The organism is Streptomyces sp. NBC_00461, from assembly GCF_036013935.1.
Taxonomy (GTDB): Bacteria; Actinomycetota; Actinomycetes; order Streptomycetales; family Streptomycetaceae; genus Streptomyces.
Map to the genome: position 1 here is coordinate 1363654 of NZ_CP107902.1, position 56911 is coordinate 1420564.

Annotated in this window: 50 protein-coding genes (2 of these 50 running past the window's edge); 7 read left to right on the top strand and 43 right to left on the bottom strand. The window is 70.9% G+C overall.

Annotated features, from left to right (window positions below; genetic code table 11):
* The 13 genes from OG870_RS06690 to OG870_RS06750 form a co-directional block, all read right to left on the bottom strand.
* On the bottom strand, positions 1 to 66 hold the beginning of the coding sequence (locus OG870_RS06690; RefSeq protein ID WP_266527265.1) for a DUF6895 family protein. It extends 855 nt beyond the left edge of the window; 66 of the gene's 921 nt are visible here — the first part of the coding sequence; it begins with the start codon at positions 64 to 66; the stop codon falls past the left edge of the window.
* A complete protein-coding gene (locus OG870_RS06695) occupies positions 63 to 1010 on the bottom strand; it encodes a DUF6895 family protein (protein WP_266586375.1) in 948 nt (315 codons plus the stop codon). Before OG870_RS06695 ends, OG870_RS06690 begins: the two co-directional genes overlap by 4 nt.
* On the bottom strand, positions 1007 to 1729 hold the full coding sequence (locus OG870_RS06700) for a hypothetical protein (RefSeq protein ID WP_266527271.1): 723 nt from the start codon (positions 1727 to 1729) through the stop codon (positions 1007 to 1009). The genes OG870_RS06695 and OG870_RS06700 overlap by 4 nt, the downstream gene beginning before the upstream one ends.
* A gap of 22 nt (positions 1730 to 1751) precedes the next feature.
* On the bottom strand, positions 1752 to 1940 hold the full coding sequence (locus OG870_RS06705) for a hypothetical protein (protein WP_266527274.1): 189 nt from the start codon (positions 1938 to 1940) through the stop codon (positions 1752 to 1754).
* A 171-nt stretch (positions 1941 to 2111) separates the two neighbouring features.
* Complete coding sequence (locus OG870_RS06710) at positions 2112 to 2720, bottom strand: sarcosine oxidase subunit gamma (RefSeq protein ID WP_266586373.1); 609 nt, start codon at positions 2718 to 2720, stop codon at positions 2112 to 2114.
* Positions 2713 to 5952, bottom strand: coding sequence for a sarcosine oxidase subunit delta family protein (locus OG870_RS06715; protein ID WP_327690754.1), 3240 nt, complete (start codon positions 5950 to 5952; stop codon positions 2713 to 2715). The genes OG870_RS06710 and OG870_RS06715 overlap by 8 nt, the downstream gene beginning before the upstream one ends.
* Before the next feature lie 12 nt (positions 5953 to 5964).
* Positions 5965 to 7197: a sarcosine oxidase subunit beta family protein gene (locus tag OG870_RS06720; RefSeq protein WP_266527291.1), complete on the bottom strand. Its 1233-nt coding sequence runs from the start codon at positions 7195 to 7197 to the stop codon at positions 5965 to 5967.
* Positions 7194 to 8486, bottom strand: coding sequence for a serine hydroxymethyltransferase (glyA, locus tag OG870_RS06725; RefSeq protein WP_327690755.1), 1293 nt, complete (start codon positions 8484 to 8486; stop codon positions 7194 to 7196). Before glyA ends, OG870_RS06720 begins: the two co-directional genes overlap by 4 nt.
* A gap of 55 nt (positions 8487 to 8541) precedes the next feature.
* A complete protein-coding gene (locus OG870_RS06730; protein ID WP_327690756.1) occupies positions 8542 to 10980 on the bottom strand; it encodes a GcvT family protein in 2439 nt (812 codons plus the stop codon).
* Between the two features lie 278 nt (positions 10981 to 11258).
* A complete protein-coding gene (locus OG870_RS06735) occupies positions 11259 to 12221 on the bottom strand; it encodes an ABC transporter substrate-binding protein (protein WP_266841610.1) in 963 nt (320 codons plus the stop codon).
* A 13-nt stretch (positions 12222 to 12234) separates the two neighbouring features.
* Positions 12235 to 14235 (bottom strand): ABC transporter permease, encoded by a 2001-nt coding sequence (locus OG870_RS06740; RefSeq protein WP_266586365.1) that lies wholly within the window; start codon positions 14233 to 14235, stop codon positions 12235 to 12237.
* Positions 14235 to 15320, bottom strand: coding sequence for a quaternary amine ABC transporter ATP-binding protein (locus tag OG870_RS06745; RefSeq protein ID WP_266527305.1), 1086 nt, complete (start codon positions 15318 to 15320; stop codon positions 14235 to 14237). The genes OG870_RS06740 and OG870_RS06745 overlap by 1 nt, the downstream gene beginning before the upstream one ends.
* A 20-nt stretch (positions 15321 to 15340) precedes the next feature.
* Positions 15341 to 16810, bottom strand: coding sequence for an aldehyde dehydrogenase family protein (locus OG870_RS06750; RefSeq protein ID WP_266586363.1), 1470 nt, complete (start codon positions 16808 to 16810; stop codon positions 15341 to 15343).
* 217 nt (positions 16811 to 17027) lie between these two features.
* On the opposite strand from OG870_RS06750, the gene purU reads away from it, so the two are divergent.
* Positions 17028 to 17909: a formyltetrahydrofolate deformylase gene (purU, locus tag OG870_RS06755; protein ID WP_266527312.1), complete on the top strand. Its 882-nt coding sequence runs from the start codon at positions 17028 to 17030 to the stop codon at positions 17907 to 17909.
* A gap of 110 nt (positions 17910 to 18019) precedes the next feature.
* Here the strand turns inward: purU and OG870_RS06760 are convergent, their stop codons facing one another.
* The 4 genes from OG870_RS06760 to OG870_RS06775 form a co-directional block, all read right to left on the bottom strand.
* Positions 18020 to 18856, bottom strand: coding sequence for a 5,10-methylenetetrahydrofolate reductase (locus OG870_RS06760; protein WP_266586361.1), 837 nt, complete (start codon positions 18854 to 18856; stop codon positions 18020 to 18022).
* 3 nt (positions 18857 to 18859) lie between these two features.
* Positions 18860 to 20530 carry a choline dehydrogenase gene (gene betA / locus OG870_RS06765; RefSeq protein WP_266527316.1) on the bottom strand — a complete coding sequence of 557 codons (1671 nt, stop codon included), beginning with the start codon at positions 20528 to 20530 and terminating at the stop codon, positions 18860 to 18862.
* A gap of 168 nt (positions 20531 to 20698) precedes the next feature.
* Entirely contained in the window at positions 20699 to 20983 is a 285-nt protein-coding gene (locus tag OG870_RS06770; RefSeq protein ID WP_266586359.1) for a hypothetical protein, read from the bottom strand.
* Entirely contained in the window at positions 20980 to 21798 is an 819-nt protein-coding gene (locus OG870_RS06775) for a phytanoyl-CoA dioxygenase family protein (protein WP_266527321.1), read from the bottom strand. The genes OG870_RS06770 and OG870_RS06775 overlap by 4 nt, the downstream gene beginning before the upstream one ends.
* 70 nt (positions 21799 to 21868) lie before the next feature.
* Here OG870_RS06775 and OG870_RS06780 point away from each other — a divergent pair, with 70 nt between their 5' ends.
* Entirely contained in the window at positions 21869 to 22675 is an 807-nt protein-coding gene (locus OG870_RS06780) for an AraC family transcriptional regulator (protein WP_266586355.1), read from the top strand.
* Between the two features lie 135 nt (positions 22676 to 22810).
* A complete protein-coding gene (locus OG870_RS06785; protein WP_266586353.1) occupies positions 22811 to 23557 on the top strand; it encodes an IclR family transcriptional regulator in 747 nt (248 codons plus the stop codon).
* Between the two features lies 1 nt (position 23558).
* Here the strand turns inward: OG870_RS06785 and OG870_RS06790 are convergent, their stop codons facing one another.
* The 8 genes from OG870_RS06790 to OG870_RS06825 form a co-directional block, all read right to left on the bottom strand.
* Positions 23559 to 24689: an aromatic ring-hydroxylating oxygenase subunit alpha gene (locus OG870_RS06790; protein WP_266586351.1), complete on the bottom strand. Its 1131-nt coding sequence runs from the start codon at positions 24687 to 24689 to the stop codon at positions 23559 to 23561.
* A gap of 130 nt (positions 24690 to 24819) precedes the next feature.
* Entirely contained in the window at positions 24820 to 25980 is a 1161-nt protein-coding gene (locus OG870_RS06795) for an NAD(P)/FAD-dependent oxidoreductase (protein ID WP_266841603.1), read from the bottom strand.
* Entirely contained in the window at positions 25977 to 26339 is a 363-nt protein-coding gene (locus tag OG870_RS06800) for a bifunctional 3-phenylpropionate/cinnamic acid dioxygenase ferredoxin subunit (RefSeq protein ID WP_266586347.1), read from the bottom strand. The genes OG870_RS06795 and OG870_RS06800 overlap by 4 nt, the downstream gene beginning before the upstream one ends.
* Positions 26340 to 26534: 195 nt before the next feature.
* Complete coding sequence (locus tag OG870_RS06805) at positions 26535 to 27167, bottom strand: MBL fold metallo-hydrolase (RefSeq protein WP_266527339.1); 633 nt, start codon at positions 27165 to 27167, stop codon at positions 26535 to 26537.
* Positions 27167 to 28252: an S-(hydroxymethyl)mycothiol dehydrogenase gene (locus OG870_RS06810; protein ID WP_266841601.1), complete on the bottom strand. Its 1086-nt coding sequence runs from the start codon at positions 28250 to 28252 to the stop codon at positions 27167 to 27169. The genes OG870_RS06805 and OG870_RS06810 overlap by 1 nt, the downstream gene beginning before the upstream one ends.
* Positions 28253 to 28450: 198 nt before the next feature.
* A complete protein-coding gene (locus OG870_RS06815) occupies positions 28451 to 31825 on the bottom strand; it encodes a pyruvate carboxylase (RefSeq protein WP_266841599.1) in 3375 nt (1124 codons plus the stop codon).
* An 82-nt stretch (positions 31826 to 31907) separates the two neighbouring features.
* A complete protein-coding gene (locus tag OG870_RS06820; RefSeq protein WP_266586343.1) occupies positions 31908 to 32369 on the bottom strand; it encodes a (2Fe-2S)-binding protein in 462 nt (153 codons plus the stop codon).
* A gap of 52 nt (positions 32370 to 32421) precedes the next feature.
* On the bottom strand, positions 32422 to 34497 hold the full coding sequence (locus tag OG870_RS06825; protein ID WP_327692297.1) for a xanthine dehydrogenase family protein molybdopterin-binding subunit: 2076 nt from the start codon (positions 34495 to 34497) through the stop codon (positions 32422 to 32424).
* Between the two features lie 282 nt (positions 34498 to 34779).
* On the opposite strand from OG870_RS06825, the gene OG870_RS06830 reads away from it, so the two are divergent.
* Entirely contained in the window at positions 34780 to 36045 is a 1266-nt protein-coding gene (locus tag OG870_RS06830; protein ID WP_266841597.1) for a YhgE/Pip domain-containing protein, read from the top strand.
* A 3-nt stretch (positions 36046 to 36048) separates the two neighbouring features.
* On the opposite strand, the gene OG870_RS06835 is transcribed toward OG870_RS06830, so the two are convergent.
* The 11 genes from OG870_RS06835 to OG870_RS06885 form a co-directional block, all read right to left on the bottom strand.
* On the bottom strand, positions 36049 to 37056 hold the full coding sequence (locus tag OG870_RS06835) for a sugar kinase (protein ID WP_327692298.1): 1008 nt from the start codon (positions 37054 to 37056) through the stop codon (positions 36049 to 36051).
* 337 nt (positions 37057 to 37393) lie between these two features.
* Entirely contained in the window at positions 37394 to 38026 is a 633-nt protein-coding gene (locus tag OG870_RS06840; protein ID WP_266586338.1) for a bifunctional 4-hydroxy-2-oxoglutarate aldolase/2-dehydro-3-deoxy-phosphogluconate aldolase, read from the bottom strand.
* Positions 38027 to 38052: 26 nt separating this feature from the next.
* The gene (locus tag OG870_RS06845; protein WP_266586336.1) at positions 38053 to 38844 is read right to left on the bottom strand and encodes a hypothetical protein; all 792 of its coding nucleotides are present in this window, start codon (positions 38842 to 38844) and stop codon (positions 38053 to 38055) included.
* A 2-nt stretch (positions 38845 to 38846) separates the two neighbouring features.
* Positions 38847 to 39992, bottom strand: a complete 1146-nt coding sequence (gene dgoD, locus OG870_RS06850; protein WP_266527363.1) for a galactonate dehydratase — start codon at positions 39990 to 39992, stop codon at positions 38847 to 38849.
* Positions 39989 to 40726 (bottom strand): FadR/GntR family transcriptional regulator, encoded by a 738-nt coding sequence (locus tag OG870_RS06855; RefSeq protein WP_266527366.1) that lies wholly within the window; start codon positions 40724 to 40726, stop codon positions 39989 to 39991. The genes dgoD and OG870_RS06855 overlap by 4 nt, the downstream gene beginning before the upstream one ends.
* Before the next feature lie 43 nt (positions 40727 to 40769).
* Positions 40770 to 41543, bottom strand: coding sequence for an SDR family NAD(P)-dependent oxidoreductase (locus OG870_RS06860; RefSeq protein WP_266527369.1), 774 nt, complete (start codon positions 41541 to 41543; stop codon positions 40770 to 40772).
* A gap of 51 nt (positions 41544 to 41594) precedes the next feature.
* The gene (locus OG870_RS06865; RefSeq protein WP_266586334.1) at positions 41595 to 43664 is read right to left on the bottom strand and encodes an alpha-galactosidase; all 2070 of its coding nucleotides are present in this window, start codon (positions 43662 to 43664) and stop codon (positions 41595 to 41597) included.
* A complete protein-coding gene (locus OG870_RS06870; protein ID WP_266527375.1) occupies positions 43661 to 44509 on the bottom strand; it encodes a carbohydrate ABC transporter permease in 849 nt (282 codons plus the stop codon). Before OG870_RS06870 ends, OG870_RS06865 begins: the two co-directional genes overlap by 4 nt.
* Positions 44509 to 45444, bottom strand: a complete 936-nt coding sequence (locus OG870_RS06875; RefSeq protein WP_266586332.1) for a carbohydrate ABC transporter permease — start codon at positions 45442 to 45444, stop codon at positions 44509 to 44511. Before OG870_RS06875 ends, OG870_RS06870 begins: the two co-directional genes overlap by 1 nt.
* A 1-nt stretch (position 45445) precedes the next feature.
* Entirely contained in the window at positions 45446 to 46738 is a 1293-nt protein-coding gene (locus OG870_RS06880) for an ABC transporter substrate-binding protein (RefSeq protein ID WP_266841590.1), read from the bottom strand.
* A 14-nt stretch (positions 46739 to 46752) separates the two neighbouring features.
* A complete protein-coding gene (locus tag OG870_RS06885) occupies positions 46753 to 48855 on the bottom strand; it encodes a glycoside hydrolase family 27 protein (RefSeq protein ID WP_327690757.1) in 2103 nt (700 codons plus the stop codon).
* A gap of 115 nt (positions 48856 to 48970) precedes the next feature.
* On the opposite strand from OG870_RS06885, the gene OG870_RS06890 reads away from it, so the two are divergent.
* Both OG870_RS06890 and OG870_RS06895 read left to right on the top strand, forming a co-directional pair.
* A complete protein-coding gene (locus OG870_RS06890) occupies positions 48971 to 49330 on the top strand; it encodes a DUF779 domain-containing protein (protein WP_266527387.1) in 360 nt (119 codons plus the stop codon).
* 192 nt (positions 49331 to 49522) lie between these two features.
* Entirely contained in the window at positions 49523 to 50683 is a 1161-nt protein-coding gene (locus OG870_RS06895) for a phosphodiester glycosidase family protein (RefSeq protein WP_266586326.1), read from the top strand.
* A gap of 12 nt (positions 50684 to 50695) precedes the next feature.
* Here OG870_RS06895 and OG870_RS06900 read toward each other — a convergent pair whose 3' ends face one another.
* From OG870_RS06900 to OG870_RS06925, 6 genes are all read right to left on the bottom strand, one after another.
* Positions 50696 to 50890 (bottom strand): hypothetical protein, encoded by a 195-nt coding sequence (locus OG870_RS06900; protein ID WP_266527391.1) that lies wholly within the window; start codon positions 50888 to 50890, stop codon positions 50696 to 50698.
* 110 nt (positions 50891 to 51000) lie between these two features.
* Positions 51001 to 51864, bottom strand: coding sequence for a phosphatidylinositol-specific phospholipase C/glycerophosphodiester phosphodiesterase family protein (locus OG870_RS06905; protein WP_266586324.1), 864 nt, complete (start codon positions 51862 to 51864; stop codon positions 51001 to 51003).
* A 181-nt stretch (positions 51865 to 52045) separates the two neighbouring features.
* Positions 52046 to 53137 carry an acyl-CoA dehydrogenase family protein gene (locus tag OG870_RS06910; RefSeq protein ID WP_266527397.1) on the bottom strand — a complete coding sequence of 364 codons (1092 nt, stop codon included), beginning with the start codon at positions 53135 to 53137 and terminating at the stop codon, positions 52046 to 52048.
* On the bottom strand, positions 53134 to 54315 hold the full coding sequence (locus tag OG870_RS06915; RefSeq protein WP_266527400.1) for an acyl-CoA dehydrogenase family protein: 1182 nt from the start codon (positions 54313 to 54315) through the stop codon (positions 53134 to 53136). The genes OG870_RS06910 and OG870_RS06915 overlap by 4 nt, the downstream gene beginning before the upstream one ends.
* The gene (locus tag OG870_RS06920) at positions 54315 to 55295 is read right to left on the bottom strand and encodes an NADPH:quinone oxidoreductase family protein (protein WP_327690758.1); all 981 of its coding nucleotides are present in this window, start codon (positions 55293 to 55295) and stop codon (positions 54315 to 54317) included. The genes OG870_RS06915 and OG870_RS06920 overlap by 1 nt, the downstream gene beginning before the upstream one ends.
* 116 nt (positions 55296 to 55411) lie before the next feature.
* Entirely contained in the window at positions 55412 to 56152 is a 741-nt protein-coding gene (locus OG870_RS06925) for an ANTAR domain-containing protein (RefSeq protein ID WP_327690759.1), read from the bottom strand.
* A gap of 130 nt (positions 56153 to 56282) precedes the next feature.
* Here OG870_RS06925 and OG870_RS06930 point away from each other — a divergent pair, with 130 nt between their 5' ends.
* Complete coding sequence (locus OG870_RS06930; RefSeq protein ID WP_266527408.1) at positions 56283 to 56627, top strand: helix-turn-helix transcriptional regulator; 345 nt, start codon at positions 56283 to 56285, stop codon at positions 56625 to 56627.
* Positions 56628 to 56696: 69 nt separating this feature from the next.
* Here OG870_RS06930 and OG870_RS06935 read toward each other — a convergent pair whose 3' ends face one another.
* Positions 56697 to 56911: the end of a helix-turn-helix domain-containing protein gene (locus tag OG870_RS06935; RefSeq protein WP_266527410.1), read on the bottom strand. It continues 358 nt past the right edge of the window; 215 of the gene's 573 nt are visible here — the last part of the coding sequence; its start codon lies off the right edge, out of view — the gene reads right to left on this strand; the stop codon is at positions 56697 to 56699.

Below are 56911 nucleotides of genomic sequence, written 5' to 3' on the forward strand. Positions count from 1 at the left end.
GCGATGGGCCCACAGCCACTCCAGGGCGCGGACGCCGACGGTGTGCAGGAGACGGGTGTCGGTCATCCGGGCACTCCTTCGAGACGGCCGGTGAGGCACTCGACCGTCAGTGCCGCCGCGAAGGCGGCCATCAGGGTGGAGTGGTAGCAGTGGAGGAACTCCGGCTCGGCGTATGTTCCGGGGTCGTGACCGGGGTCCGGGTCGTCCACCCGGAGCGCGCCCGAGTCGTGTTGTGCCCGCGCGATCCGGGTCCAGGCGTCGTGGAGCATCGCCGGGTCGGGCGGGCGGGGCAGGCTCGCCGCCACGATCAGCAGTTCGCAGCCGAGGTCCCACATCCCGGCGTCGAGGCAGCCGTCGAGCCACGGCGGCAGCCAGTCGGCCAGGTAGGCGGCGAGGTCCGCGGGGATGCCCTGCGGGGTGCGACTCCAGTCGGTGAGGTGGAAGACGACGTGGGTGAGCGCGTATCCGGACGAGCGCTCGAACATCCATGGTTCCGGCAGTCCGCCCAGCCAGGTGCGGTTCAGTGCCTGTGCGGCCTGCTCGGGCCGTTGGATGCCGCTGCGCCGCTCGGCGCCCAGCAGACCGAGCCGGCGGGTCGGTTCCTGCTCGGTGAGCCGCCAGCCGCGGGTGCGGGCCACCGTCGCGGCGGCCGTCTCGTACCCTGCGTGCCGCAGCCCGGCACCGGCGAAGACGGAGTACACCTCCAGCGGGTACGTGGCGAAGGGCTCCAGCCTCTGCAACCGCAGGAACAACTCGCCTTCGCCCGTCTGCTGCCAGGCGAACGTCAACAGGTCGGACACGCAGGCGTGCAGCGGGTCCGAGGGCTCCGTGTGCAGACGCACGCTGGCGCAGGTCTGGGCCAGTTCGCCGAGCGGTTTCCAGGTGCGGTCGACCTGGCCGTCGGCGGTGAGGGCGTCGTCCCGGAGCGCGAAGTCGTCGCGGTGCGCGGACACCCAGGCGAGTGCGGCGACCTCCACGTCCCGGGCCGTCCGGAGGTCGGCTGCGGTCATACGAGCGCTCCGGCCCACCGCATCGCGCGGGCCGCCTCCACCTGCAGCGCCACGCGCGGATCGCTGCCGCCCATCAGCTCCACGAAGTCCAGCCCGCTCTCCAGCCCGAGCGTGTCCGGCACCCCGTCCAGCAGGGTCAGCCAGCGTCCGGCGCCGGCGGCCTGCTGCCAGTCCCTGCGGCGCACCGCGCGGACGAAGCCCCGGGCGACGTCGGCCGGGCGGCTTTGCGCCGCACGGGCCACCGCACCGGCCACCACGCGGTCCTCGCCCGGCACCGCCAGCGGCGCCAGGACGGCGAGTTGGTGCGTCAGGACCTGCCAGGTGGCTCCGTCGAGCCAGCGGGTGTCGGGTTCCGGGTCCGTCTCGTTCATGGGTGCGGAGGGTGCGGTCGGGTCGAGTCCGCGCAGTGTGCGGCTCATGGCCCAGTGGCTCCACATGACGGTGGGCGCCGCGTCGTCTCGGGGCGGGAAGGCCGCCACGGTCCGCCGGAACGCTTCGAGGGTCTCCGGGGCGGGCGGGGTCCGGGTCAGGACGTGCGGCAGCAGCAGGTCCGCTCCCAGTACGCGCACGGCGGCGAGGGCGAGGCTGCCCTCGGGGCCGTCGGGCGAACCGCTGCCGGGCAGCCCGACGTGGTCTCCGCCGCGGAGGGCGCAGACCACGTCGGACGAGAGGTCCTGCACCGCGCCCTGCAGGAGGGCGGAAGTGCCTGACTGCTCCATTCAGCTGCTCCCGTCGGCTCGCTCAGCCCTTCTTGGGGCGGGGGGTCGGCGGCGACAGCAGCAGCTTCGTCTCTCCGGAGAGAAGCGCCAGCGCGGCGCACTCGCGACTGTCACGGTAGACGCCGTCGGGCTCGGCGGGGTCGAGGGCCGACTCGATGTCGACGCTCTGGATCCCCGTGGGTTCCGCGACCGTCCTGTCCGTGGAAGGCATACGACCATCTCCTCTGGGTTGCCTACCAGTCCTCGTAACCCAGAGCACCACAACGCCACAGAGCGCGCAAATGGTCACAGAGGCCGCATTGGTAACCCTTTCAACAACGCGTCCGGGCCGCCCGTACCCAACTGGGCATCCCCACGCACGTGTTGGCGAGCGGCTGCGGTGTCACAGGTATTCGGTGGCGGCGTCCAGCAGCCAGTCCGTGAGATAGCCGGCGAAGGACGAACGCACCAGTACCCAGAATCCGCCGCGGGGTTCGTCCCGGGCGACCAGTACGACCTGGGTACGGCCCAGGCTCGTCTGGGCGCAGCGTCCGGTGCCGAAGGCGCGCGGGTGCAGGTCGAGCGCGCAGCCGTGGGCCAGCAGGTCACGGGCCCGGGGGCCCGCGACCAGGAGCGTGGTGCGCTGGGCGGAGACGTCGGTGACGGAGACGGAGGCGGCCTCGTCCGCGGCGGCCTCCCGGATCCGGCCCTCCAGGTCCCGCCGACTGTCCGGCGGGCCCACCACCAGCCATTCGTCCGGGCCGAGCCACAGTGCCGTCAACTCCCCCGCGCGGACGACCGTGTCGGGTTCGAGGGGCAGTTGCAGGCCCAGCGCGAGGCCGACCGCGTCCGCCGCTCCTCCCTTGGCGTCGAGACGGACGTTCACCTGGGCCAGGAAGGGGAGTTCGGCCAGCCGAACCGCGCCCCGGGAGGCGCGTGTGGCGGCGGCAAGCCGGTCGGCGGCGTGTGCCAGGGGGCTGCGGGGCGGGGCGGAGAGCCTGGTGTCAGCCATCGCGGCGGGCTCCCTCGGGGTCGTAGAGGACGGGGCTTGCGACCGTCACCGGAACCAGCCGGTCGCCCACGGGTGCGTAGAGCCGCTCGCCGATGCGCTCCCGGCCGCCCTTGACCAGGGCCAGCGCGAAGGTGCGACCGAGGGCGGCGCTGCGGTAGCTGGAGGTGACATGGCCGAGCATCGGGACGGGCGGCGCGGGCAGCACGCCGTCGGCGACCAACTGTGTGCCCTCGGGGAGGAAGGTGCCCGGGTCCTCGGGGAGCAGGCCCACCAGGTGCTTGCGGTCGGGGCGGACGGCGTCGGCGCGGGCGAAGGAACGCTTGCCGATGAAGTCGGGCTTCTTCTTCGACACCGCCCAGCTCATGCCGAGGTCCTGCGGGGTGACCGTGCCGTCGGTGTCCTGGCCGATGATCGGGTAGCCCTTCTCGGCGCGCAGGACGTGCATGGTCTCGGTGCCGTAGGGGGTGATGCCGTGCGGGGCGCCGGCCTCGTACAGCGCTTCCCAGAGGGCGAGCGCCTCCCACGGTGACACGTTGATCTCGTAGGCGAGTTCGCCGGAGAAGCTGATCCGGCAGACCCGGGCCTCGATGCCCGCGACGGTCGTCTCGCGCCAGGCCATGAACGGGAAGTCGTCGTTCTCCACGGCGAGTTGAGGTGCGAGCGCGCCGAGGACCGCGCGGGACTCGGGGCCGACCAGGGCGACGGTGGCCCACTGCTCGGTCACGGAGGTGCAGTGCACCTTCAGCTCCGGCCACTCCGTCTGCAGCCACTCCTCCATCCAGTCCAGTACGGCGGCCGCGTTGCCCGTGGTCGTGGTGACCAGGAAGCGGTCCTGGGCCAGGCGGATGACCGTGCCGTCGTCGAAGACCATGCCGTCCGGGTGGCACATCACGCCGTAGCGGATCATGCCGACCTTCAGATTGCTCATCATGTTGGTGTAGAGCCGGTCGAGCAGGACGGCCGCGTCCGGGCCCTGTACGTCGATCTTGCCGAGGGTGGAGGCGTCCATGAAGGCGACGCCCTCGCGGGCGGCGGCGCATTCGCGCAGCACGGCCGTCTCCATGTCCTCGCCGTCCTGCGGGTAGTACCAGGGGCGCTTCCACTGGCCGACGTTCTCGAAGAGTGCGCCGTGCGCAACGTGCCAGTGGTGCAGGGCAGTTGTGCGGACCGGGTCGGACAGCGCGCCACGGTCGCGTCCTGCGAGCGCGGCAAAGGAGACCGGAGCGTACGGGGGACGGAAGGTGGTCGTGCCCAGCGCGGAGATGTCCACGCCGAGCAGTTCGGCCACGACGCCGCTGGCCAGGACACCGGAGGTCTTGCCCTGGTCGTTGGCCGTGCCGGCTGTCGTGTAGCGCTTGGTGTGCTCGACCGAGCGCATTCCGGCGCCCGTCGAGCGGGTCAGGTCGTCGACGGTGACGTCGCGTTGGAGGTCGACGAAACGGGGGGCGCCTTCCCGGCCGGGCACGGTGAACACCTGCATGGGAGGCGTCGGCCGTGGTTGGGCGGGCACCTGCGGGAGCGCGGGAGGACCGGCCGCACAGCCCTCGGCCTCGATCGCTCGGGCCCCGGCGGCCGCGCCCTGCGCGACGACGGCGTCCAGGTCGAACACACCGCTCGCGCTGCCCGCGACCTCGACGGCCTGGCGGCAGGTGTCGGGGACGAAGGTGCCGAGGGCGTCGTCGTGGCGCAGCCTGCCGCCCGCCTGGCTGAACAGGTGCGCGACGGGGTTCCAGCCGCCGGAGACCAGCAGCAGGTCGATGGCGAACTCCCGCTCCCCCGTGGTCTTTCCGTACGGGGCGACGGTCACCGCCGTCAGCCGCGCCTCGCCCTCCGTGCCGGTGACGGCGTGCCCCGCCAGCACCTCGATGCCGGCCGCACCGGCACGCTCCGCCCACTCCCCCGGCTCCGCGCGGGTGTCGACGATCGCCGTGACGTCCACGCCGGCTCTGTGCAGGTCCAACGCCGCCGCGTACGCGCTGTCGTTGGTGGTGAACACGACGGCGTGGCGGCCGGGCAGGACCGCGTGACGGTTGACGTAGGTGCGGGCCGAGGCGGCCAGCATCACGCCGGGGCGGTCGTTGTCGGCGAAGGCCAGTGAGCGCTCGTGGGCTCCGGTGGCGAGGACGACGCGGCGGGCCCGGATGCGGTGGACGCGCTCGCGGGAGACGTTGTCGGGGGCGGCGGCACCGAGGTGGTTGGTGCGGCGTTCCACGGCGAGGAGGTGGTTGTCGTCGTAGTAGCCGAAGACGGTGGTGCGACGCAGGACACGGACGTCGGGGGCGGCGTCGAGCTGTGCGGTGATCTCGGCCGCCCAGTCCCGGAGTTCGCCCGTGCCGAGGAGGCTGCCGCCGGTCTCCGGCTGGTCGTCGGCGACGATGACGCGAGCGCCGCTGCCGGCTGCCGCGGCCGCCGCCGCGAGGCCGGCCGGTCCCGCGCCGACGATCAGCAGGTCGCAGTGGGTGTGTACGGCGTCGTAGCGGGCGGGGTCCGGTTCGGTGGCGAGGCGCCCCTGGCCGGGGAGGCCGGTGGCGACCAGGCCGTCGTAGAGCTCGACGGTCGTGGCGGGGAGCATCGGCTCGGGGAAGGGTTTCTCGATCTGGACAACGGCGTTCGGTTCTTCGACGCCGGCGGAGAAGATGCCGCGGGGGCGGCCCAGCTTGATGCTGGTGCCGGCCTGGATGACGCCGTTGGCCAGGAGGGCGGAGGCGAGGGTGTCGCCGCGGAAGCCCTGGTACTCGGTGCCGTCGAAGACGAAGGTGAGGGGGGCGTTACGGTCGACTCGGCCGCCGGAGGCCAGGCGGTGCGGTTGGCTGGCGAGCCGTGCCGGGGGCTCTGCCCCCGGGCCCCCGGTCGGCCCTGAACAGGCCTCGTCCTCAAACTCCCCCAGCCGGACTGGATGTGCCGGACTCGGCTCAGGAGTGACCGCCTGCGAGGCAGGGGTGGCCTGACTCGGCCCAGTAGTGGCCGGTCGCTCCTCCCCTGCCCGGTACACCGTCAGGAGTTCGTTCGTCGAGGTGTCCCGTACCGCGTTGAACCAGCGGCGGCAGCCCGCCGCGTGGCTCCAGCGTTCCGCGAAGGGGCCCTTGGGGTTGGCGCGGAAGAAGAGGTACCGGGCCCACTCCTCATCGGTCAGGGCCGCGGGGTTCTCCGGGTACGGCACATGGGCCTGGCCGCCGTAGTGGAACTCGGCCTCGTCGCGGGGCCCGCACCACGGGCAGGGGATGAGCAGCATGGGTTCGGCTCCCTAGTGGGCCACCGCGGCCGCGCCGTGCTCGTCGACGAGCGCGCCGGTGGTGAAACGGTCGAGCGAGAAGGGGGCGTTGAGAGGGTGGGGGGTGTCGTGGGCGATGGTGTGTGCGTAGACCGAGCCGACGCCCGGGGTGGCCTTGAAGCCGCCCGTGCCCCAGCCGCAGTTGAGGTAGAGGTTGTCCACCGGGGTGAGGCCGACGATCGGCGAGGCGTCCGGGGTGACGTCGACGATGCCGCCCCAGGTGCGCAGGACATGTGCGCGGGCGAAGACCGGGAAGAGCTCCAGGGCCGCCGACATCTGCTCTTCGATGATGTGGAACGCGCCGCGCTGCGTGTAGGAGTTGTACGAGTCGATGCCCGCGCCCATGACCAGCTCGCCCTTGTGCGCCTGGCTCACGTACACGTGCACCGCGTTGGACATCACGACGGTCGGGTGCACCGGCTCCAGCAGTTCCGAGACCAGCGCCTGCAACGGATGGCTCTGGAGCGGGAGTTCGATGCCTGCCATGGCGGCGAGCACGGAGGTGTGGCCCGCCGAGCACAGCGCCACCTTGCCCGCCGCGATCGGGCCGAGAGTCGTCTGCACGCCGACCACCCGGCCGCCGACGATGTCGAGGCCGGTGACCTCGCAGTTCTGGATGATGTCGATCCCGGCGGCGTCCGCCGAGCGCGCCAGGCCCCAGGCGACGTGGTCGTGCTTGGCGATGCCGGCGCGCGGCTGGTAGGTGGCGCCGAGGACCGGATAGCGCACGTCCGGGGAGATGTTGACGATCGGGCACACCTCCCGGACCTGCTCGGCGTCGAGCCACTCGGCGTCCACGCCGTTCAGGCGGTTCGCCTCCACGCGGCGCACGCTGTCGCGGACGTCCTGGAGGCTGTGCGCCAGGTTCAGCACGCCGCGCTGGGAGAAGAGGATCGGGTAGTCGAGCTCGTCGGCGAGGCCCTCCCACAGCTTGAGGGCGTGCTCGTAGATGCCGGCGCTCTCGTCCCACAGGTAGTTGGAGCGGATGATGGTGGTGTTGCGGGCCATGTTGCCGCCCGCGAGCCAGCCCTTCTCCAGCACGGCCACATTGGTGATGCCGTGGTTCTTCGCCAGGTAGTGGGCGGTGGCCAGGCCGTGGCCGCCACCGCCCACGACGACGACGTCGTACGAGCGCTTGGGCTCGGGCGTGCGCCACAGCCAGTCGGGGTGCTCGGGGAGCTCGGCGCCGGGGGTGCGGGGGCTCATCGGACGTCTCCGCGTGTGGACGGATCGGACAGGTGCGGGTAGAGCGGGTGCTTGGCCGCCAGCGCCTGGGTGCGGGTGCGCAGGGCGGTGGTGTCCGGCTCCGGCTGGAGGGCGAGCGCGATCACGTCGGCGACCACCGTGAAGTCCTCCTCGGTGAAGCCGCGGGTCGCGAGCGCCGGGGTGCCGATGCGCAGGCCCGAGGTGACCATGGGCGGGCGCGGGTCGAAGGGCACGGCGTTGCGGTTGACGGTGATGCCGATCTCGTGGAGCAGGTCCTCGGCCTGGCGGCCGTCGAGTGCCGAGTCACGGAGGTCGACCAGGACGAGGTGCACGTCCGTGCCACCGGTCAGGACCTTCACCCCGGCCGTCGCCGCGTCCGGTTGCGTCAGGCGCTCGGCCAGGATGCGGGCGCCGGCCAGCGTACGGGCCTGGCGTTCGGTGAACTCCGGTGACGCGGCGACCTTGAAGGAGACCGCCTTCGCGGCGATGACGTGCTCCAGCGGGCCGCCCTGCATGCCGGGGAACACCGCCGAGTTGATCTTTTTCGCCAGGTCGGCCTCGTTGGTGAGGATGACTCCGCCGCGCGGACCGCCGAGCGTCTTGTGCGTCGTCGTGGTGGTGACATGGGCATGGGGTACGGGGTTGGGGTGCAGCCCGGCCGCGACGAGGCCCGCGAAGTGCGCCATGTCGACCATCAGCAGTGCGCCCACCTCGTCGGCGATCCGCCGGAAGGCCGCGAAGTCCAGCTGCCTCGGATACGCCGACCAGCCCGCGATGATCATCTTCGGGCGGTGTTCCTTGGCGAGCCGCTCGACCTCGTCCATGTCGACGAGGTTGTCCGCCTCGTCCACGTGGTACGGCACCACGTTGAGCATCTTGCCGCTGTAGTTGAGGCGCATGCCGTGGGTGAGGTGGCCGCCGTGCGCGAGGTCGAGGCCGAGGACGGTGTCGCCGGGCTGGAGCAGCGCGAAGAAGACGGCGGTGTTGGCCTGGGCGCCGGAGTGCGGCTGCACGTTGGCGAAGCCCGCACCGAAGAGGGACTTGACCCGCTCGATGGCCAACCGCTCGGTGACGTCGACGTGTTCGCAGCCGCCGTAGTAGCGGCGGCCGGGGTAGCCCTCGGCGTACTTGTTGGTCGCGACCGAGCCCTGGGCCTCCATCACGGCGGCCGGTGCGAAGTTCTCGGAGGCGATCATCTCCAGGGTGGACTGCTGGCGGTGCAGTTCGGCGCGCAGGGCCGCGTGGACCTCGGGGTCCAGCTCGGCCAGCGGGGTGTTCAGTGTGTTCATACGGCGTTCGCGTTCCTCTCAACGGCCTCGACGACGGTTGGCGAGCGTCGATCCCTCACCCGCGAAGACGGGACATCGTCGGGTCGAACAACGGCTCCTCGGCCACGACCGCCTCGACCCGCTCGTCGAAATAGCCGACGTGCAACGTCGTTCCAGGAGCGGCGAGTTCACTCGGCAGCCACGCATAGGCGATCCCCTTGCCGATCGTGTAGCCGTACGCCGCGCTGGTGACGTAGCCGACGGCGCGGTCACCGTCGTACACCGGCTCCTTGCCCATGACGACCGACCGTGGATCGCCGATGGTGAGGCAGGTCAGCTTCCGCCGTACGTCCGCCTTGCGCCGCTCCAGCGCCGCCTTGCCGATGAAGTCGTCCTTGTCGAGCTTGACGGCGAAGCCGACACCGGCCTCGTACGGGTCGTGCTCGTACGTCATGTCGGTGCCGAAGGAGCGGTAACCCTTCTCCAGGCGGAGGCTGTTGAAGGCGCCGCGCCCTGCGACGATGCCGCCGAGGGGCCTCGCCGCCTCCCACAGGGTGTCCCACAGCTTCTGGCCCTGGTCGGCGGTGGTGTAGAGCTCCCAGCCGAGCTCCCCCACGTACGACAGGCGCATGGCGGTGACGGGGACCGAGCCGATGTAGGCGCGCTTGGCGCGGAAGTACTTCAGGCCGGCACCGGAGAAGTCCTCGTCCGTCAGGGGCTGCAGGACCTTGCGGGCCAGCGGACCCCACAGGCCGACGCAGCAGGTACCGGGCGTGATGTCGCGGACCTGGACCGTGCCGTCGGCGGGGAGGTGGCGGGTGAACCAGTCGAGGTCGAGGTTGCCGTTGGCGCCGACCTGGAAGAGGTCGCGGGCCAGGCGGGCCACGGTGATGTCGCTGCGGATGCCGCCGTCGTGGTCGAGGAGCAGGGTGTACGTCACCGACCCGACCGACTTGGCGACCTTGCCGGTGACCAGCCGCTCCAGGAAGGCGGCGGCACCCGGGCCGGTCACCTCCAGGCGCTTGAGGGCCGTCATGTCGTACATCGCGACGGTCTCGCGGGTGACCTGGGCCTCGGCCCCGACGATGGGCGACCAGTACTGCGCCGCCCAGTCGTTCGGGGTGGGGATGGAACGGCCCTCCACCAGGCCCGCGTTGGCCTCGTACCACTGCGGGCGCTCCCAGCCGTTCGCCTCCAGGAAGAAGGCGCCCTGCTCCTGCTGGCGGGTGTGGAAGGGGCTGGTGCGGATCGGGCGCGGCTTCCCGGACGGCTGGAGGGGGTGGAGGATGTCGTAGACCTCCACGAAGTTCTGGCAGTCGCGGGCCAGGACGTACTCCGGGGAGAGCTGGTGCGGCTCGAAGCGGTTGACGTCGCACTCGTGCAGGTCGAAGGACGAGCAGTGGCCGTCGACCAGCCATTCGGCCATGGCCCGCCCGACGCCCGCGGAGTGCGTGACCCAGACCGCCTCGGCGACCCAGAAGCCCTTGACGTCCGGGGACTCGCCGAGCAGCGGGAAGTTGTCGGTGGTGAAGGAGAACAGGCCGTTGATGCCCTCCTCGACCTTGGCCTCCTGCGTCGCGGGGAGCAGGGACTGCGTCTCGGTCCAGGCGGGGGCGAAGTCGTCCTCGGTGAACTTCAGGACGGACGGCATGGCGTCGGCCTCGTCGACGGAGAGGATCTCGTCGGCGGTGGTGGGCATCGGGCGGTGGCCGTAGTAGCCGATGCCGATGCCGTCGAAGCGGTCGCGGTAGTAGAGGTCGGCGTCCTGGTGGCGCAGGATCGGGCGCACCGCCTCCTCGGTCCGCCCCGCGAGCGCCGGAACCGGGCCGGTCCAGGCGAGTTGGTGGGCGAGCGGGGTCAGCGGGAGGTTCATGCCGGCCATGCGGGCGATCTTCGGGCCCCAGATGCCGGCGCAGCACACGACGATGTCGGCGGGGATCTCGCCCTGGTCGGTGAGGACTCCGGTCACCTCGCCGTCGGCCTTCAGCACGTCGAGGACCTCGTGGCGGGGCAGGACGCGGACGCCGCGATCGGTGGCCCGGCGGATCTGCGCCTCGACGGCGAGGACGGCCTTGGCGAGGCCGTCGGTCGGGATCAGGAGGCCGCCGAGGACCCGGTCCCGGTTGACCAGGGGGTGCTGCTCGACGCACTCGTCGGTGGTCAGCAGGCGGGCTTCGATGCCCCAGGCGGTGATCCAGCCGTGGCGGCGCCGCAGTTCCGCGAGGCGCTCGGGGGTGGTCGCCACTTCGAGGCCGCCGACCTGCAGGAAGCAGGGCTTGCCGTCGACGTCGAGGGAGCAGAGCTTCTCGACGGTGTAGCGGGCCAGTTCGGTCATCGTCTTGGAGGAGTTGGTCTGGAAGACCAGGCCCGGGGCGTGCGAACTGGAGCCTCCCGTGGCGGGCAGCGGGCCCTGGTCGACCACGGTCACTTCGGTCCAGCCTCGCGCGGAGATCTCGTCCGCGAGCGCCGCTCCCACGACGCCCGCTCCGATGATCACCACTCGGGGTCCCGCCATCGCCGCACCTCCGAAATCAAAACCCTAGAGTTGCTGTCTGCGCAACATGGTTCAGGTTGCGCAACTCAATGTGCCTGTCGCGGGGAGGGGGTGTCAAGGGGTCCGTGATGTCGGAAAACGGCCCGGAACACAGACCGGTGCACAGGCCGAACACGGGCCGAACACGGGCCGGAACACGGCAATGCCCGGCGGGCGGTGCGTACGGCTACGCACCGCCCGCCGGGCATGTTCGACCGGCGTTTCCACCCGGGCCCGACCGGGCCCGTTTCCGCCCGGGACTACTTGATCCAGGCGTCCACCTTGTCCTTGTTGGCCTCGACCCACTTCTTCGCCGCCGCCTCGTCGGACAGCTTGTCCTGGGCGATGTACTTGGCGACCTCGTTCTGGTCGTCGTTCGTCCAGTTGAAATTCTTCACCAGGTTGTAGGCGGGGCTGCCCGACTTGGCGAACTTCGTGCTGACGATCTTGTTCAGGTTGTAGACCGGGTAGTCGCAGGCGACCTTCGCCGCGTCGGCGTCACAGCCCGTCTTGTATGGGGGCAGGCTGACCTTCTTCAGCGGGACCTCGGACAGGAACCACTGCGGCTCGTAGAAGTAGCCGATCACCCACTTCTTGTTCTTCTCGGCGTCCCGGAAGGCGGTGATGAGCGCGGCCTCACTGCCCGCGTACACCACCTTGAAGTCCAGGTTCAGGTTCTTGACCAGCGCCGCGTCGTTCGTGACGTACGACGGGTCACCGTCGAGGAGCTGGCCCTTGCCGCCCGACTCGGACGTCTTGAACTTCGACGCGTACTTGTCGAGGTTCTTCGAGTCGAGGATGTCGGGGTGCGCCTTGGCCAGCCACGGCGGCACGTACCAGCCGATGATGCCCTTGTTGCCGGTCTGGCCGGCGTCCACGGCGGTCTTCTGCTGGTCGATGTACTTCTTCACCAGGTCGGCGTGGCCCCAGTTCTCCAGGACCGCGTCGACCTCGCCGGTGCCGAAGCCCTGCCAGGCGATCTCTTCCTTCAGGTTCTTCTTGTTGACCGTGCAGCCGAGGTTGTGCTGCGCGACGTACGCGACGACCGCCGCGTCCGCCTCGTAGCCCACCCACGGGTTGACGGCCAGGTTGAAGGTGCCGCACCTGCCCGAGCTTCCCGAGCCCGCGGAGGAGCTGTCTCCGACCTTCGCCCCGCCGCACGCGGTGAGGGTGAGGCCGAGGACGGCCAGGCCGGCCGCGCCGGCTCGCCAGTGTCTTGCCATGGTGTCGTGCTCCTTAAGCGGTGGCGCGGCGCGCCGCGGCCTGAGTGATCCGGTCGAACATGACTCCGAGAAGGACGATGGCCAGACCCGCGGCAAGCCCCTTCCCGTACAGCTCCCCCCGTGAGAATCCGGCCACGACGTCGTAGCCGAGGGCGCCCGCACCTACCAGGCCGCCCACAACAACCATCGACAGCACGTAGATCAGGCCCTGGTTGGTCGCAAGCGTCAGGGCGCTGCGTGACATCGGCAGTTGAACCTTGGTGATGATCTGCCAGGTGTTGCACCCGGCGGAGGTCGCCGCCTCCACGGTGGTCTCGGGCACCGCCCGGATCCCGTCGGCGATGATCTTCATGGCGACGGGCGCCCCGTAGACGATCGCGGCGACGATGGCCGTGAAGCGGGTGGCGCCGAACAGCGCGAGGAACGGCACGAGATAGACGAACGGCGGCATGACCTGGGCCGCGTCCAATGTGGGCCGGATCATGCGGTCGGCCATCATGCTGCGGCCCATCCACACCCCGAAGACGATGCCGAGGATCATCACGAGCACCGTCGCGACGAGCGTCGAGGCCATCGTCGTCATGGCGTCCGACCACACACCGGTGGCGACCAGCAGGCCCACGCACACGGCCGTGGTGACTCCGGACCTCCAGCCGCCGAGGACCACGGCGAGCGCGACCAGCACCGCGCCGACGAGCCACCACGGGGAGTCGGTGAGCAGTGTCTGGAACGGGTTGAGCAGGCCGTTGGTGATGGTGTCGCGGAAGGCGTTGGTCAGGCCCGACAGGTTGTCCTGCACCCAGTTGGCCGCGGTGTCCGTCGCGCTCGCGATATGACTCCCGACGGCGCCGTCACCGGGGAAGTCGGCCGCCCAGAGGTAGGTGTGCGACAGGTAGATCAGGACCGCCGTGACCACGGCGCCGGTGCCGAGCAGCGGCCGCCGCCACCTCTCGAAGCGGTTCTTGGAGTTGCGTGCGTGCTCCTCGCGCGCGCTGGCCGCGGTGGTGACCCGGTCCAGGACGATCGCCATGATCACGATGGCGAGGCCGGCGTTGAAGGCGGTGCCGACGTCGAGCGACTGCAGTGCCTGCAGGACGTTCACGCCGAGGCCCGGTGCGTTGATCAGGGCCGCGATGGTCACCATGGCCAGGGCGGCCATGATGGTCTGGTTGACGCCCATGACCACGGTCCGCTTGGACATCGGCAGCAGGACCTTGAGCAACGACTGGCGTCGGGTGGCGCCCAGGGAGTCGGCCGCCTCGACCGTCGTCTTCGACACGTTGCGGATGGCGTGCGCGGTGATGCGGATCGTCGGTGGGGCCGCGTAGATCACGGTGGCGATCGTGGCGGAGGCACCGCCGATGAGGAAGAACAGGGTCAGCGGCGCCAGGTAGACGAACGTCGGCATCGTCTGCATGAAGTCCAGGAAGGGCGTCATGAACCGGTTGAACCGGTCCGAGAGACCGGCCCACACCCCGAGCGGGATCGCGAACAGCAGCGCCACGAACACCGCGCACAGGATGAGCGCCAGGGTGTCCATGCTCTCCTGCCACAGGCCCTGCAGCCCGAAGAAGGTGAAGCCGGCCACGGCCAGCAGGGCGACCTTCCAGTTGCCCACGGCCCAGGACACGAATCCGGCGAGGCCCACGACTCCGAGCCAGCCGATCTCCGGGACAGGGCGGGCGCCGGACGGCTGCGAGATCAGGTGCTGGACGAAGGTCACCAGGTTGTCGATGACCAGCCGGATCTCGTTGAAGAAGTACAGGAAGAGCGGGTTGGAGTTGCGGTTGGCCCCGATGGAGTCGTTGAAGTCGTTGATCCACCGGTGCAGGTCGGTCAGATCGGCCACCGCCAGGGACAGGGTCTGCCGGCCGCGCAGGACGGCGAACAGCACCAGCCACACGACGAGGATCGCGCCGATCACCATGGGCCGGCTGACCTTGCGGGCGGCCCTGGCGGGCGCGGCCGGTTCGACGGCCTCCGTCTTCTCGGGTTTCTCCATGGCGACGGTCATCACGCGCCGCCTTCCCCGGCGACCACCGCGAGGATCTCCTCGTCGCCGACGATGCCGAGCAGCTTGCCGTTCTCGACGACCTTGACCGGCTTGTCGGCTGCCAGGACGGCCCGGGTGGCCTCCTTCACCACGACGTCCGGGCCCAGCTCGGGGCCGTCCAGCTCGTCGCCGTCCTCCAGCTCGCGCATGATCCACCGCAGGGTGAGCACGTCGCCCCGCGGCACGTCCTTCACGAACTCGCGTACGTAGTCGTCGGCGGGCGCGCCCACGAGCTCGTCGCCGGTGCCGCACTGGACCATCTTGCCGTCGCGCATGATGAGGATGCGGTCGCCCAGCTTGAGCGCCTCGGAGAGGTCGTGGGTGATGAACACCATCGTCTTGCCGACCTCGTGGTGCAGCCGGATGACCTCGTTCTGCATGTCCCGGCGGATCAGCGGGTCGAGCGCGGAGAACGGCTCGTCGAAGAAGAGGACGTCCGGGTCTCCGGCCAACGCCCGTGCGAGACCCACGCGTTGCTGCATACCGCCGGAGAGCTGGTCGGGGTAGGAGTTCTCGTAGCCGGAGAGACCGACCAGTTCGACGACCTCCAGGGCCCGCCTGGTGCGTTCGGCCCTGCTCATGCCGCGGATCTCCAGGCCGAAGCCGACGTTGTCGACGACCCGGCGGTGGGGCAGCAGCCCGAAGTGCTGGAAGACCATGGAGAACTTGCGGCGGCGCAGCTCACGCAGGGTCTTGTCGTCCACGCCGCGGATGTCCTGGCCCTCGAAGACGATCTCGCCCGCCGTGGGTTCGATCAGCCGGGTCAGACATCGCACCAGCGTGGACTTGCCTGAGCCGGACAGGCCCATGACGACGAAGACCTCGCCGGGCGAGACGTCGAAGCTGACGTCGCGCACGGCGGCGGTACATCCCGTGCGGTCCATGAGCTCGCGGCGGGAAAGCCCGCACAGCTCCTCGGACTCCGGCACCCGGTCGGCCTTCGGCCCGAACACCTTCCACAGCCTGCGCACGGATATGACCGGAGTCCCCTCCGAGTCCTTGGGCGTGCCGCGCCGTTGCGCCACCTCGGTCTGTGTTGGGGTCACGATCGACCTCTTTTCGGCGTTCAGCCGCGGAACCAGCGCTGCGGCCGGGGTTGGATGTTCTGCCAGATGTGCTTGGGCTCCCGGTACTCGTCCAGGCCGGACGGTCCCAGTTCCCGGCCCACGCCCGAGTGTCCGAAGCCACCCCATTCCGCCTGGGGCACATAGGGGTGGTAGTCGTTGATCCACACCGTGCCGTGGCGCAGCCGCCGGGCGACCCGCTGGGCCTTGCCGGCGTCCTGCGTCCAGACGGCACCGGCGAGTCCGTACTCGGTGTCGTTGGCGATGCGTACGGCGTCGTCCTCGTCGGTGAAGCGTTCGATGGTCAGCACGGGCCCGAAGGACTCCTCGTGCACCACCCGCATGTCCTGGGTGCACTCGTCGAGGACGGTCGGCGGGTAGTAGTGGCCGTTCGCGAGGGCGGGGTCGTCGGGCCGCTGCCCGCCGCAGCGCAGCACGGCGCCCTCGGCGAGCCCGGCCGCGACATACGCCTCGACCTTCGCCAGGTGCTGGGCGGAGATCAGCGCTCCGGTCTCGGCCTCGGGGTCGAAGGGCCCGCCGAGCCGGATCTGCCGGGCGCGGCGGACGACCTCGTCGACAAGGCGGTCGTGCAGCGAGTCCTCGACGATCAGCCGGGCACCCGCCGAGCAGACCTGCCCGGAGTGCAGGAAGACGGCCGTGAGCGCGAAGTCCACGGCCGTCTCGAAGTCGGCGTCGGCGAAGACGACGTTGGGGTTCTTGCCGCCGAGTTCCAGGGCCACCTTCTTCACGGTGGCGGCCGCGGTGGCCATGATGCGTTTGCCGGTCTCCAGGCCTCCGGTGAAGGAGACCATGTCGACGGCCGGGTCCTCGGAGAGCGGGGCGCCCACCTCCGGCCCGGTACCCAGGACCAGGTTGGCGGCGCCGGCCGGGAGCCCGGCCTCCTCCAGTGCCTTCATCAGCAGGATCGAGGTGGAGGGCGTGAGCTCGCTGGGCTTGAGGACGATGGTGTTGCCGGCGAGGAGAGCCGGGGCGACCTTCCAGCTGGCCTGCAGCAGCGGGTAGTTCCAGGGGGTGATCAGTCCGCACACGCCGATCGGCTCGTACACGACGCGGCTGACGGCGTCGTCGCGGCCGGTGTCGATCACCCGGCCGGCGTCGGTGCCGCCGATCCCGCCGTAGTAGCGGAAGCAGGAGACGACATCGGCGATGTCGTACTCGCTCTCCACCAGTCGCTTTCCGGTGTCCAGCGATTCGGCGCGCGCGAACTCCTTGGCGTCGCGCTCCAGGATGTCGGCGGTGCGCAGCAGCAGGGCGCCGCGCTCACGCTCGGGGGTGCGGGGCCAGGGTCCCTCGTCGAAGGCTCGGCGGGCCGCGGCGATCGCCGCCTCCGTGTCGGGGCGCGTGCCCTCCGCCACGGTCGCCACGAGGGCGCCGTCAGCGGGACAGCGGATCTCACGGTGACCGCCGGCCACCGGCTCCCGCCATTCTCCGCCAACATACAGGTCTGCCACGAGCCAAGCCTTTCAACAGAATTCGTTGCGCATCGTGCATCCAATTGCTTGTGGTGGAACACCCTGGCGAATGTCCAGACACACGTCAAGTAGTTGGCGTATGACGATTTGACTGTGCGACCTGTTGCCCGGCCCCCCTTGACCGCAAGCGGGCGCCGAGCGGACCATGTTGCGTATCGCTCACCTTGTTGTGCAATACGCACCGACGGAGGCCGACGTGTCCCCCAAGTCCCCTCGATCGCAACCCGGCCGCGAGTACGTCCTCACTCTCTCCTGTCCCGACAGTGCGGGACTGGTCCATGCCGTGAGCGGCTTTCTCGTCAGGAACTCCGGCAACATCCTCGAAAGCCAGCAGTTCGACGATCGTCTTCAGGACCGTTTCTTCATGAGGGTCCATTTCGAGGTTTCCGATCCGAACGCCGGTCTGCAAACACTGCGTTACCGGTTCGGCCCCGTCGCCGAGGCCTACCGGATCTCCTGGAGCCTGCGGGACGCCTCGACCCCGACCCGGACGCTGATCATGGTGTCCAAGTTCGGCCATTGCCTCAACGACCTGCTCTTCCGCCGGCGCACCGGCGCCCTCAACATCGAGATCCCGGCGATCGTCTCCAACCACCGGGACTTCGAGAGCCTGGCGGACACCTACGGCATCCCCTTCCACCACGTCCCGGTCACCAGGGACACCAAGGCCGAGGCCGAGGCGCGGCTGCTGGAGCTGGTACAGGAACTGGACGTCGACCTGGTGGTCCTTGCCCGCTACATGCAGATCCTCTCCGACGACCTGTGCAAGCAGCTCGAAGGCCGTGCCATCAACATCCACCACTCCTTCCTGCCCAGCTTCAAGGGCGCCCGCCCGTACGACCAGGCCTACGCCCGCGGGGTGAAGCTCGTCGGGGCGACGGCGCACTATGTGACGCCTGACCTGGACGAGGGCCAGATCATCGAGCAGGACGTGGTCCGCGTCGACCACTCGCTCGACCCGGGTGAACTGGTCACGGTCGGCCGGGACGTGGAGGCGCAGGTGCTGGCCCACGCGGTGAAGTGGCACAGCGAGAGCCGGGTGATGGTGGAGGGCAACCGTACGGTGGTCTTCCGCTGAACGGCACGGCATCGGTGGGCGGCCCGGATCTCCGGCCCGCCCACCGATGTCGTATACGGCCTTCAGCCGCTCGGCCCCGCAGGCGCTCGGTCCCGCAGCCGGTCAGCCGCTCAGCCGCTCAGCCGGTCCAGCAGCGCCCGCCTCCACCGTTCGGTCTCGGCGATCTGGTTGAACGTGAACAGGTGCAGGCCGGCCACCCCCGCCGACGGCGCGGTGAGCGCCGCTTCCGTACGGGCCAGGAGCTTGTGGGGCGAGTAGCCGCCGGGCGCCGCGAACCGCAGGAACCACGACGGGTGCCTGGCCAGGAAGCGCGTGGACTCCCCCACGCCGATCTTCGTCGCCATCGCGAGCAGTTTCGCCCGTTGCACGGGGCCCGCGACACCCAGGTACACGGGCAGGGTGACGTGCCGGCGTCGTATACGAGCGAGCCACTCCCCCAGCACGCGCGCGTCGAAGCAGAGGTTGCTCACGATGTACGCGGCGTGCTCGCGCTTGTCCCACATCGCCTGGACGGTGACGTCGTCGTGGAGGAGGGGATGGCTCTCGGGATAGCCGGTGATGCCGACGCGGCCGAACGGACTGCCCATTTCGCTCAGTCTGCGCAGCACCGGCAGAGCGCCGTCGTAGACCCCGGCCGGCGGATCCGCGTCGCCCGCCGGGACGAAGACGTCGTCCACGCCCACCTCAAGAAGCCGGTCGACGACGTCCTTCAGGTGTGCGTCGTCGCGCAGCAGCCGCGCGGGCACGTGCGGGACGACGCGGTAACCGCGCGCCGCGAGCCGGGTGGTGAGGTCGAGGGTCGGTTCCAGGCCCTTGACCGGCGACGCCGTGACGGTGACCGGGACGTCGTGCGGGACATGGGCGAGGACCTTGTCCTCGGTCGCCTTCGAGGGGAGCACTTCGTAGCGGACGCTGTCGAGCAGCGCCCTGAGTCCTTCGGTCGCCACGCTCTACCCGGTCTGCTTCTGGGCGTCACGGTGGCGGTAGTACGCGGCCTTGGAGGCGGGCAGCGGCTCCTTGCCGAGGATCAGGTCGGCGGCCTTCTCGGCGATCATCATCACCGGTGCGTAGATGTTGCCGTTGGTGACGTAGGGCATCACGGACGCGTCGACCACGCGCAGGCCTTCCACGCCGTGCACGCGCATGCTGGCCGGGTCGACGACAGCCATCTCGTCGGTGCCCATCTTGCAGGTGCAGGACGGGTGCAGGGCGGTCTCGCCGTCCTTGGCGACCCAGGCGAGGATCTCCTCGTCGGTCTCCACGGACGGGCCGGGCGAGACCTCGCCGTCGTTGTAGGGGGCGAGCGCGGGCTGGTTCAGGAGCCTGCGCGCGACGCGGACGGCCTCGACCCACTCGCGGCGGTCCTGCTCGGTGGAGAGGTAGTTGAAGCGCAGCGCCGGGTGCTCGTTCGGGTCCTTGCTCTTGATCTTCACCGAGCCGATGGCGTCGGAGTACATGGGCCCGACGTGGACCTGGTAGCCGTGGCCGCCGGCCGGCACGGAGCCGTCGTAGCGGACCGCGATCGGCAGGAAGTGGAACATCAGGTTGGGGTAGTCGACGTCCTCGTTGCTGCGGGCGAACCCGCCGGCCTCGAAGTGGTTGGTCGCCGCCGGGCCCTTTCTGAACAGCCACTGCAGGCCGATGAAGGGCGCCCGCCACTTCGCCAGATACGGCTGCATGGAGACGGGCTGCTTGCAGGCGTACTGGATGTACACCTCCAGGTGGTCCTGCATGTTCTCGCCGACGCCCGGCAGGTCGTGGACGACGTCGATGCCGAGGGCGCGCAGCTCCTCGGCGTTGCCGACGCCGGAGAGCTGCAGCAGCTGCGGGGAGTTGATCGCGCCGCCGCAGAGGATGACCTCCTTGGCGCGGACCTGCTGGAGCGCGCCCCTGCCGCGCCGGTACTCGACGCCGACGGCACGCTTGCCCTCGAAGAGGACGCGGGTGACGAGGGCGCGGGTCCTGACCGTGAGGTTGGGACGCTTCTTCGCCGCCTTGAGGTAGGCCTTCGAGGCCGACAGCCGGCGTCCGCGGTGGACGTTGCGGTCGAACTGGGCGAAGCCCTCCTGGCGGTAGCCGTTGACGTCGTCCGTCGGCGCGTAACCCGCTTCCTCGGTGGCCTTGAGGAAGGCGCCGAAGAGCGGGTTGGTGGCCGGGCCGCGTTCGAGGACGAGGGGGCCGTCGTGGCCGCGGAACTCGTCGTCCGGGTCGGCCGCGAGACAGTTCTCCATGCGGCGGAAGTAGGGCAGACAGTGCGCGTAGTCCCAGGTCTCCATGCCGGCGTCGGCGGCCCAGCGCTCGTAGTCCATGGGGTTGCCGCGCTGGAAGATCATGCCGTTGATGCTGCTGGAGCCGCCCAGCACCTTCCCGCGGGCGTGATAGACGCGCCGGCCGCCCATGTGGGGCTCGGGCTCGGACTCGTACTTCCAGTCGTAGAACCGGCTGCCGATGGGATACGTCAGCGCCGCGGGCATGTGGATGAAGACGTCCCACGGGTAGTCGGACCGGCCTGCCTCCAGGACCAGCACCCGGTTGGCCGGGTCCGCCGAGAGCCTGTTCGCCAGCGCACTGCCGGCCGAACCGCCGCCGACGATGACGAAGTCGTATTGCAGGGGAGCCATGGTGCCTCGTCTCGCTCGCGCCGTAGATACGCGACGCATGCTAGTACCCGTAGCGCTATGCGCACTAGGTTGCGAGCCACGCAACTTGCGGGGCGCAGACGCACAAGGCCACGGCGTGTGCCGTGGCCTTGCCCACTTCCGTCCGGTCGGTCGGGGTGCGCGTCGCGGTCAGGCGCCCACGAGTTTCTCGAAGAAGAACTCGTGCTTGAGGAACGACGTCTCGTGTTCCGCCCCCGGGTACGGCGGGATGAGCTGGGCGGCCTGGATGAGACGCCAGCCGTCCTCCAGCGCGGAGACGCCCGTCTCGTACGGCGGCTCATCGCTGTCGCCGGTGGTGGGGCGGGTGGTGCCGGTGCCGTCGTAACGGGCCCATCCGACGACCGGGGAGTCGAGGGCGGACGTGTTCAGGTACAGGACGAGGACCTGCTGCCGCACGGTGTTCGAAGTGGTCACGCCTTGCTCCTCTGCGCGGGTCGGTTGGAGATTCGGGTGGCCCAGTACTCGATGTCGAAGTCGGGGTCGGCGGACAGCGAGCGCCAGAGCTTGATCCTGTTGTGGACCTCCAGCCGGCCGGTGGCTCCTTCGTACCAGGGGAAGGTGCGCGCCAACTCCTCACTCGCAGCCGGGTCGTGCAGGTCCGCCGTGTCCCAGAGCCGCACCTGCGGCACGGTCGGGTTGAAGCGGATCTTGTACATGTGGCGGACGATGTCGCTGTCGTTGCGCCGTCCTCCGTGCCAGATGCCGTGGTGGAGCAGCATGACCGTGCCGGCCGGGCACGTCAGCCGGGTCTGGCCGCGCAGGTTCTGGTAGCGGCCGGTGTCGGTCTCGTTGATCCGGCGCAGATGACTGCCCGGGACGACCAGCGTGCCGCCCATGTCCGCGGTGACCTCCTGCGGGTAGTACATGAGCTGCACGTCGAAGGCGTCGGGCCGCAGGTCGATGATCGCGTCGGCGTGCAGCGGCTGCGCGCTGCCCTCGCGCGGTGCGCGGGTGTGCACGAAGTGATGGTCGACGGTCGGATCCGGGCCCACCAGGCTCTCCAACGCGCCTGCGACGGCGGGGAGTTCGACGAGCCGTCGGGCGAAGGACCCCTCGGGGAACGCCTTCGGCACAGGGGTGCCGTAGGGCACGGAGGGCAGTCCCTCGGCGAAGACGCCGAGCGCCTCCTCGTTGAGGTGCTGGGGCACGATGCCGTCGAGGCGCAGGAAACCATGTGCCACGAACCGCGCCACCTGTGCGGAGCTGAGCAGTTGCTGTGTGGTTGGCATACGGCAACCGTAGGAAGAGACGCTTCCGATGTCGTGGGCTGTAATCAGCGAGCACTGGTAATTTTCCACCATGACGCACACGGTGGAGCTGGCGCTCGACCTGCCTCCGCAGGTGGAGAACTCGGGCGTGGGCGTCCACGGACACGCCGGCCCGCACGACGTGTTCCGACTGCCGCGGCTGTGGCAGCTCCATCTCTACGGCTACTCGGGCACCCTGGAGTTCGGCGGCTTTCGGCATCCGATCCGCCCCGGGCACGTGAGCCTCGTGCCGCCCGGCGCAGAAGTGCACTTCCACTACGACACCTCGCCCAGCCAACACCTGTACGCCCACTTCCGGCTGCCGGGCGAGGGCGAGCGGCACCGCGTCCCGGTCATGCAGGACGCCGGCCCGGACGCCGCGATGCTCACCACTCTGCTGCGCCAGACGGTCGCGGCCGGACCGCAGTCCCCGGCGCGGGCCGCCGCGGAACTGTGGACGGTGCTGTGGCGCACGACCGGCCTGGCCGGTGCCTCCGGGAACCACGAGGGGTCCCGGCACCCCGCCCTGCGCACGGCCATGGTCCACATCGAACAACGCCTGGCCGACCCGCTGAACGTCCCGGACATCGCCCGCGCCGCCGGGATCTCGCACACCCATCTGACGCGGTTGTTCCGCGAGGACACCGGGCTCACGGTCGTCGGCTACATCCGGCGCCGCCGCGTCGAGCGCGCCCGGCACCTCCTGATCGCCTCGACGCTCGCCATCCCGGCGATCGCCGCAACCGTCGGCATCCCCGACCTCCAGGCCTTCAACAAGACGTGCCGCAAGGAACTGGGCGCCTCGCCGCGCGCCGTCAGGCGGACAGGGGCCCCGCGACCCGCTCAGCCCCGGCACTGATGAATCAGCCTCTACCAGGAGAAACGACCTGGTCAGCGTCGCGACGATAAACACGTTGTGCCGTACTGCGCGTATGGTTTCGTTGTGAGCAACCACAGCACGGATACCGAAACGTCAAATTCGCAGGCCGGCGGAGTGCAGTCGGTCGACCGGGCCATCAGCGTCCTCGAGATCCTCGCCCAGCGCGGGGAGGCGGGTGTCAGCGAGGTGGCCGCCGAGATCGATGTTCACAAATCCACCGCGTTCCGCCTGCTCGGCGCCCTGGAGGCGCGCGGCCTGGTGGAGCAGGCGGGTGAGCGTGGCAAGTACCGGCTGGGATTCGGCATCGTCCGCCTGGCCGGCGCGGTCACGGGTCGTATCGACATCACCCAGCAGGGCCGCCCGGTGTGCGAGCGGCTCGCCGAGGAGATCGGCGAGACGGTCAACATCGCGGTGCTGCAGGAGCACTACGCGATCAACCTCTACCAGGTGCGCGGCCCCGGAGCGGTCACCGCGCACAACTGGGTCGGCCAGCTGACCCCGTTGCACGCGACGTCGAGCGGCAAGGTCCTGCTGGCGTACCTGCCGGCCAAGGAGCGCGCCACGCTGCTGTCCGAGGCCGGCCTGAAGAAGGTCACGCCGCACACCATCACCTCGAAGACGAAGCTGGAGAAGAACCTCGCCGAGGTGCGGGAGGCCGGCTACGCCTGGACCAAGGAGGAGCTGGAGATCGGCCTGCACGCCATGGCCGCGCCCGTCCTCGACCCGGACGGCGAGGTCATCGCGGCGGTCACGGCGTCCGGGCCCTCGTACCGGTTCACGCAGGAGCGGATGCGTGAGCTCGCCCCGGTGCTGATCAAGGGTGCCGAGGAGATCAGCCACCGGATGGGCTACCTGGGCTGAGTCACCCCTGGGGAGCACCCAGACGCTCGTTGACCCAGTCGTGGAAGGCGCCTATGTGGTGCTCGCTGGGTACCAGCACACCGCCCTTGGCGTACAGACGCGAGCTCATTCCGGGCTGCGTGCGCTCACAGGCGTCGAAGTCCTGGCGGTTGACCCGGTCGAAGAGCTCCACGGACCGGCTTACGTCCTTGCCGCTGTCGACGACGTGCGGGAGGTAGAGCCAGTCGCACTCGACGATCGTGCGGTCGGCGGCCACCGGGTACATCCGGTGGAAGATCACATGGTCGGGGACGAGGTTGACGAACACCTGCGGCCTGACGGTGATCGCGTAGTAGCGGCGGTCCTGGTCCTCGGCGACACCAGGGATGCGGTCGAGGCCCTCGGAGCCGTCGACGGTGAAGCCCCGGACCTCCTCGCCGAACTCGGCGCCGTGCCCGACGTAGTACTGGGCCGCGTACCCGTCGGCGAACTCGGGGAGCACCTCGGTGAGTTCGGGGTGAATCGTGGCGCAGTGGTAGCACTCCATGAAGTTCTCGATGATCAACTTCCAGTTCGCCCTGACGTCGTAGACGATCCGCCTGCCGAGGGAGAGGTCCTCGATGCCGTAGCGCTCGATCGACTCGACGTCGCCGAGACGGGCCACGACCTCGCCGATGATTTCGTCCTCGAAGGAGGGCGGGTTCTCCGCCAGGCAGACCCAGACATAGCCGAGCCACTCGCGCACGGCCACGCTCACCAGGCCGTACTCGGTGCGGCCGACGTCGGGCATCTTGGTGAGGTTGGGCGCCGCGACCAGCTTGCCGTTCAGGTCGTACGTCCAGGCGTGGTAGGGGCACTGGAAGGCCCGCTTGACCTCGCCGCTCTCCTCGGTGCAGAGCTTGGCACCGCGATGCCGGCAGACGTTGAAGTACGCACGGATCGAGGAGTCACGCGATCGGGTGACGATGATGCTCTCGCGGCCCACGTCGACGGTGCGGAAGGCGCCGGGCTTCGCGAGCTCGGAGGCGCGCGCGACACAGAACCACATGGTCTCGAAGATGCGCTCCTGCTCCTGCGCGAAGATCCCGGGATCGGTGTAGGAGGAGCCGGGGAGGGTGGCGATCAGGCTGTCCGGCAGGCTGGTCGAGGTCACGGTGCACTCCTCGGGAAACGTCATGGAGGGGTCATTCACGCGCCGGGAAGATCGACTCCGGACGGTGTTGTGTATTGAGCAACGCTGCGTGCCATGTGCAACGGCAGCATGGGATGCCGCCGGGGTGGTGTCAAGAGAGGGCGGCGAGCTGCTTGCGCCAGCGCGTGAACAGCCGGGGCTGGTTCATCCCGAGCACGGCGACCGGGGTGCCGGCTCGCCGGTAGACGGCCAGGACGTCGCGGTCGTCCGCGGCGCCTTCCTCCACGGTCACGCTGTCCGCGCCGGCCGCGTGCCCGGCGAACTGGATCTTCACGCCGTACTGGTCCGACCAGAAGTACGGGGGCCGGGGCACACCCGGTTCCACCGCGCCGCCGGCCAGCAGCGTGGCGATGGCGGCGTCGGGACGCTCCCGGGCACCGGTCCAGTGCTCCACGCGGCGATGGGCACCCGCGCGGGGGTCGTACCAGTTGGCGCAGTCGCCGACCGCGACCACGCCGGCCAGGCCGGTACGGCCGTCAGCGCCGCACTTCACGCCGTTGTCGAGCACGATGCCCGAATCTTCCAGCCACTCGACGCACGGACGCGCACCGACGCCGACGACGACGATGTCCGCGGGCACACTGCGACCGTCCTCCAGCAGAACGGCCTCGACCTCCCGCTCCCCGCCGAGCCCCTTGACGCCGACCCCGCACAACAGCCGTACGCCGTGGTCCGCGTGGAGCCCGGAGACGACGGCGCCCATGGTCTCGCCGAGCGGTCCGGCGAGCGGCGTCGGGGCCGCTTCGATCACCGTCACGTCGAGTCCGAGAGCGTAGGCGGTGGAGGCGACCTCGGCGCCGATGAAGCCGCCGCCGATCACGACCAGCCGTCCGCCGCGGGCCAGTTCGTCCCGCAGGGCCCGGGCGTCGTCCAGGGTGCGCAGGGTGTGCACTCCGGCGAGGCCCTCGGCGCCCGGCAGACCGCGCGCGGCGGCTCCGGTGGCGATGACGATGCCGTCGGCGCGGACCTCGCCACCGGAGGAGAGCCGGACCGCGCGACGGGCCCGGTCCAGTCCGGTGGCGCGGGCGCCGAGCAACCACTCCGCCCGCAGGTCCTCGTCGTCCGTCTCCAGCACGAGTTCCGCCTCGCCGATCGTGCCGGCCAGGAACTCCTTGGACAACGGCGGCCTGTCGTACGGGCGGTGGAGCTCGTCGCCGATGACGACGAGCCGCCCGTCGTAGCCCTGCCTGCGCAGTGAGCGCGCCGCCGACAGACCGGCCAGCGACGCGCCGACCACGGCGACGGTCCTCACGCGGGACCCCCGGCGAGCCGGGCGGCGACGCAGGGCGGCAGGTTGGGGGCGTCCGTGGACACCCGGACGTAGATCATGCCGTCCTCGACCGCGACCTCGTGCGTCCGGACCGGAAGCTTGGCCGGCGGAGAGTCCACCGCACCGGTCCTCAGGTCGAACTTCGAGGCGTGCAGCGGGCATTCGACCTCGCAGCCCTCCAGCCAGCCGTCGGCGAGCGAGGCGTCCTGGTGGGTGCACGTGTCGTCGATGGCGAAGACCTCGCCGTCATCGGTATGGAACACCGAGACCGGCGGATCGATGTCGAGCCGGAAGGCCTCACCTCGCGGGAGATCCGCGAGTCGGCACGCGGGAATCATCATGACACCTCGGTGCGTATAGCGAAACGGATTGCGGTAAGCGCAACGCCAGTTTGAGGGCCGCTCCGAACCGTTGTCAAGGCGTCAAAAGGCCCGGTTCGGGCGGGTCGGCCGCTCGGCCCGCGGGCAGCCCGAAGCGCCCGAACCACCTGCGGAAACAGGCGGAACGGGCGCCACGGAAAGGTCACCCGGGGGCGGTCAGAAACCGCGGTCGATCCACTCCTGCAGGTGCGGGGCCTCGGCGGCGACGGTGGTCGTCCCGCCGTGACCGGTATGGACGACGGTGTCGCCGGGCAGCGTCAGCAGCCGCTCCCTGATCGACTCCACGATGGTCGGGAAGTCGCTGTACGACCGTCCCGTCGCCCCTGGCCCGCCCGCGAAGAGCGTGTCACCGCTGAAGAGTGCCGTGAGGCCCGGCACGTACAGGCAGACCGCGCCCGGGGCGTGACCGGGGGTGTGCAGCACGGTCAGCTCGACGCCGGCCACCGCCAGGAGCTGCCCGTCGGCCAGTTCGCCGTCGGGGTCCCGGTCGGGGTGGGTCTGCTTCCACAGCGGCAGGTCGTCGGGGTGCAGCAGGATCGGTGCGCCGGTGCGGGCGGCCAGTTCGGGTGCGGCGTCGACGTGGTCGTTGTGGGCGTGGGTGCACACGATGGCCCTGAGCCGTCGGCCGCCCACCACTTCGGCGATGGCCTCGGCGTCGTGCGCCGCGTCGACGACGATCACCTCGTGGTCGTCGCCGATGACCCACACGTTGTTGTCGACGTCCCAGGTGCCGCCGTCCAGCGAGAACGTGCCCGAGGTGACGAGGTGTTCGATGCGGGTCCCGGCCATCACAGCACCACCACCGAGCGCAGCACATCCCCGCCGTGCATCCGCTCGAAGGCCTTCTCGACCTCGTCCAGAGCGATGGTCTCGGTGACGAATGCGTCCAGGTCCAGACGACCCTGGAGGTAGAGGTCGATGAGCATCGGGAAGTCGCGGGAGGGCAGGCAGTCGCCGTACCAGGACGACTTCAGCGATCCGCCCCGCCCGAAGACGTCCAGCAGCGGAAGCTCCAGCTTCATCTCCGGGGTCGGCACGCCGACCAGCACGACCGTGCCCGCAAGGTCGCGGGCGTAGAAGGCCTGCTGGTACGTCTCCGGGCGGCCCACCGCCTCGATCACCACGTCCGCGCCGAAGCCACCGGTCAGCTCGCGGATCGCCTCGACCGGGTCGCCCTCGCGCGCGTTGACGGTGTGGGTCGCACCCAGCCTGCTCGCGGTGGCGAGCTTGCGGTCGTCCACGTCCACCGCGATGATCTTCGCGGCGCCGGCCAGGCCGGACCCCACGATCGCGGCATCCCCGACACCACCGCAGCCGATCACCGCGACGCTGTCACCGCGCCCGACGTTGCCGGTGTTGATCGCCGCGCCGATGCCGGCCATCACGCCGCACCCCAGCAGACCGGCCGCCGCCGCCGACGCGGCCCGGTCGACCTTGGTGCACTGCCCGGCCGCGACCAGCGTCTTCTCCGCGAACGCCCCGATGCCCAGCGCCGGGGAGAGCTCGGTGCCGTCCAGCAACGTCATCTTCTGCTTGGCGTTGTGGGTGTTGAAGCAGTACCACGGGCGTCCACGCAGGCAGGTGCGACAATTCCCGCACACCGCACGCCAGTTGAGGATGACGAAGTCCCCTGGCGCCACGTCGGTGACACCCTCGCCCACCGACTCCACGACACCCGCCGCCTCATGCCCCAGCAGGAACGGGAAGTCGTCGTTGATGCCGCCCTCGCGGTAGTGCAGATCGGTGTGGCAGACGCCGCAGGCCTCGACCTTCACCAGCGCCTCACCCGGGCCGGGATCGGGCACGATGATCGTCTCCAGGCTGACGGGGGCGCCCTTGCCCCGCGCGATGACTCCACGGACCTGGTGCGTCATGGCCACTCCTCGACTGAAGTTGCTCAATGCGGCACACATCTCATGTGCCGCAACACAGCATCGTGGAGTGCCGACCGGGGGTCAAGGTCTCGGAAGTGCCGCCCGGCCGGTGGGAGCAGCAGCCGGAGAGACACGTGAGGGACCCCGGTACGGATTTCGTCCGTACCGGGGTCCCTCACGTCCGCGTCAGGCGCAGGCTCAGCCGATCTCGACGAGCAGGTCGCCGCCCTCCACCTGCTGGATGCGGTTGATGGCCAGCCGGGACACCCGGCCCGCCTTCGGGGCGGTGATCGCGGCCTCCATCTTCATCGCCTCGATGGTGGCCACGGTCGCGCCGGCATCCACCTCGTCGCCCTCGGCGACCGCGAGGGTGACCACACCGGCGAACGGCGCGGCGACATGCCCCTGGTTGGCGCGGTCGGCCTTCTCGGTGACCGGGATGTCGGAGGCGGCGGCGGTGTCGCGCACCTGGATCGGCCTCAACTGGCCGTTCAGGGTGGACATCACGGTCCGCAGGCCGCGCTCGTCGGCCTCACCGACGGCCTCCAGCTCGATCAGCAGCCGGACGCCGGGGTCGAGGTCGACGGCGTACTCCTTGCCCGGGCGCAGACCGTAGAAGAAGTCCTTGCTGTCCAGCACGCTGGTGTCGCCGTAGGCCTGGCGGTGTGTCTCGAAGTCGCGGGTCGGGCCGGGGAACAGCAGGCGGTTGAGAGTGGTCCGGGGTTCCTTCGCGAGGCCCGTGCGGTCCTCCGGCGTCAGCTCCTGGACGGGCCTGGGCTCGGCGCGGCCTTCGAGTGCCTTGGTGCGGAAGGGCTCCGGCCAGCCGCCGGGCGGGGTGCCCAGCTCGCCTCGCAGGAAGCCGATGACGGAGTCGGGGATGTCGTAGCGGTTCGGGCTCGCCTCGAAGTCGGCCGGATCCACCCCGGCGCCCACCAGGTGCAGAGCCAGGTCGCCGACCACCTTGGAGGAGGGGGTGACCTTGACCAGGCGGCCCAGCATCCGGTCGGCGGCGGCGTACATCGCCTCGATGTCCTCGAAGCGGTCGCCGAGACCGAGCGCGACGGCCTGGGTGCGCAGGTTGGAGAGCTGGCCGCCGGGGATCTCGTGGTGGTAGACGCGCCCGGTCGGGGAGGCGAGGCCCGCCTCGAAGGGAGCGTAGATGCGGCGGACGCTCTCCCAGTACGGCTCCAGGTCGCCGACGGCCTGGAGGTCGAGGCCGGTGGGCCGCTCGGAGTGGTCGGTCGCGGCGACGATCGCCGACAGCGACGGCTGCGAGGTCGTACCGGCCATGGAGGCGACCGCGCCGTCCACCGCGTCCGCGCCGGCCTGGATCGCGGCGAGGTAGGTGGCGAGCTGGCCGCCCGCGGTGTCATGGGTGTGCAGGTGCACCGGCAGGTCGAACTCGCGGCGCAGCGCGGAGACGAGCGTGGCGGCGGCCGGGGCGCGCAGCAGGCCCGCCATGTCCTTCACCGCCAGGACATGGGCGCCGGCCTCGACGATCTGCTCGGCGAGGCGCAGGTAGTAGTCGAGGGTGTACAGGCGCTCGTTCGGGTCGGACAGGTCGGAGGTGTAGCAGAGGGCGACCTCGGCGATCGCCGTGCCCGTCTCCCGTACGGCCTCGATGGCGGGCCGCATCTGGCCGACGTCGTTGAGCGCGTCGAAGATGCGGAAGATGTCGATGCCGGTGGCGGCGGCCTCCTGCACGAAGGCGTCGGTCACCTCGGTCGGGTACGGGGTGTAGCCGACGGTGTTGCGCCCGCGCAGCAGCATCTGCAGACAGATGTTGGGGACGGCCTCGCGCAGGGCGGCCAGGCGTTCCCAGGGGTCCTCGGCCAGGAAGCGCAGCGCCACGTCGTACGTCGCGCCGCCCCAACACTCCAGGGACAGCAGCTCGGGCAGGGTGCGGGCGACCACGGGGGCGACCGCGAGGAGGTCCTTGGTGCGTACCCGGGTGGCGAGCAGGGACTGGTGGGCGTCGCGGAAGGTGGTGTCGGTGACGCCGATGGTCGGCGACTCGCGCAGCGCGCGGGCGAAGCCCTCCGGGCCGAGTTCGACGAGCTTCTGCCGGGAGCCCGCGGGCGGCTCGCCCGCCGGCAGCGCGGGCAGCTTGGTGCCGGGCTCGATCAGTTCGGGCCGCTCGCCGTGCGGCTTGTTGACCGTCACGTCGGCGAGGTACGTGAGCAGCTTGGTGCCGCGGTCGGCGGAGGAGCGGGAGGTCAGCAGGTGCGGGCGCTGCTCGATGAACGACGTCGTGATCCGGCCGGCCTGGAAGTCGGGGTCGTCCAACACCGCCTGCAGGAAGGGGATGTTGGTGGCCACGCCGCGGATGCGGAACTCGGCCACCGCACGCCGGGCCCGGCCGATCGCGGCCTTGAAGTCCCGGCCCCGGCAGGTGAGTTTGACCAGCATGGAGTCGAAGTGGGCGCTGATCTCCGTACCGGCATGGGTGGTTCCGCCGTCGAGGCGGATGCCCGAGCCACCGGGCGAGCGGTAGGCGCTGATGCGGCCGGTGTCCGGGCGGAAGCCGTTGGCGGGGTCCTCGGTGGTGATACGGCACTGAAGGGCCGCGCCGTGCAGCTTGACCGTGTCCTGGGACAGCCCCAGGTCGGCGAGACTCTCGCCGGAGGCGATACGCAACTGGGCCTGGACGAGGTCGACGTCGGTGACCTCCTCGGTCACCGTGTGCTCGACCTGGATGCGCGGGTTCATCTCGATGAAGACGTGATTGCCGTCGCGGTCGAGGAGGAACTCCACGGTGCCCGCGTTGCGGTAGCCGATCTCGCGGGCGAAGCGCACGGCGTCGGCGCAGATCCGGTCCCGTAGGGCCGGGTCGAGGTTGGGCGCGGGGGCCAGCTCGATGACCTTCTGGTGGCGGCGCTGGAGGGAGCAGTCGCGCTCGAAGAGGTGGATGACGTTGCCCTCGCCGTCGGCGAGGATCTGCACCTCGATGTGGCGGGGGTCGACGACGGCCTTCTCCAGGAAGACGGTGGAATCACCGAACGCGGAGGCGGCCTCGCGGGACGCCGCCTCGATGGACTCGCGCAGCGCGGCCGGGTCCTCGACGCGGCGCATCCCACGCCCGCCGCCACCGGCGACCGCCTTCACGAACAGCGGGAAGCCGATCTCCTCGGCGGCGCGGACGAGTTCGTCGAGGTCGTCGGAGGGGGCCGAGGAGCCGAGCACCGGGACACCGGCCGCGCGGGCGGCGGCCACGGCACGGGCCTTGTTGCCGGTCAGTTCGAGGGTCTGCGCGCTCGGCCCGACGAACGTGATGCCGGCCTCCTCGCAGGCCTTCGCCAGCTCGGGGTTCTCGGACAGGAACCCGTAGCCCGGGTACACCGCGTCCGCGCCCGCCTGCCGCGCGGCACGGACGATCTCCTCCACGGAGAGGTACGCCCGCACCGGATGCCCGGGCTGGCCGATCTCGTAGGCCTCGTCGGCCTTGAGCCGGTGCAACGAGTTGCGGTCCTCGTGCGGGAAGACGGCGACGGTCCTCGCGCCCAGCTCATAGCCGGCGCGAAACGCCCTGATCGCGATCTCACCACGGTTGGCGACCAGCACCTTGCGGAACATCGCCGCTCCCTTCAGCCTGCCGATGACGTCCCCATGGTGTCGGGGACGCCCACGTCACGCCATGTGAGCCGGGCCACTCAGTTCAAGATGTGATCTCGGTTGCCGCCTTTCTGATTGCCTCGCGGATGCGCGGGTAGGTGCCGCAGCGGCACACGTTCTCGATGCCGTCGATGTCCTCGTCGGACGGCTGGGGTGTCTTCTTCAGCAGGGCGGCGGCGGCCATGACCTGGCCGGGCTGGCAGAAGCCGCACTGCGAGACGTCGCACTCCAGCCAGGCCCGCTGCACCGGGTGCAGGGTGTCGCCGTCGGCCAGCCCTTCGATGGTGGTGACCTGGCGGTCGGCGCAGTCGGCGACCTTCACCACACAGGGCTGGATCTCCGCACCGTCGAGATGGCTGGTGCAGGCGCGGCAGACGCCGACGCCGCAGCCGTACTTGGGACCGGTGACGTGCAGCAGGTCGCGCAGCACCCACAGCAGCGGCATGTCGGCCGGGGCCTCGACGGTGACGTGTTCGCCGTTGAGGACGAAGGAGTAGGAGGGCATCAGTACCTTCTCGGAACGTCACAGGACATGAGCGGGTCAGAACATCAGCGGGTCAGAACGTGAGCGGGAAGCGACGCGGTCTGGTGCCGGTCGCCCGTGCGTAGGCGTTGGCCACGGCTCCGGAGGCGGCCGGCACGCCGAGTTCACCGGCGCCGCCCGGCTCACCCCTGGACGGCATGATGTGCGCCTCGAAGTGCAGCGGGGCGTGCCCCTGGCGGGCCCACCGGAAGTCGGCGAAGCTGCCCTCGCGCACGGCACCCCGGTCGATGTGCAGCCCTGCCTGCAGCACCGTGGAGATCCCGTCGATCGCCGTGCCCATGAGCTGGGCCTCCAGACCGCGCGGGTTGATCACCGTGCCGACGTCGGCCGCCATCACCACCTTGGTCACCCGGGGCTTCTTCGGGTCGGTGGCGTCGATCTCGACCAGGCAGGCGACGCAGGACCCGTACTCCTCGTGGACGGCGACGCCCTGCCCGTGCCCGGCCGGCATGGTCCGCCCCCAGGCGCCGGCTGCGGCGACCTTGTCGAGTACGGCCTTGACGGCCTTGTTGCGCAGAGTCGTACGGCGGAAGGCGACCGGATCCCGGCCCAGGCTCCGTGCCACCTCGTCGACCATGATCTCCTGCGCGGTCCGTACCGTCCCGGAGTCCACCGACCGCCAGGCGCCGAGCGGCATCGCGAGTTCGACGCCGCCAGAGTCGCCGGAGACGCGGCCGAAGTTGTAGAGGCCGGACTCGCTGGGCAGCGGAGCGGCGAGCGGGCGACGGAAGGCGGCCCGGCTCGCGGTGGCCTGTCTGCCGTAGGACTCGTTCACGGAGGCCGTGGCATGGGTGAAGGCCACCACTCTGCCGTCGGCGTGGCTGGCGCGGATCCTGTGGTGGTCGGCGGGGCGCATCCTGCCGTGCCGGATGTCGTCGCCCCGGCTCCACATCAGCTTGACCGGCCGGTGTGCCGCCTTCGAGATCAGGGCCGCCTCCATGGCGGCGTCGTGGTTCAGCCGCCGCCCGAAGGATCCCCCGCCCCGGATGACATGGACCTTGACCGCGGACGCGGGCAGTCCGACCGTGGCGGCGATGTCGTCGCGAGCCTCCATCGGTGACTGGGAGGAGAACCAGATCTCGGCCCGGTGCGCCTGCACGTCCGCGATCGCGGTCAGTACCTCCATCGGCGCGTGGCTGACGAATGCGAACTCGAACTCGCCCTCGACCTGTGCCGTTCCGCGTGGCGGGGTACCGAGGTGCGGGACCGCGGCCCGCAGCCGGGCGCGGATGCCGGCGTCGGACAGGGCGGCCAGCGGGCCGGCCGCCCACTTGATCTTCAGGGCGTCCCTGGCCTGGAAGGCGTGGTGGAAGCTCTCGGCCACCACGGCGACCCCGCCCGGGACCCTGACGACGGCGTGCACGCCGGGAAGGGCGCGGGCCGCCCGGTCGTCGACCGAGACGATCCGTCCGCCGAGCGTCGGCGGCCGTGCCACCACGGTCGGCTTCGCCCCGGCCACCGACAGGTCTCCGGTGTACTTCGCTTTGCCGGTGACGATGTCGCGGGCATCGACACGGTTCGTCGGCCGGCCGATCACCTTGTGCCGGGACGCCGGCTTGGGCTTGGCGGACACGGCCGCACGGCGTATGCGGGCGGCGCTCGCGCTGAGGGAGCCGAAGGTGGCGGTGCGGCCGTCCGGGGCGATCACCATCGTGTCCCTGGTGCGCAGGCTCCAGGCGGGCAGGTGCCAGCGCTTCGCGGCGGCGGTGACGAGCCTGGCCCGTGCGGTGGCGGCGAGTTGGCGGGCCGGGCCGTACAGCGAGCCGACCGAGTTCGAACCGCCGGTGTTCTGGTTGCCCTTGGTCCGTGCGTCGGCGAGCGGGATGTCGACGTCGGCGAGGCGGGCGTCCAGCTCCTCGGCGACCATCATCGCGACGGCGGTGGTGATGCCCTGGCCGACCTCGACGCGCGGCAGCCGTACGACGACCTTGTTGGCCGGGGTGACCTCCAGGACGAGCATCTCGTCGTCGGCGCCGGTCACCAGCACGTCTGAGGGGCCGCGTCGGGGCTCCGAACCCTCGGCCGAGGAGGTGTCGCAGGCGAGCGGGGCCGCGATGGTGAGGGTGGACGCGGCCAGCGAGTAGACCATGAACCTTCGGCGGGACACCGCGTGCCGGGGGTTTTCCGCGTCCCGGGCCGGGCCTGTGGCCGCGGACTCTGTACCGTCCACCAACACTCCTCACGGGTCGTCCGGTTGATACGTCAACAGGTATGAGGTGCAAGTGGTCCTGTGGGTTGCCTGAGAACCGGCCGCCGAACAGTTCCGGCCTGTCGCGCGCGGCCTCGCCTCCCGGGCCGCCTGTCCTCCGTAGGCTCTGGATCCGTAGAGGAGCCGTGCGACGGACGTCCCGTCCCCAACCTACGGAGAACCATGGCCGACGCCAGTCCCCAGGCCCGTGCCGTTTCACTGTTGGGCCGCCCCAAGCTGTGGCTCGTGCCCACCGTCCTGACCGGACTGCTCGCCCTGTTGCTGGCCCTGCTCTACATGGGCGGCATCGTCAACCCGCAGGGCAACCTGCACCATCTGCCGATCGCCCTGGTCAACGGCGACACCGGCAAGCCGCCGGCCGGGCAGCGGCAGAACGCGGGCACCCAGCTCGCCGCGGCCATCACGTCCGACAAGGCCGGTGACCAGGCCGACTGGCGCACCCTCAGCCGCGCACAGGCCCAGGACCAGCTCGACTCCGGCAGGGTCTACGGCGCCCTGGTCATCCCGCCCGACTTCACCGCGTCCATCACCGCGCTCACCACCGCCGACGCCACCGCACGGCCGACGCTGACGGTGCTCACCAACCCCGGCAAGGGCAGCCTGGGTTCCTCCCTCACCAGCAAGATCACCACGGCAGCGGCGCACCAGGCCTCGGTAACCATCGGCAAACAGCTCTCCGCGGCCGCGGCGCCCCGGGCGAACGCCACGACCAGGCTGCTGCTCGCCGACCCGATCAACGTCGTCACCCAGGTCGGCCATCCGATCGGCGGCCACAGTGGCCTCGGGCTGAGCGCCTTCTACTACACGTTGCTGCTCGTGCTGGCCGGATTCATGGGCGGGAACGTCATCAGCAACGGCGTCGACACCGCCCTCGGCTACGCCGACACCGAGATCGGCCCCTGGCACACGCGCCGCCCCACCGTGCCGATCAACCGCACGCAGACCCTGCTGCTGAAGATGGCCATGACCGCGGGCATCACTGTCGTCAGCGTGTCCCTGGTCATGCTCGCCACCATCGCCATCCTGGGCATGGACGCCACTCACATCCCGCTGCTGTGGATCTACTCCTACTGCGCGACCCTCGCCGTCGGCCTGGGTGTGCAGGCCATCAACGCGGCCTTCGGCGGGATCGGCCAGCTGGTCTCCATGTTCGTGTTCATCGTCCTGGGCCTGCCGTCCTCGGGCGCCACCGTGCCGCTCCAGGCGGTCCCGGGCTTCTACCGCTTCCTGTCCAATTTCGAGCCGATGCGCCAGCTCAGCGACGGCGTCCGCGCCATCCTCTACTTCGACGCCCGCGGGGACGCCGGCCTGACCCACTCCTGGATCATGATCGCGATCGGTGCGGCCGCGGGCCTGCTCTTCGGCTTCGCGATGACGCGCTACTACGACCGCAAGGGCCACAAACGCCTGACCCCGCAGCCTGCTTGAGGTTCAGCGGTCGGTGCGGGCGGGTGCCGACCAGTCCTCGTCGGTGAGGTCGAGGAGCCGCGCGATCGTGGCGGTGTCCGGCAACGGGCCGTGGTCCCCGGTCACCTTGAGCGCGGACGAGGCCGTGAGGTGGCCGAGGCGCAGGGCACGCCGCATGTCGTGGCCGTCCAGCAGCCCCGCGAGGAAACCGGCGGCGAAGGCGTCGCCCGCGCCGACGGGCTCCACGACTTCCGTACGCAGGGCAGGCACGGTGCACACACCACCGCCGCCGCCACCGCCACCCTCGGCAAAGGCGTGCGCGGCCCGAGCGCCGTCCTTCACCACCAGGATGCGCGGACGCCCCAACAGCCGCCGTACGTCGGCCGGTTCGAGATCCGCGCCCCACAGGTCCTGCGCCTCGTCGAGGCCCACGAAGGCGATGTCGGCTCGGTCGGCCAGCTCGCGCAACACCGTGGCGGCCGTGCCGTCCGGCCACAGCGCGGGGCGGTGGTTGACGTCGAAGCTGATCGCGTACAGGCGTTCGCCACGCGGTGTGCCGAGCGCGCGTTCCACCAGGTCCCGGCAGGACGGGGAGAGCGCGGGGGTCACTCCGGTGAGGTGCACGAGGGCCGCGGACCGCACCCTCGGGTCGTCCAGGACGTCGGGCCCGAGCGCCGAGGCCGCCGAACCGCTCCGGTAGTAGTGGACACGGGTGCGGTCGCGGCCCGGGTCCTTCACCAGCAGTCCCGTGGGCCGCTCGGGGTCGGTCCGTACGCCGGTGACGTCGACGCCCGCAGCACCCACGGCCGCGCACACCCTCCGCCCGAAAGCGTCGTCACCGACGGCCGAGAGCCAGCAGACGGAACGGCCCAGATCCGCCAGATACATGGCCACATTGGATTCCGCCCCGGCGACGGACAACCGCAGTTCCCCGGTGCTGTCGAGGGAGTCGGGCGGGGTGGGCGCAAGGGCCGCCATGGTCTCGCCGACACACACCACGGGCCCCTCGTCGGGGCGCCACATGCTGTTCATGCCGCTCATACCACCACCTCCGGTGACGGGTGGCAGGCGGCCGCCGACGCGGGCGGTCTGCGCTCCGGGAGCGCCCCGAAGGGGCGCGGGCAACTGCGCGACCGGCCACGATGATGACGCAGCCGCCAGATGACCCGACTCGGCAGTTCCAGCGGCGCGTTGGTGCCCGTCCGGTCGGCGACCGGCGCCGCCGCGCACAGAGGGACAGGCAGTCCGGCCGGTTCCTCCGCTGGTGCGGCGGGCAACCAACCCGCGAGAACGTCGACGAGCACCGTCCCGGTGCCGGTCCGGCCCATGCCCTCCCCAGGCCTCTGCCGGTCCGGACGCATGGATTCGCTCACCGCGCGAACCCCCCCACGACGGCCCGGAACGCGCGGGCGCGCTCGCGCAGGTCGGTGATGCTGCCGCCGTCCGCCGCGTCCCCGATGAGGGGTGAGCCGACGCCGACCGCGACGGCCCCGGCGGCCAGATAGCCGCGCGCTGCCGCCTCGTCGACGCCGCCCACCGGCACGAACGGCTCGTGCGGGAAGGGCCCGCGCAGCGCCTTGAGGTAGGCGGTCCCGCCGGCCTGCTCGGCGGGGAAGATCTTCAGCGCGGCGGCGCCGAGGCCACGGGCGGTCACGATCTCGGTCGGTGTCATGACCCCCGCCAGGACGGGCATGCCCAACTCCCGTGCGGCGTCTACGCCTTCGCCGAGCGCGGGCGTGACGGCGAAGTCCGCGCCGGCCCGGTGGGCGACCCGGGCGTCCTCGGCGGTCAGGACGGTGCCGGCGCCGAGAGGGCGGTCGGGGCCGAGTGCCTGCCGGGCCTGTTCGATGACGGTGAGGGCGTCCTTGCCGGTCAGCGACACCTCGATCAGTTCGATGCCCTCGGCGGCGAGGGCCAGTACGGTGCGCAGGGCGGCGGCGGGGTCGTCTCCGCGCACGATGGCGACGAGGCGGTGGGCGGCCAGAGCCGCTCGCAGATCCATGAACACATGCTCCAATTCGCTGGGTTTTAGCGGCAGTTGCAGTTCGCGGTCACCGTGAGCCGCCAGTGCACCTCGCCGGATGCCGTCACCTGGGCCGCGTCGCCGGGGCCCGCCTCGGCGAGGTCGAAGACTCGGCCGAGCATGGGCTCGACGCCCGTACTCCGATAGGGGCCCGTGGCGGGGAAGCCGCCGAGGTTGCGCCACAGGGCGATCGACAGCGGTTGCCCGTCGGCTTCGAGGGCGAACGACAGCCGGTCCTCGTCGTCGTGGACGCAGGCACGGGAGGCGTCGACGACCGCGCCGACCGCGGTGCCGTCGTCCGGGCCGAAGCAGTCCAGGCGCCGTCCCTGTGGGGCAGGCCAACTGCCTTTCACCCAGGGCCCGTTCGCCGACGGGTACAGACGGGTGCCCGCTCCGTCGGGCAGCTGCACACTCGCCCGCTCGGAGAGGTCGAGCAGTGCGTGCGCGGCCCACACGAACCGGAAACCGGGATCGGCCGTCAGGACGTAGTCGACCCGGGCACCGTCCTGGACGGTCCGGGTGAGCGAGAACCGTTCACAGTCCACGCTCTCCGTACCGCCCCCGCTCCCGTCCCCGTCGCTCCTCCAGGCCCGTGACCAGGCATCGCCGTGGTCCGGCGCGCCGCGGACCGTCGGCACGCACTCCTCCAGCCCGCCCGCGTCCACGAACGCGTCGCCGGGGGACACGTGCTTGCGCCCGACCCCCTCCCTTCGCCACAGCCACTCGCGTCCGCCCGCGCGCAGCGAGGTCCAACGGCCACCGTGGGCCGGGTCGGTGACGATGTCCAGGGAGCCCATCGTCACCACTCCGCGAACGAACCGTCGGCATGCCGCCACACCGGGTTGCGCCAGGCGTGTCCGGTGCGGTCGGCCGCGCGTACGGCGGCCTCGTCGACCGTGATGCCGAGGCCGGGGGCGTCACCGCGGGGCGCGTGCCCGTCCACGAACCGGAACGGCTCGGGGTCGACGACGTACGAGAGCAGGTCGGCGCCCTTGTTGTAGTGGATGCCGCGGCTCTGTTCCTGGATCAGGAAGTTCGGTGTGGCGAAGGCGACTTGGAGGCTGGCCGCCAGCGCGATCGGGCCGAGCGGGCAGTGCGGGGCGAGCTGGGCGCCGTAGGTCTCGGCGAGCGAGGCGATGCGGTGCACCTCGGAGATGCCGCCGGCGTGCGAGAGGTCGGGCTGGGCCACCGCGACGCCCGCGGCGAGCACGGGCAGGAACTCGGCGCGCGAGTAGAGGCGTTCGCCGGTGGCGAGCGGCACGGAGGTCGAGGTGACCAGGCCCGGCAGCAGATGGCTCTGCTCGGGGACGACGGGCTCCTCCACGAACAGCGGGTGCAGCGGCGCGAGTTCGGCGAGGACGCGGCGGGAGCCGGCGGCGGTGAACCGGCCGTGGAAGTCGACGGCGACGTCCCGGTCCGGGCCGAGGGCCTCGCGGGCGGCGGCCACACGGGCGACGACGGCGGCGGTCTCGGCGGCGGTGGCGACCGGTGAGGTGGCGCCGGCGCCGTTCATCTTCACGGCGGTGAAGCCGGCCTCCACCTGGGCGGCGATCTGCTCGGTCAGCTCGGCGGGTTCGTCGCCGCCGACCCAGGCGTAGACCCGGACCCGGTCGCGCACCGGACCGCCGAGCAGGGCGTGCACGGGGGCGCCGTAGGTCTTCCCGGCGATGTCCCACAGGGCCTGGTCGAGGCCGGCGACGGCGCTGGAGAGGATCGGGCCGCCGCGGTAGAAGCCGCCCTTGGTGAGGACCTGCCAGTGGTCCTGGATGCGCAGCGGGTCCTGGCCGACGAGGTACTCGGCCAGGACGTCGACGGCGGCCCGGACGACCTCGGCGCGCCCCTCGACGACCGGCTCTCCCCAGCCGACCACGCCGTCGTCGGTCTCGACCCGGCAGAACAGCCAGCGCGGCGGGACCAGGAACGTTTCGATACGGGTGATCTTCACTGGGGGCGGGACCCTTCCGTCTCGTCGGCGGTGCCGATCCGGTCCAGGTCGCGGCCGGCCTGGTCGAGCAGGGCCCGCATGGCGGCCTCCGCGGCCAGCGGGTCCCGGTCGCGGACGGCGTCCAGGACGGCGCGGTGGGCCGGTATGGGGTCCTCGCTGTGCGGGGAGCTGTGCACGATGCGGTCGCGGTGGGCGAGACCGGACTCGATCACCATCTCCATGCGTTCGAGGAGTTCGTTGTGGGTGGCGGCGAGCAGGGCGCGGTGGAAGGCGAGGTCGGCCTCCACGGCGTGGGCCGCGCCCGCGTCCTCCTCCCCCATCGCCGCGATGGCGCCGTCGAGGGCGGCGAGGTCGGCGTCGGTGCGGCGCTCGGCGGCGAGGCGGACGGCGGCGGGCTCGATGATGGCGCGGACCTCGGCGAGGTTGTGCAGCAGTGCCCGCTCGGCGTCGCTCGTGCGGCCGCCCTCGAACTGCCAGCGCAGCACGTCGGCGTCGAGCAGGTTCCAGTCGGCGCGGGAGCGGACGAAGGTGCCGCGCTTCTGCCGGGCGTCGACCATCCCCTTGGCGGCGAGCACCTTCAGGGACTCCCGCAGGGCGGTGAGGCTCACGTCCAGTTCGCTCTGCAGCGCCACCAGATCGAGCGTGGCCCCCTCGGGGATGTCACCGCCCAGGATGCGGCGCGCGAGGGCTTCCACGGTCTGGCCGTGCACGCCTCGGCGGGCGTAGGGCGTCATGTCGTACAGCCTTTCTGCTTCGTCTGCTGCGCGGTGGGCGCGGTCATGCGGAGGCCTTCACGACGCTCCAGCCGCCGTCCACGACGAGACTGGTGCCGGTGACGTAGGAGGCCTCGTCGGCGGCGAGGAAGGCGATGGCCGCGGCGACCTCCTCGGGGGTGCCGAAGCGGCGTGCGGCCGTCTCGGCGACACTGCGCTCCCGCTCCTCGGGCGGCACCCGGTCCCAGGCCGCGGTCAGGATCGGCCCCGGTACGACCGCGTTGACGCGGACGTCGGGCCCGTACTCGACGGCGAGCTGCCCGCACAGGGAGAGCAGGGCGCCTTTGGAGGCGGCGTAGGCAGGATGCCCGGGAATGCCCTTGTGGGCGTGGACGGACGAGGTCAGGACCGCCGTCCCGCGGCGGGCCCGCAGATCGGGCAGCAGCGCGCGGAATCCGAGGAAGCTGCCGGTCAGGTTCACGTCGAGCTGCCGCTGCCAGGACGGTAGTGACATCTCGTGCGCGGGCGTGACGTCGACCGTGAAGGCGTTGCTGACGAGGACGTCCACGGGCCCGAAGGCGTGCGCGGCGACGACGACCCGCGCCCAGTCCTCCTCGACCGCGACATCGGCGGCCACGAACCGGGCCCGGCCACCGTCCTTGCCGATCCGCTCCGCCACGGCCTCGCCCTGCTCCGCGGCGACGTCGGTGAGCACGACGGCGGCTCCCTCCTCGGCGAGGCGTGCGGCGGTCGCGGCTCCGATGCCGGAGGCCGCTCCGGTGACCACGGCCGTGCGGCCGGTGAAGCGGGCGCCGTGCCGTCGTGCGGGCTGGTCCATCGTGGGGTTCGACTCCTTCACGAGAAAGGGCTTGTCCGAAACATAAGGGGATCACTCACGTGTCAGCACGACGAGGTCGGCGTCGTACTCGGCGCTCCAGGTGAAGGGCAGCCCGTAGTGGAGCAGATGAGCCCCGCTGTACGGCGTCCCGGTCACCGTGTCCCGGTAGCGCGCCGCCGGGTCCAGTCCCCGCAGCCGGAGCCGGTCGGGGCGGCCGGGCATCAGCGGGGCGCCGTCGAGGCGTCCGGTGCCGAGCGCGGCGACGACCGTGCGCTCGCCGGCGTCGTACTGCACCCCGCAGGTGCTGTCCTCCGGGGTACCCAGGAGCCGGGCCTCTCCGTGGTGGACGACGTCCCGCACCTCCTTGTACCGGGCGATCCACCGCGCGGCCTCGGCCCGCTGCTGAGGTGTCCAGGCTCGCAGGTCGGCGCCCACGCCGAGCACCCCGCACATGGCGTTGACGAAGCGGAAGGCGAGACTGCGCGGGCGCGGGTCGAAGACGCCGGGGGCGTCGCTGACCCAGGAACTCATGACGTGCGGGGCGTGCGCGTGCAGGAAGCCGTACTGGACCCGGAGCCGGTCCAGCGGGGCGGTGTTGTCGCTGGGCCACACGACGTCGGTGCGGGCGAGGGTCGCATGGTCGGTCCGTCCGCCTCCGCCCGCGCAGCCCTCGACGGTGACGTCGGGGTGGGCGGTGCGCAGGTGGTCGAGGACGCGCAGGTATCCGGCGACGTGCCCGGCGTCGAGGTCGAGGCGGTCGGCGGGTCCGGCGCCGGGGCGGCCGCGCTCGGTGGGCGGCCGGTTCATGTCCCACTTGAGGTAGCTGATGTCGTACTCGGTCAGCAGGCGGTCGAGCGTGGTGACGACGAAGTCCTGGACGTCGGTGCGGCCCAGGTCCAGGAGCAGTTGGTTGCGGACCAGACGGGCGGGGCGGCCGTCGATGCGGTAGACCCACTCGGGGTGCGCGGTGTACAGACGGCTCGTGGGACTGACGGCTTCCGGCTCGACCCACAGGCCGAAGTCCAGGCCCAACGCCCTTACGTCCTCGACGAATTGACCGAAACCCCGGGGGAAGGCCGCCGGATCCGGGTACCAGTCGCCGAGGCCTCCGGTGTCGTCGGTCCGCCCGGTGAACCAGCCGTCGTCCACGACGAACAGTTCCGCCCCGATGTCGGCGGCCGACTTCGCCAGTTCCAGTTGCCCGGCGGCCTCGACATCGAAGCCGGTGGCCTCCCAGGAGTTGTAGAGCACCCTGCGGGGGCGGTGCAGCCGGTCGCCGGCGAGGTGGCGTTCGTAGCGGTGCCAGACGCGGGAGAGGCCGTCGAGTCCGTCCGGGCTGAAGGCGCAGGCGAGGCGGGGGGTGGTGAGCGTCCGTCCCGGCGCGAGGACGACCGCCCCTTCGTGCGGGATCCGTCCCGCGCGCACGCGCACCGAGCCGCCCGGTTCGGCCTCCGCGGTGATGTGCCAGTTGCCCGGCCATTCGAGCGCGATGCCGTACGTGGCTGCCGCCTCGCCGTCCTGCACGGCGAGCCAGGGCGCGTACGCGTGGCCGGGCGCGCCCTGGTGGCTGCCGATGGTGAACGTCCCCCGGTTCAGGTCGAGTCGAGTGCGCTGGAACTCCTGCGACCACTGCCCGGAGAGATATGTCAGCCGAGCCGCGCCGGTCACCGGGATGTTCACGGCGCCGGAGTCGAACCGCTCAAGTCGCAGTTCCTCCGTGCCGGTGTGCTCGGTCCAGCGGAGGATCACGTCCGTGCCCGGCACGGTCGCGTAGCAGAGGACCGTACGCAGGCCGAGCACGTCATCGGCGAAGGCCAGCCGCAGCGTCCCCTCATCCTCCTCCGCGCCGTCGAACTCCCACCACACGCCCCGCTCCTCGCCCGGACGTGCCGCCACCAGCTCGGCTCCGGTGAACGGCCGCAGTCCGTACGGCAGGTACTCGGCCGGTGCCGCGTCGGCGGGCGTGATGAAGTGGGTGCGCCTGGACCGGTCGAGGGCGGAGGGGCCGTGCTCGACACCGGGCGGGCCCCAGGCGTCGAGTTCCGCCCACGGGCCGTCCGGGGACAGGCGCACCGTGTAGCTGGTGTGCCCGGTGCGCAAGGTCCAGCGCTGGTACGTCACTTGACCGCTCCCAGGTTGAGGCCGGCCACGAAGTGCCGCTGGAAGCGCAGGAAGACGGCGACCGTGGGCGCGGCGGCGATGACGGAACCGGCGGCGATCACGTTCCACATCGACACGTACTGCCCCTGAAGTCCGATGAGAGCGGCCGTGATCGGCATCTTGGTGTCGCTGCGCAGGACGGTGATCGCCCAGAGCAGGTCGTTGAAGATCCAGGTGAAGGACAGGGCGCTGAGGGCGGCCAGCGCGGGTCGGGTCAGCGGGAGGATGATCCGCCAGAAGATCTGCCAGGGTCCGGCGCCGTCGACGACCGCGGCCTGCTGGATCTCGGCCGGGATCCCGCGCATGAAGCCGTGCAGGACGAAGACGTAGAAGCCGACTCCGAAGCCGATCTGCACGCCGATGAGCGCGGGCAGGGTGTCGTAGACGCCCATCATCTCGCTGAGCTTGGAGACCGGGATGAGCAGGATCTGCGGCGGGAGCAGGTTGCCGCCGAGCATGAGGAGCAACAGGGCGCGGCGAAAGGGGAGTTCGTAGCGGCTGAGGGAGAACGCCGCCATGGCGGCCAGGGCGAGGGTCACCAGGACGCAGGGCACGGTGACGAGCAGGCTGTTGATCAGGGCGCGCTGCTGGCCCCCGTCGACCCAGGCCTGGCGGAAGTTGCCGAGTGTGAAGGAGTGCGGCCAACTGCCCAGTCCGTGCGCGGCGATGTCGTCGAAGGAGCGCAGGCTGGTCACCACGACGAGTGCGATGGGCAGCAGCCACAGGACGGCCAGCGCACCGGCGCCCAGGTGGAATCCGGCGGTCGCGGCCCGCTTGCGCCGCACTGCCGTGGAGTTGGCGGACATCAGTCGGCCTCCCGGAAGGCGCGGACGAGGTAGGAGGCGATGACGCCGAAGGCCAGGACGAAGATGACGACGGCCAGGGCGGAGCCGTAGCCGAGTCGGAGGGACTGGAAGGCGGTGGAGTACATGTACGTGCTCAGCAGCTCGGACGAGTGGTAGGGGCCGCCGCGGGTCAGTGACCACACGACGTCGAAGGAGCGCAGCGAGTCGATGACGATGACGGACAGAACGACCGCGTTGACGCTGCGGAGCTGGGGCAGGGTGACGTGCCGGAAGCGCTGCCAGGCGCCGGCGCCGTCGACCTTGGCGGCCTCGTACAGGGCGGGGTCGATGCCCTTCAGACCGGCCAGGTACAGGACCATCACATAGCCGATCTGCCGCCACAGCGCGGGCACGATCACCGCGTACAGGGCGGTGTCCTGGTCGGCGAGCCAGGCGTGGCGGAGGCTGTCCAGGCCGACCGACGCGAGGAGTTGGTCGAGGACGCCGTCGGGCTGGTAGATCGCCTGCCAGACCAGGGCGGTGGCCACCAGCGAGAAGACGACGGGCAGGAACAGGGCGGCCCGGTAGAAGCCGACGCCGCGCCGCTCCTGCTGGAGCAGCAGCGCCGCGGCCAGGCCGAGCAGGGCGGACAGGCCGCCGAAGAGGACGAGCCACAGCACGGTGTGGACGGCCGCGCTGCGGAAGACGTCGTCGTGGGCCATCTCCCTGAAGTTGTCCAGCCCGATGAACTGGGGCGCCGAGACGCCGTCCCACTTGGTGAGGGCCAGGTAGAAGCCCTGCAGGGCGGGCCAGAAGACCCACACGGACTCGGCGAGGAGCGGGATCAGGACGAAGGCCAGGACCAGGGGCGGGGTGCGCCGGGGGCTCCGGGCCCGACCGCCACGGGACGGCGTCGGGACCGGGGGCTTGGGGTGAGGGGCGGTCAGGACGGCCATCTCAGGCGTTCCAGATCTTCTCGGCGTCGCGCTGCCAGTCGGTCAGGATGGAGCCGATCGACTTGGGCTTGGCCAGGAACTTGGTCAGCGCGGTGTCCGCGGTGGGCTGGAGGGCGTCGCTGGAGTCCCGGTTGAAGAACTGGGTGATCTCGGCGGCCGAGTCGACGTGCGCGCGGCCCTTCTTCACCAGCGCGGTCCCGGCGTCCTTGGCGTCCGGATTACAGGGCAGCACGGTCCCGGACGAACCCTTGATGTAGGTCTCCTGGGCCTCGGCGGTGGCGAGGTAGCTCATCAGGTCGAGGACCTGCTCGCGGCGGCCGGTGCGGGCGCTGGCGAAGTAGCCGTCCACGGGGGCCTCTTCGGCGAGCGGGACCTTGGAGTCGACGATCGGGAAGCGGAAGAAGTCGATGTCGTCCAGGGCGCTCTTGGGTGCCGCGTCGGCGAAGAAGGTGCCGATGAGCATCATCCCGGTGTGGCCGTTCAACAAGGCAGTCGTGGCGTCCTGGAAGGGGATGGCGACGCCGTTCGGGTCGAAGTAGGGCAGCACCTCCTGCCAGCGGTCGAAGACCTTGCGCACCTCGGGGTCGTCGAACCTGTGCTTCCCGGCGAGGAGTTCACGGTGGTACTGGGCGCCGTTGATCCGGATGTCGAGGTAGTCGAACCAGGCCGAGGCCACCCAGGGGGTGTTGCCGCCGGCGCCGAGCCCGATCGGGGCGACGCCCTTGGACTTGAGCTTGTCGCACAGGTCGAGGAAGTCGTCCCAGCTCTTGGGGAGTTCGCGCACGCCCCACTTGGCGAAGTGGGACTTCCGGTAGAACATGCCCCACCAGTAGTAGGTGGCGGGTACGAAGACCTTCTTGCCGGCGCTGGAGGTGCACAGGCGGTTCTGCGCCTTGGAGTAGCGCTTGAGGTCGGGCGAGGAGTTCCACACCTCGTCGAGGTCGAGCAGCAGGTTCTTCCTGGCGTAGGCGTTCGCCACCGAGCCGGGGTACCAGGTGTACACGTCCGGCGGGTTGGCCGAGGTCAGATACGTCGGCAGCTGGGTGCGGAAGGTCTCCGCGGCGACCGTGTTGAGGCTCGCGTGCCGGGAGCCCTTCTTGCCGTACGCCGCGACGATGTCCTCCATCGCGGTCTTCGCCTGCGGGGCGGAGAGGTTGGACTGCAGGGTCACATCGCCCTTGGAGGAGCTCTTGCCGGAGGAGGTCGAGGTGACACAGCCGCTGAGCAGTGCCGCTGTCCCGGCGGCACCGAGTCCGGCGAGCAGCCGGCGTCGGCTGGGCTGAAGGTTGGCCATGATTGATTCCTAATTTATTTGAATTGGGTCCGGTGCACATAGCCGTCGACACCGCGGAACACCGCGTCCACGGCTCCGTCCGCTCCGGCGACCGCGCCGAGCGCGCCGTCGAACGCGGCGCTCGGGAACTCCTGCCGTTTGCTCCACCCCTGCCATGCACCGTCGGCGTACCGCTGCTGCCAGAGCGTGTAGTCCGCGGCACGCGCGTACAGCACCACCGCGTCCCCGACGGCGACCAGCGTCGGGCTGCCGCTGACGGTCCCGCCGAGCGAGGTCCACGCCGACCACTCCCCCGACGTGCCCCGCGACCGGGTCCACACGTCGTCGGCAGCCGTGCGTACGGCGACATGGACGCGGCCCTGCGCATCGACGACCGCGGCCGGACGGCCGTACGTCGGCCGGTCACCGGGCGCGCCCAGCGACGACCAGCCGGAGGCCGGCCCGCGCTGCACGATCCGCACGTCGGCTCCGCGCGCGAACAGCGTCCAGTGCGCCGGGTCGGTGAAGGCCACGGACGGCGCATCGGTCAACTGCCCGCCCACGCCCTGCCATTGACCCCAGTGGCCGCCGGTGTGGACCCGCCGGTATGCCCGGTTGTCGGCGCCGCGCACGAAGACGTCGATGCGGCCGCCGGCGGAGGCGTACGCAGCGGGCTGGCCCAGCATCCTGCCCTGCGCGGGACCACCGAGGTCCTTCGTCTCCCCGTCGGCCTGCTGGACTAGTGAGCCGTGCGGGCCCCGGAAGAACGTGGTCAGCCGGTCGCCGTCGCGCACGACGGCCGGGCTCGCCGTGGCCTTCCCGCCCAGGTTCGTGCCGGGCAGGGCGTCGGTACCGGCCAGCTTGAGGAACGCGGTGCCGTGCGCGGGGACCTCCACGGCGTACGACCCCGTGTGCGTGCCCCGGTCGGCGCGCGCCCGCAGGTCGCGGACCTGCACGGGCCCGCCGAGGCCGGCGTCGGCGAACTGCACGGTGCGCTGGGCGGGCTGGTCGGAGCGGTTGAGCAGGACGACCGCGCGCTGCCCGTGCCCCTCAAGGACCTTGCTGTACACGTCGCCGGCCGAGTCGGAAGCCACCCGTACGCCCTGGACGGCGAGCGGGTCCTGGTCGACGGCGATGATCTCCGGGTTGCGGAGCGTCCTGAGCATCGAGTCGGAGAGGTTGCGCGGGTCGGAGCCCAGCATCAGCGGCGAGCCCATCTCGGCCCACATCACGAACTGGCTGGTGGACTCCTCCTGAGTGAGCTCGTACGACCCGTCGGTCATCTTCCGCATCGGGATGAGGTAGTCCGGGTCGTTGTAGTGGCCGGGGCCCTGTGCCTCGGGGTGCCAGGCGTTGGCGTCCATGTTGCGCAGGATGTTGGGCCACTGGCCGGGGCTCGGGGTGCCCCAGGCGATGTCGGTGCCGGTGCGCCAGGAGTCGGCGATCGTCGGGGCGTAGACGTAGGTGTTGTGCGCGTCCTGCTCGGGGGTGTGCGGCAGGCCCCAGTCGTCGGTGAGCGGGTTGCAGAGGTTCAGCAGCATCGTGCGGCCGGACTTGGCGACCGCGTCGCTGAACTCCTTGAACGCCGGGCCCGGATCGAGTTTCGCGCCGATACCGCACAGGAAGTCGACCTTGATCGCGTCGACCTTCCAGTCCGCGAACCGGCGCGCGTCCTGGTCGTAGTACCCGCGGCTGCCGAGGCCGCAGCTCCTGCCTCCGTCATAGGTGCCGGCATCGGTGTAGATGCCCGCCCGCAGTCCGCGTTTGTGCAGGTAGGAGACGAGAGCCGGGATGCCGGAGGGGAAGCGGTCGGGGTTGGCCACCAACTGCCCTTGCGCATCACGGGGGTTGTCGGCCTGCCAGCCGCCGTCGAGCCACACGATGTCGTATCCGCTGTCGCGCAGACCGCTGCCGACCAGCTTGTCGGCGACCGCGCGCACCTCCTTCTCGGTGGGGGCGCCGAGCCCGTAGTAGGTGTTCCAGCCCATGTAGGGCGTCGGTGCCCGGCCGCTGTCGTAGTACGCGGGGGCGCCCTGGTCCTCGGCGCCCTGTGCCGCGACGGCGGGGGTGGCGGTCACGGCGAGAACGGTCGCGATCGCGACGGTCGTGGCCCATCCATGCAGGGGTGAAGTCGTCACGGCGACGACTGTGGCCGGTGGCCGAAACCCTGTCAATATTAATTACTAATTTATTCAAACAAGCCTGAGACGCCGTGCAACCCTCTTGCAACCTTGCCCGTGCTGCTCTGGACGCATGTCCGAGGAGACCCCGCGCGTCGAACTCACCCCCGCGGCCGCCGACCTGCTGCGCCGACTGCACGCGGCACACGGCCCGCTGATGTTCCATCAGTCGGGCGGCTGCTGCGACGGCAGTGCGCCCATGTGCTACCCGGAGGGCGAGTTCCGCACCGGTGGCTCGGATGTGCTGCTCGCGGAACTGGAGGTCGAGGGGGTGGCGAAGCCGGTGACGTTCTGGATGTCGCGCAGCCAGTACGAGGTCTGGAGCCACACCCGGCTGATCGTGGACGTCGTGGCGGGCCGGGGCAGCGGTTTCTCGCTGGAAGCACCCGAGGGGGTGCGTTTTCTCACCCGTTCTCGCGTCGTCGGCCCATAGCCACCCCACGAGCCCCCTGCATCTGCTGCACTTCCCCTGAGACCTGAGACAGTTGACGATCCCTCAGGGGGAACTGTGACGCATCGTCAGAAGCGTTTCGCAGCAGTCAGATCCGACAGAGCGGTTCGGACGTCAGCAAGATCGGCACTGGCGTTTCTCACGGCATTCGGCGCGCTGGCCGGTGCGGCCCTGGTGGGGGCGGCACCGGCCAGCGGCGTGCCGAGCGCCACCGCCGTCGCGCCGGGAGTCACCTACAAGCAGTACGACATCCAGGGCGTCAAGGGGCCGACCCGCGCCCATGTGCTCACCGTCGACCTGCGCAACAGCCACGTACGCCTGGGCCTGCTGTACCCGGGAGCCGTGGCCGCGCGGGCCCCCGTCTCCAAGCTCGCCGACGCCCAGGGCGCCGTCGGGGGCATCAACGGCGACTTCTTCAACATCACCGAGACCCAGCACCCGGGTGTCGAGGCGACGGGCTCGACCGTCGGGCCGGCGATCGCCAACGGGCACGTACTCAAGGCCCCGGTGCCCGACGGGCAGCGTTTCGGCCCGGCGCTGCCACCCGGCGCCACCACCCGTGACGTGATCGGTGTGGGCGTCGACCGCAAGGCGCGGCTGGACCGCCTGGCGCTCGCCGGTTCGATCCGCACCCCGGTGAGCCGGCTGCCGCTCGGCGGGCTGAACCAGTACGCGCTGCCGGTGAATTCGATCGGCGCCTTCACCTCCGACTGGGGCGGCGCCTCCCGGGTCCGCGCCACGTGCGGCACGGACTCCGACCGGGCCGCCGCCTGCAGCACGAAAACCTACGAGGTGACGATCCGCGGCAACCGGGTCGTCTCCGAGTCCACCACTCCGGGCAAGGGCGCCATCGCCGCGGGAACCACGGTGCTCGTCGGCCGCGAGGCGGGCGCGCGGCAGCTGCGGAGGTTCTTCAAGGGCGAGGCGGTGAAGGTGACGCACCGGCTGGTGGCCGCCACCTCCCGGACCGCGTACAGCTTCGCGCTCGGCGGCTATCCGGTGCTGAAGGGCGGACACCCGCAGGCCGGCCTGGACAACTCGACGTCGGCCGTGCGCACGGCCGTCGGCATCGCGGACGGCGGGAAGCGGCTGTTCCTGTTCGCGCTGGACGGGGCTCCCGCCTACCGCACCGGTCTGACGATCGCCGAAGTGGCCGCCGCCATGCGGTCGTTGGGCTCGGTCGACGCCTTCAGTCTGGACGGCGGCGGGTCCTCGACCCTGGTCGCCCGCGCACCGGGGGCGACGAAGGTCTCCGTACGGAACCATCCGTCCGTCGACCCGGAACGCCCCGTCCCCAACGGCATCGGAGTGTTCTCCACATCGATGTCGTCGTGACGGCCGCAAGCGTCACGGCCGGAGGCTGCTCACGATCTCCGCCGTGGCCGTGACACCGCTGTGAATGGTGGGCGCGATGTTCGTACCGGCGAGATAGAAGCCGAGCAGCGCGCACACCAGCGCGTGGGAGACCTTCAGGCCGCCGTTGCGCAGGAAGATCACCGCCAGGATCAGAAGCAGCAGCACCACAGAGATGGAAATCGCCATCGTCAGACTCCTCCGCTACGCCGTCACGTCCGGTTCACGGCGTTCGGCCGCAAGTGTGGCGTAGCGAAGGGTTCGTCCGGGCGGCTGACCTGTCCTCCGAACGTGTGGTTCTACGCCGCCCGGTGGGCGTCCAGGAACGCCTCCAGGCCGGCGAGGTCGTCGGTGTTGAAGTAGTCGACACCGGCGGCGAGCAGCTCGGCCCACAACGCGTCGCGGGCGGGCCCGGCCAGGTCAGGGGTGTTCCAGAAGCGCACCTTCTGCCCGCGCGCGTGCGCCTGGCGGATGATGCCGCGCAGCTTGTGCCGCTCGGCTTCGGGGAAGGTGCCCTCCCCGAGCCAGGTGAAGTTGAGCTGCCAGTTGTCGCTGATCAGCGGGACGAAGGAGGCGGGCGCCGCGGTGCCGAGGTCGGTGAGCCGGCCGTCATAGAAGGCCCGCCGTACGGTCTGGGCCTCCATCGGCGTACGGGCGGCACGGTCGCCGGAGATCACGTTGGTGATGGCACCGGGGTGGACACGGCCGTGGACACAGGTCGTGAAGAGGTGCTGGTAGCGCTGGAGGTGGCGGTCGAGTTCGAGGTACGTCGACGAGCCCTCGGTCTTGATGTCGATGAGCAGCTGGAGCGGCCGCCGGTAACCCCGGTACACGGAACCGCGGTTGGCCTTGACGATGGCGGCCAGCGGGTCGAGGTAGAGGGATTCGAGGGTGCGTGTCGGGTCGAGCTGGGAGGGGTCGTGGGCGATGAGGAGCTGGTCGCCGACGAGGAAGATGTCGGCCTCGACGCTGCCGAAGCGGTGGTCGAGGGCGTCGAAGAGGGGGCGCGGATGGTCGTAGTCGTTGTGGGCGTGGGCGCGCCACAACGGGCGGCGGTTGTGCTTGTTCCCCTCGGCGAACGCGCTGCCCGCGGGCGGGGGGAGCACGACCGCGGCGGCGGCGCCGAGGGCGGTGAGGGCTCTGCGGCGGGTGATGAGGGCCATGTGCTGCCTCCCTGTGGGGCGGGTCGGAACCACAGGGAGTATGAGACGGATTGGTCTCCAATGAACCTGTACATGCCAGGAGTTGGCCGGACTGCCGCCGCTTGTTCACTCCTTCCGCGTAGCCGCACGAAAAGGCCCGCCCCAGGTGGGGCGGGCTTCATCGGGTGAATACCGGGTGATGTCAGGGGGCTTGCAGGTCGACGAGTTCGGCCACGGCGGCGCGGTGGGTGCCGGCCGTGCCGTAGGCGATCGAGTCGGCCTTGGCCCGCTTCAGGCAGAGGTGGATGGGGTGCTCCCAGGTCATGCCGATGCCGGCGTGCAACTGCAGCGCCTCCTCGGCGGCGTGGACGGCGACGGACGCCGCGTACGCCTGGGCCACGGCCACCGCCACGTCGGCGTCCTCGTCGGCCGCCAGGGCGTCGGCCGCGTTGCGGGCGGCCGCGCGGAGGTTGACCACCTCCAGCCACAGCTGGGCGAGCCGGTGCTTGAGCGCCTGGAAGCCGCCGACGGGTCGGTTGAACTGCTTGCGCTCCTTCAGATAGCGGACCGTCTCGGTCAACGCCCACTGGGCGAGGCCGAGTTGCTCGGAGGCGAGCAGTCCGGCGCCGGCCCGCAGAGCGCGTCGTACGGCGGGCTCGGCGTCCCCGATCCGGCGGGCGCCCGCCCCGTGGAGGGTGACGGTCGCCAGTGGCCGGGTGAGGTCGAAGGAGGTCTGCGGGGTGACGGTCACCGCGTCCGCGTCGACCGCGTACAGACCGCCGTCCTCGGCCGGCACCAGCAGGACATCGGCGACCACCGCGTCCGCGATACCGGTCAACTCCCCGTGCAGGGTGCCGTCTTCGACGCGTACGGCCTTGTGGGCGCTGCCCGGAGCGACGTTCAGCGCGACGGCGAGGGCGCCGATCTTCCGTGCCGACGCCAGCTCGGCCAGCAGGTCGTCGGCCTCGCACGCCAGCAGGGCCTCGGTGGCGACGACGGAGCTGGTGAGATACGGCACGGGAGCGACCGCGCGCCCCAACTCCTCCAGGACAACGGCGACTTCACGGTGCGTGGCGCCCTGGCCGCCCTTGGCCTCGGGCACCAGCAGGCCGGCCAGGCCCATGCCGTCCGCGAGGGCCTTCCAGGCCGCGAGGTCGTGCGGGGTGTCGGACTCGGTGCGTGCGATGACGCCGGGCGCGTCGCAGTGGTCGGCGAGCAGGTCCCGGACGGCGTCCCGCAGCGCCTCTTGCTCCTCCGAGTACAGCAGGTCGGGCTGTGTGCGCCGCGTGGTCATCGGGTCAGGTCCTTCCATGCGACGTCCTTGTCGGTGCGCGGCTCGGCGGGCAGGCCCAGGACACGCTCGGCGACGATGTTCAGCAGGACCTCGCTGGTCCCGCCCTCGATGCTGTTGCCCTTCGAGCGGAGGTAGCGGTAGCCGGCCTCGCGGCCGGTGAAGTCCACCAGTTCGGGGCGGCGCATCGTCCAGTCGTCGTACAACAGGCCTTCCTCGCCCAGGAGTTCGACCTCCAGGCCGCTGATCTCCTGGTTGAGGCGGGCGAACGCGAGCTTCATGCCGGCACCCTCGGGGCCGGGCTGGCCGACGGTGAGCTGCTGGCGCAGGCGTTCGCCGGTGAGCCGGGCGACCTCGGCGTCGACCCAGAGCTTCAGCAGCCGCTGGTGCAGGTCGGCGGTGCGCAGGTCCGGCCGCTCGCGCCAGGTCCTGGCGACCGGGCCGATCATGCCGCCCTCGCGGGGCAGCCGCATGCCGCCGATGGCGACGCGTTCGTTGTTGAGCGTGGTCTGGGCGACCCGCCAGCCGTCGCCGACCTCGCCGAGGCGGTGGGAGTCGGGGATGCGGACGTCGGTGAGGAAGACCTCGTTGAACTCGGCCTCACCGGTGATCTGGCGCAGCGGACGGACCTCGACTCCGGGGTCGGTCATGTCGCAGACGAAGTAGGTGATGCCTGCGTGCTTGGGCACGTCCGGGTCGGTGCGGGCGATGAGGATGGCCCAGCGGGAGTTGTGCGCGCCGGACGTCCACACCTTCTGCCCGTTGACGATCCAGTCGTCGCCCTCACGGACGGCCCGGGTCCCGAGTGCCGCGAGGTCGGAGCCGGCGCCGGGCTCGCTGAACAGCTGGCACCAGACCTCCTCGCCGATCCACAGCGGCCGCAGAAAGCGCTGCTTCTGCTCCTGCGTGCCGTACTTGAGGATGGTCGGGGCGGCCATGCCGAGTCCGATGCCGTTGCGGCGCGCGTCGTTGTCGGGGGCTTCGGCCGCCTCCAGCGCGGCGTCCACGACGGCCTGGAGGGAGCGCGGGGCGCCCAGCCCGCCGAGGCCCTCGGGGTAGTGCACCCATGCCAGACCCGCGTCGAAGCGGGCCTTGAGGAAGTCCAGGCGGTCGGTGGTGGCGGGCGGGTACGCGGACAGCAACTCGGCCGTGCGGCGCCTCAGTTCGGCTGCGTCGGTCATCAGGCGGCTCCGTTCGGAAGCGACAGGGACGGCAGCACGGCGACCCGGCCCGTCGTCACCCCGTCGCCGACCCGCTGTACGGCGGCCGCGGCCTCCGCAAGCGGTACGCGCTCGCTGACCAGCGGCTTGATGGCACCCCGGGCGGCAAGCTCCGTGAGCTGCTCGTGGCAGTGCTGGATCAGCTTCGGGTACTTGGTGCCGTACAGGCCCCAGTGCAGGCCGAGGATGGAGTAGTTCTTCACCAGGGCGTGGTTCAGCCCGGGGCTGGGGATGGTGCCGCTCGCGAAGCCGACGACCACGATCCGGCCCTCGAAGGCGACGACCTTGGTGGACTGGGTGTAAGCGTCACCGCCGACGGGGTCGTAGATGACATCCGCACCGCGGCCGCCCGTGGCCTCCTTGACCGCCGCGACCACGTCCTCACTCTTGCGGTCGACGACGACGTCGCAGCCCAGCTCCCTTGCCGTGGCGGCCTTGTCGGCACCGCCGACGACACCGATGACCCGCGCCCCGGCGGCCTTGCCGAGCTGCACGGCCGCGCTGCCGACCCCTCCCGCGGCAGCGTGGACGAGCAGCGTCTCGCCGGCTTCCAGGTGGGCTCGCCGGTGCAGACCGAACCAGCCCGTCTGGTAGCCGATGTGCAGGGCGGCACTCTCCGCGTCGTCCAGCGAGTCGGGCGCGGGCAGCAGGGCGGCGGCATCCGCGACGGCGTACTCGGCGAAACCGCCGTACGGCAGCGCGGGGTTGGCGATCACCCGACGGCCGTCCTCGGTCTCGCCGCAGATCTCCACGCCCGGTGTGAACGGCAGCGGCGGGCGGACCTGGTAGTGGCCCCGGCACATCAGCACGTCCGGGAAGTTGATGTTCGCGGCACGCACCTTCAGCAGCACCTGGCCGTCACCGGGCGTGGGCCGCTCCACCTCGTCGAGCCGCATCACCTCGCTCGGTTCGCCGTTCTCGTGCACTTGCCATGCCTGCATGCGGTGCCTCCACGGGACTGCGTCGTCTGACCGGGGTCCATCGCATACTAAGCGGTCGCTTGCCTCGGAGGGAACAGGCCTGCCGGGAACGTCACATCCCGCACCTCGTCACAGCCCTACGCGCGGGGCGGGGCACCGTCCGGCTCCGGCGTGACGTCCGGCACGGGCACGCCGTCGAGCGGTATCGGCGGAGCCGCCTGCACCTTGGCGACGGCCGCCGCCACCTGCTCCCGCACCTCTTCCGGGAGCGGGGTTCCGTGGACGGTGTCCATCAGGTCCTGGGCGAGATGGTGCAGCTTGGTGTTGGTGTTCTGGGAGGCCGTGACGAGCACGGTCCAGGCGGCCTCGGCGCTCAGGCTGAAGGAGGCCATCAGGATGCCGCGGGCCACGTCTATGGCCGGACGGGTCCGCATGGCCCGGCGCAGCTGGGCGACCTCGGTACGCAGTTCGTGGTCGACGCCCCTCTGCCCGCTCCGGCCGTCGAGGACCGCGGGGGGCGGAGCGTCGAGACCGTCCGGGCCGGAGTGCGTGAACAGCTCCCCGACGCCGGTGAGGTCGAGCAGCCGCCGGACCACCGGGCTGCAGGCCCGGACGGCGACCGTCTTGCCCTGGTCCAGGGCGTGGTGCCGCAGGTCGAGCAGGACGTTGAGGCCGCCGCAGTCGCAGAATCGGACGGCGCTCAGATCCAGGTCGACCCCGGTGGCCGAACGGCCGAGGATGTCGCGGAGCCCGGGCTGGAGCCACTGGGCACCGATGTCGAGCTCGCCACGCACCGTGACGCTCATCCGGCCGCCCGCCGCCGCGAACCCTATCGTCGCCAGGCTCGGGGGCTGCGCCGAGTGCACACGTTCCGGCATGACCCTTCCCCTCACGTGCTCGCTTGCCTCCGCCTTCAGATTCCCCTCTTCACCCCACATACGTCAACTAATACATGAAACATGGTTCGTGTTTTTGAATGCGCGAATGGTTGCTCGCTAGAGTTGGCACATGGATGGAGTGCCCGAGTCACACACCGGATGGACGTTTCTGACCAATCACGCACGAGTGCTTGCGGCGATCGCCGACAACCAGAGCGCCCGGATCCGCGACATCGCCGCCCACTGCAGGCTCACCGAACGCGCGGTTCAGAAGATCATTTCCGACCTTGAGCAGGACGGCTACCTCTCGCACGTCCGGGAAGGACGCGCCAACATCTACCGCATCGAGCCCGGCAAGGTCCTGCGCCATCCCGCCGAGGCCGGGCTCAGTGTGGCATCGCTGCTGTCCCTGCTCGCCCGGGCCGAGGCCGACCGTTCCGGCTCCCCCGAGAACAGGCCGCACGCCCCGGCCTGATCACCCGCGGGCACGACGGGCGGCCGTCGGACCGGACGGCCGGGGCGCGGTGCCGGGCGGCGCGGACCGTCACGCCCCCTTGGGTCGTGCCCGTACGTGCATCCGCTCCCCCTGCGGCCCGAACAGGCTCAGGAACTCCGCGGGCGCCTGACCCGTCGACCCGAACCAGTGCGGCACCCGTGTGTCGAACTCCGCCGCCTCCCCGGCGCTCATCACCACGTCGTGCTCGCCCAACACCACGCGCAGCCGCCCCGACAGGACGTACAGCCACTCGTAGCCCTCAT

Bases quoted from the DNA above. Each gene is read 5' to 3' on its own strand.
- OG870_RS06840 (WP_266586338.1), bottom strand. From the start codon at position 38,026: ATGGATCTGCGAGCGGCTCTGGCCGCCCACCGCCTCGTCGCCATCGTG.
- OG870_RS06720 (WP_266527291.1), bottom strand. From the start codon at position 7,197: ATGAGCCCCCGCACCCCCGGCGCCGAGCTCCCCGAGCACCCCGACTGG.
- OG870_RS06880 (WP_266841590.1), bottom strand. From the start codon at position 46,738: ATGGCCAACCTTCAGCCCAGCCGACGCCGGCTGCTCGCCGGACTCGGT.
- OG870_RS06855 (WP_266527366.1), bottom strand. From the start codon at position 40,726: ATGACGCCCTACGCCCGCCGAGGCGTGCACGGCCAGACCGTGGAAGCC.
- betA (WP_266527316.1), bottom strand. From the start codon at position 20,530: ATGGCTCCCCTGCAATACGACTTCGTCATCGTCGGCGGCGGTTCGGCC.
- OG870_RS06735 (WP_266841610.1), bottom strand. From the start codon at position 12,221: ATGGCAAGACACTGGCGAGCCGGCGCGGCCGGCCTGGCCGTCCTCGGC.
- OG870_RS06930 (WP_266527408.1), top strand. From the start codon at position 56,283: ATGGATGGAGTGCCCGAGTCACACACCGGATGGACGTTTCTGACCAAT.
- OG870_RS06810 (WP_266841601.1), bottom strand. From the start codon at position 28,252: ATGACGCACCAGGTCCGTGGAGTCATCGCGCGGGGCAAGGGCGCCCCC.
- OG870_RS06805 (WP_266527339.1), bottom strand. From the start codon at position 27,167: ATGGCCGGGACCCGCATCGAACACCTCGTCACCTCGGGCACGTTCTCG.
- OG870_RS06910 (WP_266527397.1), bottom strand. From the start codon at position 53,137: ATGACCACGCGGCGCACACAGCCCGACCTGCTGTACTCGGAGGAGCAA.
- OG870_RS06920 (WP_327690758.1), bottom strand. From the start codon at position 55,295: ATGCAGGCATGGCAAGTGCACGAGAACGGCGAACCGAGCGAGGTGATG.
- OG870_RS06700 (WP_266527271.1), bottom strand. From the start codon at position 1,729: ATGGAGCAGTCAGGCACTTCCGCCCTCCTGCAGGGCGCGGTGCAGGAC.
- OG870_RS06845 (WP_266586336.1), bottom strand. From the start codon at position 38,844: ATGGGCTCCCTGGACATCGTCACCGACCCGGCCCACGGTGGCCGTTGG.
- OG870_RS06820 (WP_266586343.1), bottom strand. From the start codon at position 32,369: ATGCCCTCCTACTCCTTCGTCCTCAACGGCGAACACGTCACCGTCGAG.
- OG870_RS06890 (WP_266527387.1), top strand. From the start codon at position 48,971: ATGTCCGAGGAGACCCCGCGCGTCGAACTCACCCCCGCGGCCGCCGAC.
- OG870_RS06705 (WP_266527274.1), bottom strand. From the start codon at position 1,940: ATGCCTTCCACGGACAGGACGGTCGCGGAACCCACGGGGATCCAGAGC.
- OG870_RS06825 (WP_327692297.1), bottom strand. From the start codon at position 34,497: ATGGTCTACTCGCTGGCCGCGTCCACCCTCACCATCGCGGCCCCGCTC.
- OG870_RS06740 (WP_266586365.1), bottom strand. From the start codon at position 14,235: ATGACCGTCGCCATGGAGAAACCCGAGAAGACGGAGGCCGTCGAACCG.
- OG870_RS06875 (WP_266586332.1), bottom strand. From the start codon at position 45,444: ATGGCCGTCCTGACCGCCCCTCACCCCAAGCCCCCGGTCCCGACGCCG.
- OG870_RS06900 (WP_266527391.1), bottom strand. From the start codon at position 50,890: ATGGCGATTTCCATCTCTGTGGTGCTGCTGCTTCTGATCCTGGCGGTG.
- glyA (WP_327690755.1), bottom strand. From the start codon at position 8,486: ATGAACACACTGAACACCCCGCTGGCCGAGCTGGACCCCGAGGTCCAC.
- OG870_RS06815 (WP_266841599.1), bottom strand. From the start codon at position 31,825: ATGTTCCGCAAGGTGCTGGTCGCCAACCGTGGTGAGATCGCGATCAGG.
- OG870_RS06835 (WP_327692298.1), bottom strand. From the start codon at position 37,056: ATGAACAGCATGTGGCGCCCCGACGAGGGGCCCGTGGTGTGTGTCGGC.
- OG870_RS06915 (WP_266527400.1), bottom strand. From the start codon at position 54,315: ATGACCGACGCAGCCGAACTGAGGCGCCGCACGGCCGAGTTGCTGTCC.
- OG870_RS06800 (WP_266586347.1), bottom strand. From the start codon at position 26,339: ATGATGATTCCCGCGTGCCGACTCGCGGATCTCCCGCGAGGTGAGGCC.
- OG870_RS06775 (WP_266527321.1), bottom strand. From the start codon at position 21,798: ATGCCAACCACACAGCAACTGCTCAGCTCCGCACAGGTGGCGCGGTTC.
- OG870_RS06860 (WP_266527369.1), bottom strand. From the start codon at position 41,543: ATGGACCAGCCCGCACGACGGCACGGCGCCCGCTTCACCGGCCGCACG.
- OG870_RS06715 (WP_327690754.1), bottom strand. From the start codon at position 5,952: ATGCTGCTCATCCCCTGCCCGTGGTGCGGGCCCCGCGACGAGGCCGAG.
- OG870_RS06710 (WP_266586373.1), bottom strand. From the start codon at position 2,720: ATGGCTGACACCAGGCTCTCCGCCCCGCCCCGCAGCCCCCTGGCACAC.
- OG870_RS06695 (WP_266586375.1), bottom strand. From the start codon at position 1,010: ATGACCGCAGCCGACCTCCGGACGGCCCGGGACGTGGAGGTCGCCGCA.
- OG870_RS06905 (WP_266586324.1), bottom strand. From the start codon at position 51,864: ATGGCCCTCATCACCCGCCGCAGAGCCCTCACCGCCCTCGGCGCCGCC.
- OG870_RS06730 (WP_327690756.1), bottom strand. From the start codon at position 10,980: ATGGCGGGACCCCGAGTGGTGATCATCGGAGCGGGCGTCGTGGGAGCG.
- OG870_RS06925 (WP_327690759.1), bottom strand. From the start codon at position 56,152: ATGCCGGAACGTGTGCACTCGGCGCAGCCCCCGAGCCTGGCGACGATA.
- OG870_RS06870 (WP_266527375.1), bottom strand. From the start codon at position 44,509: ATGTCCGCCAACTCCACGGCAGTGCGGCGCAAGCGGGCCGCGACCGCC.
- OG870_RS06830 (WP_266841597.1), top strand. From the start codon at position 34,780: ATGGCCGACGCCAGTCCCCAGGCCCGTGCCGTTTCACTGTTGGGCCGC.
- OG870_RS06780 (WP_266586355.1), top strand. From the start codon at position 21,869: ATGACGCACACGGTGGAGCTGGCGCTCGACCTGCCTCCGCAGGTGGAG.